The 57,671-nt window shown below is 42.4% G+C and carries 47 protein-coding genes and 1 tRNA gene (1 of these 48 only partly in view); 16 read left to right on the forward strand and 32 right to left on the reverse strand.

Annotation, left to right across the window (positions count from 1 at the left end):
* Positions 1 to 27: 27 nt before the first annotated feature.
* The 7 genes from CFX1CAM_RS05585 to CFX1CAM_RS05615 are packed head-to-tail and all read left to right on the forward strand — an operon-like array spanning position 28 to position 7,553.
* Positions 28 to 1,881: a thiamine pyrophosphate-binding protein gene (locus tag CFX1CAM_RS05585; protein WP_087862072.1), complete on the forward strand. Its 1,854-nt coding sequence runs from the start codon at positions 28 to 30 to the stop codon at positions 1,879 to 1,881.
* Between the two features lie 35 nt (positions 1,882 to 1,916).
* On the forward strand, positions 1,917 to 2,759 hold the full coding sequence (locus CFX1CAM_RS05590) for a transketolase (protein ID WP_087862073.1): 843 nt from the start codon (positions 1,917 to 1,919) through the stop codon (positions 2,757 to 2,759).
* Positions 2,752 to 3,693, forward strand: a complete 942-nt coding sequence (locus CFX1CAM_RS05595; RefSeq protein ID WP_087862074.1) for a transketolase family protein — start codon at positions 2,752 to 2,754, stop codon at positions 3,691 to 3,693. The genes CFX1CAM_RS05590 and CFX1CAM_RS05595 overlap by 8 nt, the downstream gene beginning before the upstream one ends.
* A 54-nt stretch (positions 3,694 to 3,747) precedes the next feature.
* Entirely contained in the window at positions 3,748 to 4,380 is a 633-nt protein-coding gene (locus tag CFX1CAM_RS05600; protein WP_087862075.1) for an RpiB/LacA/LacB family sugar-phosphate isomerase, read from the forward strand.
* 23 nt (positions 4,381 to 4,403) lie between these two features.
* A complete protein-coding gene (locus tag CFX1CAM_RS05605) occupies positions 4,404 to 5,783 on the forward strand; it encodes an MFS transporter (RefSeq protein WP_087862076.1) in 1,380 nt (459 codons plus the stop codon).
* A gap of 9 nt (positions 5,784 to 5,792) precedes the next feature.
* On the forward strand, positions 5,793 to 6,869 hold the full coding sequence (locus tag CFX1CAM_RS05610) for a Gfo/Idh/MocA family protein (RefSeq protein WP_087862077.1): 1,077 nt from the start codon (positions 5,793 to 5,795) through the stop codon (positions 6,867 to 6,869).
* A 9-nt stretch (positions 6,870 to 6,878) separates the two neighbouring features.
* Entirely contained in the window at positions 6,879 to 7,553 is a 675-nt protein-coding gene (locus CFX1CAM_RS05615; RefSeq protein WP_157891742.1) for a lysoplasmalogenase family protein, read from the forward strand.
* Positions 7,554 to 7,622: 69 nt separating this feature from the next.
* Here the strand turns inward: CFX1CAM_RS05615 and CFX1CAM_RS05620 are convergent.
* A tRNA-Gly gene (locus CFX1CAM_RS05620) sits at positions 7,623 to 7,694 on the reverse strand.
* A 207-nt stretch (positions 7,695 to 7,901) separates the two neighbouring features.
* On the opposite strand from CFX1CAM_RS05620, the gene CFX1CAM_RS05625 reads away from it, so the two are divergent.
* From CFX1CAM_RS05625 to CFX1CAM_RS05645, 5 genes are all read left to right on the forward strand, one after another.
* Positions 7,902 to 8,837, forward strand: coding sequence for a dihydroorotate dehydrogenase (locus CFX1CAM_RS05625; RefSeq protein WP_157891743.1), 936 nt, complete (start codon positions 7,902 to 7,904; stop codon positions 8,835 to 8,837).
* Positions 8,834 to 9,577, forward strand: coding sequence for an iron-sulfur cluster-binding protein (locus tag CFX1CAM_RS05630; RefSeq protein ID WP_087862080.1), 744 nt, complete (start codon positions 8,834 to 8,836; stop codon positions 9,575 to 9,577). Before CFX1CAM_RS05625 ends, CFX1CAM_RS05630 begins: the two co-directional genes overlap by 4 nt.
* Positions 9,578 to 9,861: 284 nt before the next feature.
* Entirely contained in the window at positions 9,862 to 11,379 is a 1,518-nt protein-coding gene (locus tag CFX1CAM_RS05635; RefSeq protein ID WP_162287659.1) for a sensor histidine kinase, read from the forward strand.
* Position 11,380: 1 nt separating this feature from the next.
* Entirely contained in the window at positions 11,381 to 12,040 is a 660-nt protein-coding gene (locus tag CFX1CAM_RS05640; RefSeq protein WP_087862082.1) for a response regulator, read from the forward strand.
* A 230-nt stretch (positions 12,041 to 12,270) separates the two neighbouring features.
* On the forward strand, positions 12,271 to 13,161 hold the full coding sequence (locus CFX1CAM_RS05645; protein WP_087862083.1) for an NAD(P)-dependent oxidoreductase: 891 nt from the start codon (positions 12,271 to 12,273) through the stop codon (positions 13,159 to 13,161).
* A 56-nt stretch (positions 13,162 to 13,217) separates the two neighbouring features.
* Here the strand turns inward: CFX1CAM_RS05645 and CFX1CAM_RS05650 are convergent, their stop codons facing one another.
* The 25 genes from CFX1CAM_RS05650 to CFX1CAM_RS05770 all read right to left on the reverse strand — a co-directional run bounded on the left by CFX1CAM_RS05650 (position 13,218) and on the right by CFX1CAM_RS05770 (position 44,487).
* Positions 13,218 to 14,672, reverse strand: a complete 1,455-nt coding sequence (locus CFX1CAM_RS05650; RefSeq protein ID WP_157891744.1) for a glycosyltransferase — start codon at positions 14,670 to 14,672, stop codon at positions 13,218 to 13,220.
* Positions 14,673 to 15,016: 344 nt separating this feature from the next.
* Positions 15,017 to 16,408, reverse strand: coding sequence for a phospholipid carrier-dependent glycosyltransferase (locus CFX1CAM_RS05655; protein WP_157891745.1), 1,392 nt, complete (start codon positions 16,406 to 16,408; stop codon positions 15,017 to 15,019).
* 113 nt (positions 16,409 to 16,521) lie between these two features.
* Complete coding sequence (locus tag CFX1CAM_RS05660) at positions 16,522 to 17,652, reverse strand: glycosyltransferase family protein (protein WP_087862086.1); 1,131 nt, start codon at positions 17,650 to 17,652, stop codon at positions 16,522 to 16,524.
* A 77-nt stretch (positions 17,653 to 17,729) separates the two neighbouring features.
* A complete protein-coding gene (locus CFX1CAM_RS05665) occupies positions 17,730 to 18,497 on the reverse strand; it encodes a glycosyltransferase family 2 protein (RefSeq protein ID WP_157891746.1) in 768 nt (255 codons plus the stop codon).
* Between the two features lie 181 nt (positions 18,498 to 18,678).
* Positions 18,679 to 20,691, reverse strand: a complete 2,013-nt coding sequence (locus CFX1CAM_RS05670) for a glycosyltransferase family 2 protein (protein WP_087862088.1) — start codon at positions 20,689 to 20,691, stop codon at positions 18,679 to 18,681.
* 157 nt (positions 20,692 to 20,848) lie between these two features.
* Positions 20,849 to 21,799: a glycosyltransferase family 2 protein gene (locus CFX1CAM_RS05675; RefSeq protein ID WP_087862089.1), complete on the reverse strand. Its 951-nt coding sequence runs from the start codon at positions 21,797 to 21,799 to the stop codon at positions 20,849 to 20,851.
* 179 nt (positions 21,800 to 21,978) lie between these two features.
* The gene (locus CFX1CAM_RS05680) at positions 21,979 to 23,355 is read right to left on the reverse strand and encodes a nucleotide sugar dehydrogenase (RefSeq protein WP_197687093.1); all 1,377 of its coding nucleotides are present in this window, start codon (positions 23,353 to 23,355) and stop codon (positions 21,979 to 21,981) included.
* A gap of 197 nt (positions 23,356 to 23,552) precedes the next feature.
* Positions 23,553 to 24,452, reverse strand: a complete 900-nt coding sequence (locus CFX1CAM_RS05685; protein ID WP_087862090.1) for a hypothetical protein — start codon at positions 24,450 to 24,452, stop codon at positions 23,553 to 23,555.
* Position 24,453: 1 nt separating this feature from the next.
* Entirely contained in the window at positions 24,454 to 25,935 is a 1,482-nt protein-coding gene (locus CFX1CAM_RS05690) for a sulfatase-like hydrolase/transferase (RefSeq protein ID WP_157891747.1), read from the reverse strand.
* A gap of 31 nt (positions 25,936 to 25,966) precedes the next feature.
* Positions 25,967 to 26,245: a hypothetical protein gene (locus tag CFX1CAM_RS05695; RefSeq protein WP_087862092.1), complete on the reverse strand. Its 279-nt coding sequence runs from the start codon at positions 26,243 to 26,245 to the stop codon at positions 25,967 to 25,969.
* 20 nt (positions 26,246 to 26,265) lie between these two features.
* Positions 26,266 to 27,003 carry a phosphocholine cytidylyltransferase family protein gene (locus CFX1CAM_RS05700; RefSeq protein WP_087862093.1) on the reverse strand — a complete coding sequence of 246 codons (738 nt, stop codon included), beginning with the start codon at positions 27,001 to 27,003 and terminating at the stop codon, positions 26,266 to 26,268.
* Positions 27,004 to 27,028: 25 nt separating this feature from the next.
* Positions 27,029 to 27,844, reverse strand: a complete 816-nt coding sequence (locus CFX1CAM_RS05705) for a GNAT family N-acetyltransferase (protein WP_087862094.1) — start codon at positions 27,842 to 27,844, stop codon at positions 27,029 to 27,031.
* Complete coding sequence (gene yidC / locus CFX1CAM_RS05710; RefSeq protein WP_087862095.1) at positions 27,841 to 29,967, reverse strand: membrane protein insertase YidC; 2,127 nt, start codon at positions 29,965 to 29,967, stop codon at positions 27,841 to 27,843. The genes CFX1CAM_RS05705 and yidC overlap by 4 nt, the downstream gene beginning before the upstream one ends.
* A gap of 201 nt (positions 29,968 to 30,168) precedes the next feature.
* Complete coding sequence (locus CFX1CAM_RS05715; RefSeq protein ID WP_087862096.1) at positions 30,169 to 33,843, reverse strand: glycoside hydrolase family 99-like domain-containing protein; 3,675 nt, start codon at positions 33,841 to 33,843, stop codon at positions 30,169 to 30,171.
* A gap of 6 nt (positions 33,844 to 33,849) precedes the next feature.
* Positions 33,850 to 35,064, reverse strand: a complete 1,215-nt coding sequence (locus CFX1CAM_RS05720; RefSeq protein WP_087862097.1) for a glycosyltransferase — start codon at positions 35,062 to 35,064, stop codon at positions 33,850 to 33,852.
* Between the two features lie 240 nt (positions 35,065 to 35,304).
* Positions 35,305 to 35,853, reverse strand: coding sequence for a GNAT family N-acetyltransferase (locus tag CFX1CAM_RS05725; protein WP_087862098.1), 549 nt, complete (start codon positions 35,851 to 35,853; stop codon positions 35,305 to 35,307).
* A gap of 175 nt (positions 35,854 to 36,028) precedes the next feature.
* Positions 36,029 to 37,177 (reverse strand): sugar-transfer associated ATP-grasp domain-containing protein, encoded by a 1,149-nt coding sequence (locus tag CFX1CAM_RS05730; RefSeq protein WP_087862099.1) that lies wholly within the window; start codon positions 37,175 to 37,177, stop codon positions 36,029 to 36,031.
* 151 nt (positions 37,178 to 37,328) lie between these two features.
* Positions 37,329 to 38,249, reverse strand: coding sequence for a hypothetical protein (locus CFX1CAM_RS05735; protein ID WP_087862100.1), 921 nt, complete (start codon positions 38,247 to 38,249; stop codon positions 37,329 to 37,331).
* On the reverse strand, positions 38,246 to 39,316 hold the full coding sequence (locus CFX1CAM_RS05740) for a DegT/DnrJ/EryC1/StrS family aminotransferase (RefSeq protein WP_087862101.1): 1,071 nt from the start codon (positions 39,314 to 39,316) through the stop codon (positions 38,246 to 38,248). Before CFX1CAM_RS05740 ends, CFX1CAM_RS05735 begins: the two co-directional genes overlap by 4 nt.
* An 85-nt stretch (positions 39,317 to 39,401) precedes the next feature.
* The gene (gene rfbD / locus CFX1CAM_RS05745; protein ID WP_087862102.1) at positions 39,402 to 40,295 is read right to left on the reverse strand and encodes a dTDP-4-dehydrorhamnose reductase; all 894 of its coding nucleotides are present in this window, start codon (positions 40,293 to 40,295) and stop codon (positions 39,402 to 39,404) included.
* A 2-nt stretch (positions 40,296 to 40,297) separates the two neighbouring features.
* On the reverse strand, positions 40,298 to 41,170 hold the full coding sequence (rfbA, locus tag CFX1CAM_RS05750; RefSeq protein WP_087862103.1) for a glucose-1-phosphate thymidylyltransferase RfbA: 873 nt from the start codon (positions 41,168 to 41,170) through the stop codon (positions 40,298 to 40,300).
* Positions 41,167 to 42,252 (reverse strand): dTDP-glucose 4,6-dehydratase, encoded by a 1,086-nt coding sequence (gene rfbB / locus CFX1CAM_RS05755; protein ID WP_087862104.1) that lies wholly within the window; start codon positions 42,250 to 42,252, stop codon positions 41,167 to 41,169. The genes rfbA and rfbB overlap by 4 nt, the downstream gene beginning before the upstream one ends.
* Positions 42,249 to 42,800 (reverse strand): dTDP-4-dehydrorhamnose 3,5-epimerase, encoded by a 552-nt coding sequence (gene rfbC / locus CFX1CAM_RS05760; RefSeq protein ID WP_087862105.1) that lies wholly within the window; start codon positions 42,798 to 42,800, stop codon positions 42,249 to 42,251. Before rfbC ends, rfbB begins: the two co-directional genes overlap by 4 nt.
* Before the next feature lie 96 nt (positions 42,801 to 42,896).
* On the reverse strand, positions 42,897 to 43,664 hold the full coding sequence (locus CFX1CAM_RS05765) for an ABC transporter ATP-binding protein (RefSeq protein ID WP_087862106.1): 768 nt from the start codon (positions 43,662 to 43,664) through the stop codon (positions 42,897 to 42,899).
* Entirely contained in the window at positions 43,657 to 44,487 is an 831-nt protein-coding gene (locus CFX1CAM_RS05770; RefSeq protein ID WP_087862107.1) for an ABC transporter permease, read from the reverse strand. Before CFX1CAM_RS05770 ends, CFX1CAM_RS05765 begins: the two co-directional genes overlap by 8 nt.
* A gap of 221 nt (positions 44,488 to 44,708) precedes the next feature.
* Here CFX1CAM_RS05770 and CFX1CAM_RS05775 point away from each other — a divergent pair, with 221 nt between their 5' ends.
* The 4 genes from CFX1CAM_RS05775 (at position 44,709) to CFX1CAM_RS05790 (ending at position 49,594) form a co-directional block, all read left to right on the forward strand.
* Positions 44,709 to 45,920 (forward strand): 2,3-bisphosphoglycerate-independent phosphoglycerate mutase, encoded by a 1,212-nt coding sequence (locus CFX1CAM_RS05775; protein ID WP_197687094.1) that lies wholly within the window; start codon positions 44,709 to 44,711, stop codon positions 45,918 to 45,920.
* A 340-nt stretch (positions 45,921 to 46,260) separates the two neighbouring features.
* A complete protein-coding gene (amrS, locus tag CFX1CAM_RS05780; protein WP_087862108.1) occupies positions 46,261 to 47,286 on the forward strand; it encodes an AmmeMemoRadiSam system radical SAM enzyme in 1,026 nt (341 codons plus the stop codon).
* A gap of 398 nt (positions 47,287 to 47,684) precedes the next feature.
* Entirely contained in the window at positions 47,685 to 48,710 is a 1,026-nt protein-coding gene (locus tag CFX1CAM_RS05785; RefSeq protein ID WP_087862109.1) for a sigma-70 family RNA polymerase sigma factor, read from the forward strand.
* A gap of 122 nt (positions 48,711 to 48,832) precedes the next feature.
* Positions 48,833 to 49,594, forward strand: a complete 762-nt coding sequence (locus CFX1CAM_RS05790) for a radical SAM protein (RefSeq protein WP_087862110.1) — start codon at positions 48,833 to 48,835, stop codon at positions 49,592 to 49,594.
* A gap of 291 nt (positions 49,595 to 49,885) precedes the next feature.
* Here CFX1CAM_RS05790 and CFX1CAM_RS05795 read toward each other — a convergent pair whose 3' ends face one another.
* From CFX1CAM_RS05795 to CFX1CAM_RS05820, 6 genes are all read right to left on the reverse strand, one after another.
* A complete protein-coding gene (locus tag CFX1CAM_RS05795) occupies positions 49,886 to 51,556 on the reverse strand; it encodes a D-sedoheptulose-7-phosphate isomerase (protein WP_087862111.1) in 1,671 nt (556 codons plus the stop codon).
* A gap of 121 nt (positions 51,557 to 51,677) precedes the next feature.
* Positions 51,678 to 52,631, reverse strand: coding sequence for a carbohydrate ABC transporter permease (locus tag CFX1CAM_RS05800; protein ID WP_231940964.1), 954 nt, complete (start codon positions 52,629 to 52,631; stop codon positions 51,678 to 51,680).
* Positions 52,628 to 53,527, reverse strand: a complete 900-nt coding sequence (locus CFX1CAM_RS05805; protein ID WP_087862112.1) for a carbohydrate ABC transporter permease — start codon at positions 53,525 to 53,527, stop codon at positions 52,628 to 52,630. Before CFX1CAM_RS05805 ends, CFX1CAM_RS05800 begins: the two co-directional genes overlap by 4 nt.
* Positions 53,528 to 53,604: 77 nt before the next feature.
* Complete coding sequence (locus CFX1CAM_RS05810) at positions 53,605 to 54,912, reverse strand: ABC transporter substrate-binding protein (RefSeq protein ID WP_087862113.1); 1,308 nt, start codon at positions 54,910 to 54,912, stop codon at positions 53,605 to 53,607.
* Positions 54,913 to 55,313: 401 nt separating this feature from the next.
* The gene (gene treS / locus CFX1CAM_RS05815) at positions 55,314 to 56,948 is read right to left on the reverse strand and encodes a maltose alpha-D-glucosyltransferase (protein ID WP_087862114.1); all 1,635 of its coding nucleotides are present in this window, start codon (positions 56,946 to 56,948) and stop codon (positions 55,314 to 55,316) included.
* Positions 56,949 to 57,037: 89 nt separating this feature from the next.
* Positions 57,038 to 57,671, reverse strand: partial view of a DNA polymerase III subunit alpha gene (locus CFX1CAM_RS05820; protein ID WP_157891749.1) — the end only. 2,444 nt of this gene lie beyond the right edge of the window; the window shows 634 of its 3,078 coding nt (coding positions 2,445–3,078); its start codon lies off the right edge, out of view; the stop codon is at positions 57,038 to 57,040.

Here is a 57,671-nt window from a genome sequence, read left to right on the forward strand (position 1 = left end):
GAATATTTATGAATCTTGTGAGACGATATGAACAACAAACCCTCCCACGAAGAATTAACTCTCCAACGTGTTGACCATGCAGCCAAATTTGCTGCCAATAACTTGCCTGCAAGGCTTTCACTGACTCTGTCCGAAGCGCTTATCATCGGTTTGCTGCGCCAGGGTGTGCGCACTTATTTCACCGTCCTCGGTCATGGCTCAACTGAGATTGGCGAAGTCTTGCGCATCTATCAGGATGCAGGCTTGTTAAGAACTTTTGGGGTACGTAGCGAGATAGAGGCTTCACACGCGGCGTCTGCGTTGCGCTGGGTAACCGGTGAAAAGGCTGCAGTGTTAACCTCCATTGGTCCAGGGGCGCTCCATGCGCTGGCGGCATCCCTCGTCCCAGCCTCAGATGGTATCGGAGTCTGGTATCTGTTTGGCGACGAAACAACCGAAGACGAGGGATTTAACATGCAGCAGGTCCCCAAGCATGAACAACACCTATTTCTTCAACTGGCTGCGACAATGGGGCATGCCTACAGCCTGCACACACCATTGGCCCTCTCAACGGCTTTACAGCGCGGGGCTGTGACGGTTGATCACCCCTACCGCCCCGGTCCCTTCTACCTGTTACTGCCGATGAATACCCAGGCATCCTGGCTGGAAAATTTTAACTTGAGTGAGTTGCCTGAAGCTCAAACGATTCTCCTGGGTGCATCTGCGGGGGATTATGCCCAGGCTGTGAAGTGGATTTCGCAAGCGGAACGGGTCATCGTTAAGGTTGGGGGAGGGGGTCGATACGCTGGTACGGAGCTGATCACCCTGTTGGAGCGCTCAGGTGGCGTTCTGGTCCACACTCCGAACGCATCCGGCTGTATCCCCTATGACCATCCACAGAACATGACTGTCGGTGGTTCGAAGGGATCTTTACCCGGCAATTATGCTATGGAGAATGCAGACCTGTTAATCGCCGTAGGAACACGGGCAGTATGTCAATCGGATAGTTCACGTACCGGCTACCCTCGGGTTAAACGGGTGATCAATATCAATGCCGATGTCAACGACGCCAGCCACTACCGTGACACCCTGGCGCTTATTGGCGACGTGCAACACACGCTGGCTCGATTAAACATTGCACTGGAAGGGGCATCTGCAGTTAATCAGACCTGGTTGCAGGTTTGCGCTGAGAAAAAAGCGGAATGGCAAGCCTTTAAGGACGCGCGAATGCATACGCCAGTTTTGCTGGATGAGTATTGGAACAGCCCGGTCTTAACACAACCGGCAGCCATCAAGATTGCCTGCGATTGGGCAAAGAATAATGGTGTAATCCGTTTTTTTGATGCTGGAGATGTGCAAGCCAATGGATTTCAGATTGTGGAAGATGACCATCCTGGTCAGACTTTTACTGATACAGGTGCTTCATATATGGGTTTCGCTGTTTCTGCCCTGCTGGCAACTGCCGTTACAAATAAGCCCTTTTTTGGTTTGGCGCTGACCGGCGATGGCTCGTTTTCGATGAACCCACAAATTCTGATTGACGGTGCCGAGCACGGAGCAAATGGTTGTATTCTGCTGTTGGATAATGGGCGGATGGGGGCCATTACCGCGTTGCAGAATGACCAGTACGGGCAAGAGTTTGCAACCTGGAATACCATCCACGTTGATTACGTAGCCTGGGCGCGATCCGTTCCGGGTGTGCTGGCACTTGATGGAGGACGGACCCCCGAGGATTTACAATCCGCCTTACAACAGGCTGGGGAGCATTCCGGATTGAGCTTGATACACGTGCCGGTTTATTTTGGCCCTGATCCTCTGGGAGGCATGGGGGTTTATGGACGATGGAACGTAGGAAACCAGTGCGATGACGTTCAAGAGTTGCGTCACGAGATTGGCTTGTAAGGAATAACAATGAGAAACCTTGGATACGAGAAATTATGTCAGCATTAACCCTTGAAAAAACGTTTGAACTGGAGGAGATCGCACGTTGTTTGCGTGTTGACAGCCTCAAACTGATCTATAACCGGGGAGCCGGCCACCCGGGCGGTGCACTTTCAGCAGCAGAGATCATGGCCGTGCTCTACTTTCATGTCCTGCAGATCGATCCTTCCCGACCCGAATGGAAAGAACGCGACCGATTTATCCTCAGTAAAGGTCACGCTTCAGCCGTGTACTATGCTGCCCTAACCCGGCGTGGATTTTTTCCACGCTCCGAACTAGATACTTGGGGCGAGCTGGACTGTCCGCACCAGGGTCATCCAGACCGCTTTAAAACTCCGGGAGTGGACATGACCAGCGGTCTGCTCGGGCACGGGGTCGCGATTGGGGTTGGGCTTGGACTGTCAGCGCGGTTGAATAAGATGAGCTATCGTACCTATGTATTACTTGGTGATGGAGAGTGCCAGGGAGGAATTGTCTGGGAAGGGGCGATGGCTGCTTCAAAATTTCGACTGGCAAACCTGACCGTTATCATTGACTACAACAACGTCCAGCTCGACGGTCCCGTCTCTGCGGTCATGCCGCTCGAACCGCTGGCAGATAAATGGGCAGCCTGTGGCTGGCATGTTGTAGAGGTCAACGGTCACTCGGTGCAGGCTGTCGCAGAAGCACTTGACCTGGCACATCAGATCCATGACCGACCAACGGCTGTGCTCGCGTATACCACCAAGGGACGCGGCGTTTCATTCATGGAGAATCAATCCTACTGGCACGGTAATGTTCCAAACACTGAACAGTTTAAGCAAGCTCTGATCGAGCTGGGGGAGGTGGAAAATGACTGATCTTTCAATGCGTGAGGCTTATGGAAGGGCGCTGGCTGAGTATGGAGAGACCAATCAACGTCTGGTTGCTCTGGATGTGGATACTTCAGCTTCAACACTCTCAAAATTCTTTGCTGAGAGGTTTCCTGATTGTTTTTTCAATATTGGCATCGCTGAACCATGCATGGTGGATGTCGCAGTCGGTCTGGCTTTGGGCGGTTTCTTGCCCTTCATCAATGGATTCGCGTCAATCTTATCGTTGCGCGCTCTGGAACAGATTCGCACCTGTGTCTGCTATGCCCAGACAAATGTGAAGATCGCTGCCGGCTATGCTGGTGTTTCAGACTTTAAGGACGGTGCAACTCACTACTCGATCAGCGATCTGGCGAATGTGCGCGCCCTACCAAACATGACCGTTATTGTCCCAGCTGATGCAGCTGAGGCTGCAGCCTGGGTACCGCTCATTGCTGAATATGATGGTCCAGTTTATTTGCGACTCAGTCGGGCAGGGGCGCTGCCGGTCTACCAGTCGGGCGCGAAGTTGGAGATCGGAAAAGGACGTTTGTTGCGCTCAGGCGATGACCTGACTCTGGTTGCTACTGGGACAATGGTCGGGCGCTGCTTCGTTGCAGCGGAAAAACTCTCAGCAATCGGCATCGATGCCCGCCTGTTGGAGGTCCACACGCTTAAGCCTCTTGATCGTGAATTACTGATCTCAGCAGCCGAGGAGACCGGGGCAGTGGTCACCGCTGAGGAGCACAACATCATTGGTGGGCTGGGTAGCGCGGTGGCTGAAGCACTGGCAGAGACGGTTCCAATCCCAATCGAGCGGGTTGGCATCCCGGATCGTTTTTGTGTGACTGGTCGGGATCTGGACAAACTGATGGATCATTCTGGACTCTCGGTTGAAAACATTATTGCTGCTGCGATGCGCGTGATGGAAAGGAAGAGGTAATTTGGATAAACAAATACTCACTCGCCTCTTCTGCTATATGTTCAAGGAGCTCATATGAAAATTGCTGTTATCAATGAGATCAGCGCTGCTGATAAAAATACTGACATCCTGGCGGCGCTTACAGGTCGGGGACATGAGGTACTCAACCTGGGTAATACGCGAAGCGGAGACATGCCCGCCCTGCTGTATATCCACACTGGATTGATGTCCGCCCTCTTGCTGCACCTCGGTATCGTGGATTTTGTCATTGGCGGTTGTGGTACCGGGTTGGGTTACCATAATGCCGTCATGCAATACCCGGGCGTGTTTTGCGGACACATTTTGACCCCGTTAGACGCTTTCTTGTTTGCACGCATCAATGCTGGAAATTGCATCTCGCTGGCGCTCAACCAGGGGTACGGATGGGCAGGGGATGTGAACCTGAGCATGATCTTCGATAACCTCTTTATCACAGAAACCGGCAGCGGATATCCCACTCAGCGAGCTGAACCGCAAGCACAAGCTCGCCATTTACTGAAGCAGGTTTCACAGTCAACCCATAAATCGATGGCAGAGATTGTAAAAGTCCTGCCGAAGGAGGTGCTTCATCCAGTACTTGATTTTCCAACGTTCCAGGCAGCACTGATGGCAGGACTGGAGGCTGATCCCCTCCTCAAGTCAACGCTGGAAGGACTGATTAAACACTAAATTATGTTTAAAAGGAGAATAGCATGGCAGAAAATGCAAACAAGTTAAGTAAGCGCACAAAAATCTTTTATGGAATTGGTGACCTGGGAAATGCCTTGGTTAATTCCGCTGTTCAATTCTTCCTGATGAAGTTCTACACCGATGGCGCTCTCATTCCGCCTGCCCTGGCAGGTAATGCCCTGCTCATCGGTAAGATATGGGATGCAATTAACGATCCGCTGTTTGGTTGGTTTACAGACCGCACGAAAAACCGCTTTGGGAAGCGTCGGGTGTTTATGTTGTTCGGCGCAATCCCCCTGGCGATTGCAATTGCACTTCTGTGGTTCGTCCCCACCCAGAATCGAGTTTGGGCTTTTTTCTGGATCGCTGCCACTTTCTTGCTCTTTGATACGATCTGGACACTGACCAATGTTCCTTACTACGCGCTGACTGCAGAATTAACCGATGATTACGATGAGCGCTCAAGCCTGACCACATACCGCATGGCTATGGCCGTGCCTGCTTATCTGGTGGGGGCAGCGTTGACACCTGCAATCGTTGGTATGTTTGCCGTACAGCGCACCGGTTGGGCTTTCATTGGTATTGCCTATGGCATTTTTGCTGGATTAGTATTGATAATCTCCGCCCTTGGTTTCTGCGAGCGCAAGGACCTGGCTGTTGCTGAACCCGAAACCTCTCCGCTAAAATCCTTTGGCAATGCCTTCAAGAACAAGGCTTTCGTTCAATTGTGTATCATCTACTTCACCCTGAATATCTCCTTCGCCTTCTGTAAGATTTTGATGGCATATTACGTGGAATACCAACTCTTGATGAAAGATCAAATTTCAATTGCTATGGGTTTGATGCTGATCTGTGTTACCCTCTCGCTGCCTTTTTGGCAGTGGCTGGGCAAGAAGATGGATAAGGGCCCCGTATATGCAATCGGGATGGGGATTGGCGCTATCGCTGTTCTGATCACTTTCTTTCTACCTAACAAACCCACCAATCTCCTTTATCTTTTGTTCGTGCTGGTTGGTTTTGGCTTTGCTGTCAACTGGATCTATCCCTGGGCTATGGTTGCAGATGTGGGCGATTATGATCGTGCGGAGACCGGTCAGCAACGATCGGGAATGTATTATGGTGTTTGGGGATTGGCAACCAAGCTTTCAGAAGCCCTGGCGCTGGCAGGTGTTGGCTGGATTTTAAGCGGTTTTGGCTATGTGCCGAACGTGGCGCAGACTCCGCATGCCCTTCTGGGAATTCGTCTTTTCTTTGGTTTGGTTCCAGCGATTTTTATTTTCATCACCTTACCTTTTCTGTTCAAGTATCCAATTACCCGCAAGACCCACGCAATAGTGCGGGCAAAGCTTGAAGCCATGGACGCTGCAGCACGGGCTGAAAAAGAACAGGATTCAAAAGAATAAGGAGAAATTATGAAACCGATCCGAGTTGCCATCGTCGGATGTGGTCGCATTTCAGACTTACATGAGATTGGCTATCACGGCCGTCAGGATGCCATCATTGCAGCTGTCTGCGACACCAACAAATCGCGCGCTCAACACCAAGCCCGGTCATGGGGTGTGGAGAAGGTGTATACCGATTACCAACAGGTGCTCGATGATCAAGAAATCGACGTGGTAGAGTTGCTCACTCCACATCACCTGCATTGTTCTATGACGGTTCAGGCTGCGCAGGCAGGCAAGCACATCTCAGTGCAGAAGCCCATGGCGCTTTCTGCTGCTGAGGCAGATGAAATGATCTTCTCGGCTAACAAGGCAGGTGTATTGCTCAGGGTTTATGAGACGATGGTCTATTATTCGCCAGTGGTGAAAGCCAGGGAAATGATCGACGCTGGCGAGATCGGCTCGGTGCGCGCCGTGCGTATGCATATTAACACCGGCTCGGGCACTTCATGGGAAGTGCCCCTGTCGGCTTGGGCATGGCGTTTCAACGAGAAGTTATGCGGTGGCGGACCGTTGGTCTTTGACCATGGACACCACCTGTTTTCAGCGGGCTATTATTTAGGTGGACCTGTGGAAAGGGTATATGCCTGGATTGAGCACACACCTGTCAGGGAGGCTGCAGGTTTGGTTAATATTGATGCCCCGGCGATGATCATGTTTCAATATAAAGCTCCTCACTGCTTTGGTCAGCTCGACATCGAATATACCCCGAAGATGCACATTGACTCGCTGTATTATTGTGATGATGATCGCATCGAGGTCATTGGCGAGAAGGGCATCATTTTCATCAATCGCTACACTGCAAAAACCGTCGACCTTCCTCCGTTGATGGTCTTCAAGGATGGAAAAACAACATCCATCCCCGTGGATGGCGAAGAATGGCATGATAGCTTTACTGCGACAACGATCGATTTCATCGAAAAATTGAAGACGGGTGGTCAGCCACGGCTGGATGGCCCGACGGGTAAGGCGGTTTTGCAATTCTCTCTGGCTGCACTGCAATCAGCCGCTACAGGGCGTGAAGTTCGTCCTGATGATGTGAAATAAGGAGATATGATGACGATGAATTATTCATTGATTCCTGTTCCCTTTTCTCTTGTCTTGATCATCTTGTACATGATCGCCCGCAATCGCAATAATCTGAAAATGATAAAGGTGACCCAGCCAGCGCTGACCTTCCTGGCGATTATCATCGCTGTGTTGAGTTACCTCAGCCCAAATGTCAACCCGGGTTATACCACCTGGATTCTGGTTGGCCTGGGCCTGTGTTTGTTGGGGGATATTTTCAATATCGATATGAGCAATGATCGGATTCTTTTTGCAGCAATGGTTGTATTTTTCATTGCCTACCTGGAATATGCAATCGCTTTCACGCTTTTTAGTGGTTTTCAGTCTCAGGACATCATTGTTGGCGTTGTGGCGCTGTTGATTTACCTGTTCCTGGCGCGGTTATATTGGAAAGGGCTGGGTGATTTTCGCGCGCCGGTGCTGATCTTTTTGCTGGTAGTGATATTTATGGTGACGCGGGCGATATCGACGCTGTTTGGCGGAAGTTTTTCCCAGGTCTCTGCATGGATGGTTGCGATCGGCGCTACCCTGGTTGCAATGGGTGACATTGAATACGGGATTCGGCGATTTTACAAGCCGATGAACTTCCAACTTGGCCCACTTTACTACGCAGGCGGACAGGTATTAATCGCATTGAGCTGTACATATTTTTTTATGAGCTAATGGTAGAAAATATTTATTAAACACCTCTGTAAACAAGAGGTGTTTTTTTATTCCTGTAGGAAAGAGAAAAGCGGGCGATGGGACTCGAACCCACGAATGGTAGCTTGGGAAGCTACTGCCTTACCACTTGGCGACGCCCGCATGCGAACCGATATTATTCTACCGCGATCTCAGACTTTTGCCAATGAATTTGATTACAAAACCCAAAAATGGTGGCTTGTTAACTTCGCCTTTGCCTTATAATTAAACCAACATTTAATTATAAAAAACATTGGTTGATACGACTACAATTGGAACAGAAATTCTCAATCACATGGCTTGAGAACATTCATTGAGAGGATGATAAGTTTGCCAATTCCAAACATCAATGTCAGCATTGGAAAAATCGTGCTTAATAACCCTTTGGTTTTGGCATCAGGAGTGATGGGCACGAGCCCGACTTTGCTTGAGCGGATTGCGCTGGCAGGTGCTGGCGCCGTTACCGCCAAAAGCTGTGGTCCGGAGCCACGCGTCGGGCATCCTAATCCTGTTATGGCTGAATGGGAACATGGTTTGATCAATGCCATTGGATTAACCAACCCCGGAGTCGAAGAGGAAGTTCATTTAATAAAAGAAGCGCATGAAAAATTGTCCCCATTGAAAACTCCCTTAATCGCCAGCATTTTTGCCGGAACGGTAGAAGCATTTGGGCAGGTAGCAAGAGCAATTTCTGTGGTTGAGCCTGATATGATTGAGGTGAATATTTCCTGTCCCAACGTACAGGATGACTTTGGCCTGCCCTTCGCTGCTGATTGGCGTAGCGCTGCCGATGTGACACGGTCTGTAAAGCAAGCTGTCGGTGATATTCCGATCACGGTCAAATTGGCGCCAAATGTGCCTGATATCGGTAGGATCGCCCGAGCAGTGGTTGAAGCCGGTGCAAACGCAATTACTGCGATCAATACCATGCCGGGCATGTTAATCAACGCTGATGCCTCCCGGCCTGTCCTGTTCAATTGCAGCGGAGGGATTTCGGGTCCCGCCCTGAAACCGATTGCGCTGCATTGCATTGCTGAGATTGCTCAAGCTGTAGAGGTCCCCATCATCGGGACAGGGGGAGTGCTTACCGGGCGGGATGCCATCGAGATGATGATGGCAGGGGCAACGGCTGTTGGCGTCGGGTCTGCGTTATGGTATCGAGGACCGGATGCTTTTGAATTAATCAAAGCCGAAATGATTGCGTTTTTAGAACAACACAAGTATCGATCGGTTGGCGAAATTATCGGAAAGGCGCACAAAGCATGAGAGGCGGATTTGAAATCAGGCAGGTTCAAAAACTCTTTTGGGTTAATCAAACAACCTGCTGGTTATCGCTTGAAGGATCCATCGATGCCCAACCTGGTCAATTTGTGATGATTTGGTTACCTGGAATTGGAGAAAAACCCTTCAGTATTGCCTCGATAGACCCGTTTTGTTTGCTGGTTGTTGGCGTGGGTCCTTTCAGTCGTGCGCTTCTAAAATTATCCGTTGGTGATTTCATCTGGGTCAAAGGTCCCTTGGGACATGGATTTTCTGTAGATGGTCAACGCTTGCTTCTTGTCGGCGGAGGGTACGGCTCTGCTCCGTTAATACCTTTAGCAAAGGCTGCCAAGGCACAGAATTTGCAGGTGCTTGTTTGCCTAGGAGCTCAAAATTCTGACAGTATTTTATTGCCGGAGGCATTTGAGAATTTAGGTTTTCAGGTATCGGTTACGACAGACGACGGCTCCCGTGGGCAAAAAGGCCTGGTGACATCGATCGTTGAGCAAGCACTTCAAGAATCTGACTTTGACACGCTTTTTGCCTGCGGTCCTGTCGGGATGCTAACTGCTCTAGCAAAGATATGTTGTGAGCATCAACTGGATTACCAATTCTCGTGGGAAGCCCACATGCGATGTGGATTGGGTTTGTGCGGTAGTTGTGAAGTGCCGCAAACCTTTGATCCTTCTTTGCCTGTCGGCTGGTTGGCTTGTTATGATGGACCGGTGTTTTGCAAACGCTGGTGAGCAATTAAGGTGCAAAAAAGAAATCTCGATTTGGTTAATCATCATGGAAGGATTTTTTAACTCCACTTCGGGATGATGCAAGAGTTAGCCATCCCAAGTAAAATTGAGTTACCTGGTCGATTTGAGCTTGCCTTTCAATTGATTATTTTTCACTCATAATCTCAATTAACTGACCGTGTACAATGAAGAAATCAGAAAAATTGACAAAAGCTGACCAAAAAAAACACAATCCCAATGCTCCTTTCCGGAATATTTTTTCGATTTTTCGATCATTACGCTGGCGCATGACGCTGAGTTACACCATCGTTACGATAAGCGCTTTGTTGGTTGTTGAATTAATCGTTATGATTATCTTGATGTCTTATTTTGTTTTAAGTATCGATTTAACTCCTGAAACCCTGGTCGCAAATTTAAGAGAAGAATGGACGCCGATGATGCAGCACTTCTTTTCGTCAGAGCCTCCGGATGTGGATGGGGCCAGAAAATATCTTGAAGATGTTCAAGGGACAGTAATACGTACTCGCCCGTTGTTGGTTTTTGGTAGCCTTCAATTGGAAATGAGAGTAAAGGATTTTCTGCATTTTTACTATTTGTTGAATGATCGTACGCTTGTTTATGCAATACCATCCGGGATCGTGTCTGAGGAAGATCTGGGTAAAAAGATACCTTATGACTACCTTCCCGGTTTGGACCGCCCATTAAGAGCCGCACTCCAGGGCGAGGAGGATCAAAACCTGTTGTATGAGATTGTGGAACCCGGGCATCGCATCATTGGTGCAATCCCTGTGTTCAGGTTTGAGCCAACAGACGTGGGCTATGTTACTGTACCCGTAGAATCATTGCTTGATATTGAACGCAACCTGGTGGGTATCGTTGTGTTTACCACCAAACATTTTCCATGGCAATTTCTTCCCCTGGGACAGCTTATCCTTTATATTGGGCGATCGTTATTGATTATCACCTTATTTGCTGGCTTGATCGGGTCTGTATTTGGATTATGGACCGCTAAGGGGCTAACACGTCGGTTGACCCATGTTTCACAAGCTGCACACGACTGGGCTCGTGGTGATTTTTCAGTTTCGATCAGGGACACCAGCAAAGATGAAATTGGAAAGCTAACCTCAGATTTGAACTTGATGGCGAAACAGTTAGAAAACCTGATGGATCGTCGGCAGGAGTTGACAATCCTCGAAGAACGCAATCGCCTGGCGCGAGATCTACATGACAGTGTTAAACAACAAGCCTTTGCTGCCTCTGCTCAATTAGCGGCAGCCAGAGTTCACATGAACGCACACCCCGAAAAAGCATATGAACAACTAAAGGAAGCCGAGCTGCTGATTGAAAAGGTTCGCCAAGAACTGACTGATTTAATCCTAGAGCTGCGCCCAGTAGAGATCAAGGGCAAGGGTTTGGTTGTGGCAGCGGAAAATTTTATTAGCGATTGGCGTAGAAGGAATGAAATTTCAATTGAATTTGATGTCTGGGGAGAGGAGCATATCTTGCCCTTGGATGCTCAAAAAAGCATTTTCAGGATCCTTCAAGAAGCATTAGCCAATGTTTTGTGGCATAGCCAGGCAAAACTAGTCAGGGTAAGCTTTGATTTCCGCTCGTATATACTGGTTGTGATCATCGAGGATGATGGTAAAGGGTTTGTTGTTGAACAAAGGCGTGGAGAAGGCATGGGGCTTGATTTTATGAAAGAACGTGCAGCTCTGATCGGTGGTGAGCTAATCATAAGTAGTTTCCCAGGCAGGGGAACGAGTATAGTTTTGAGATATCCATACCCGGTAGCGGAGATTTGAGATGTACACTCGCAAGATCACGATATTGATTGTTGATGATCATGAGGTTGTTCGCAAAGGTTTGCGGGCATATTTGGATGCGCAACCAGAGTTTATTGTGGTTGGCGAAGCATCATCGGGTGATGAAGCAGTCCAAATGGCAACCGAACTGCTCCCTGACGTGGTGTTAATGGATCTGGTTATGAGCGGCATGGGTGGGGTTCAAGCCACCCGAAAAGTAAAAGATATCACACCACGCACTCAAATCGTTGTTTTGACCTCATATCACCAGGATGAGTTTATTTTCCCAGCCTTACAGGCTGGGGCAATTTCTTACGTTCTTAAAGACGTTTCTATGGAAAACCTGGTGGATGTTATCAAAAAAGCTGCTGTTGGAGAAGCAACACTGCACCCACGTGTGGCGGAACGAGTGATTCTCGAAATAAATGATGCCAAACGCGCGGCTTTTTACCCTTTTTCAGATTTAACTACTCGAGAGATGGAGGTTTTGCGACTGATTGGCAGGGGGCTTTCAAACAATGAAATTGCTGAAGCTTTATTTATTAGCGAGAACACGGTCAAGGGTCATGTTAGCAATATACTCAGTAAATTGCATTTAGCCGACCGAACTCAAGCAGCCGTGTTTGCCTGGGAGCAGGGCCTCGTGCATAGGGACGGATAATGGCTCAGTTTTTTGAGGATAAACACAGGTAGCTGGAAGAACGAACTTGAAGAAGGACATTGGGAGAAACAAGAAGGAAAGTTGAGGGATTGCGCGTAGATTAAGATTTACTGTCGTCAAAATAGAGATGGTATGATCAGGGTGGTTTTTAAATGGACAGGAGGAAATCTTCATGCAAGTACATGGATAATTCATGTCTGTGATGTGAGATGGAAAGGAATACTGGATCAATGGATTTGAAAATCGGTTATATCGGTTTGGGGATCATGGGGAAATCAATGGCACGAAATATTTTAAAGGCAGGCTTTTCACTGGTGATTCACAATCGAAGCCGCCAAAGCGTCAAAGAACTGGTCAGTGAGGGAGCGTTTGAGGCTAATTCTCCGGCTGAAGTGGCTGAACAGGTGGATGTTATCTTCACGAATCTGCCGGATTCACCGGATGTTGAAATGGTCGCCTTGGGGGACCAAGGGATAATTGCGGGAGCCCACGACGGATTGATCTACATCGACAATTCCACCATTAAACCAGCCACAGCCCGTATGGTCGGCCAGCACCTGGCTGAAAAAGGTGTGATTATGCTTGATGCTCCGGTTAGCGGTGGCGACATCGGAGCCAGAGAAGGCACGCTGACCATCATGGTCGGCGGTCCGGTGGACGCTTTCCACAAAGTCAAGCCTGTGCTGGAAGCAATTGGGAAGACCATTACCCATGTGGGCGGGCTTGGAGATGGTCAAATTGCCAAAGCTGCAAACCAAATCATGGTAGCAGCCCAGATGGTCGCTATGGGGGAATTATTGATTTTTGCCCAACAAGCCGGCGCAGATCCGCGAAAGGTGATTGAGGCAATCCGGGGAGGTGCAGCGGGCTGTTGGACGCTGGATAATAAACCACCCAGGCTTTTTGCAGGTAATCGCCAACCGGGGTTTAAAGCCTACATGCAGGCGAAGGATTTAGGGATTGTGATGGACACTGCCCGGGAATTTGGCGTATCGATGCCAACCACAGCAGTGAACACGCAGCTATTTAATGCCATGCTTCAAATGGGTATGCGTGAGCTGGACAATTCAGCTGTAATTGGGGTGATAGAAAAACTATCGGGTACTGAATTATCTGTTTAGTCCATGAATTGAAATGTCAATTACCGCCGATGAAACTATTTGGCTCACAGCGGTTTTTATTTTTTCAGGTAGTATTTTTTTCTTGTAGCAATGCGCTGCTTGCGATCATCTTCGGATTGTAATCGAGTTATGCATTTTGGAATGCGGCTATTGGTTAGATTGGGAGAGAAATAAGGATCTTCATTTATAAGATAAGGCTCAAGCCGTTCGTACCCTATTCGTGCATCTTCCAAAGGAGTTTCATAACCCCGCGTACTGCCCTCATAGTGGTATAATCGGGCAAAGGGAGAATAGACATTCAGATAACCTTTCTCAAAGACTTTTAAGCAAAAGTCGATATCTCCGAAGGCTAGCCGATAGGCTTCGTTGTAACCATTTACCTGATTGAACACCTCTCGTCGAACCATCTGACAGGCGCCGGTTAACGCAAGGAAATTACGGTACCAGTTGGTTGAACCCATTAAACCATGATAGTTTTCGGGGGCATTTAAATAGATATGCCCGGCAAAACCTGTCAATCCAATGATGATCCCAGCGTGTTGTATGGTTCGATTTTTGCGTAAGAGCTTTGCCCCTACGACCCCAATCTCAGGTTTGATTGCCCATTGGACAAGCTCTTCGAGCCAGATTTTATCCATGATCGCCATATCGTCATTCATCAGTAAAACTAGGTCAGAATTGGATTCATTCACACCCAGGTTGATTGCCTCGGAATAGTTGAAAGGTTTAGGATAGGGGAGGATTGAAACGCGAGATTCCTGGGCTATGTGCCGGTAAAAATCAAGCGTTGCCGGGTCATCGCTTCCATTATCGACGATGTAGATCGTGTGTTGTCCTTCATAAGGGGTGGCTAATAGTCCGGGAATCAGGTGATGCAGAAACCGGTAATTATTTTTCGAAAGGACAACGGTTGCTAAACTGGGCGATCCGCTCTTCCAGGAAAAGCGAACACCTGCATTCACCTTTGATGCTGCGATATTTGTGTGACCCTGTCGACGCAGAAAGTCTATGAGGACCTTTTGTATTTCGGGGTCATCAGAAGTTGGAAGGTGTTTTTGGCTTATTAATACCTCGGGGATATGGCGAAGAATTTTATGATTTTCGCATAGTCTTAGAGTTAGATCATATTCCTGGGCGACGAGCTTCGCGGTGTGATCGATTTTTGGCCACAATTTCTCCAGGGTTTGCAGGCGGATAAAACCTCGTGATAGATAATTGACGGATAGTAATAAAGCGGGTGATTGTCCTTTTGGTTTGAAGAAAGGCTTGATTTGGTCTATTTTCGTTTCTAAATACTCACAATCACAATAGGTGAGATCTGCGGGCGTTTCAGAGCCCAGCGAATGATAAAAATGGGTCAAAAAAGCACGGTCAAACTCATCTCCTGCCTGGCAGAAGACGACATATTCAGCGGTAATTTTGCCGGGTTCAACCCGTTCCGTGATGGGTGCAAGTTTAATCCGGTCATCGTTGAAACGCTTGCTATCCGGGTGATCTAACTGGTTTGTCAAGAACACAATAGCGTTCCAGTTGTTACTTTCTTGGGTTTGCAGCGAGATTATTGTCTTCTGGATCTCTTCTGGAGAAGACCGATCACAAGAAATTAAAAATGTAACCTTTGGAAGGGCAGACGAGGATTCCAGTTGTGGAAGATGTGTCTTTTTTTGCTTTGATCGATATTTACTATAAGACTGCTTTGTCAGAAAATCCTGCCAATAAAAGAATAGGCGTGTGGCAGCGATTTTGTGGTACAAAGTGCGTAAAGCTAATTCTAATGGTGAATTAGGAGAGAGGAATTTTGATCGCAATCTAAAAAAAAGATGTGACATCTTTGTGAATAAGCTAAATAACAAAATTATATGAACCAGTCAGCAAAAACAGAATGGTAGTACCAAATAAATCTGATGGGTCCACCATAGAAGAATAATGCGATTATAGCCAGTAATGTTGTGACGCGAACCAGTTTGTTGGAGACATTTTCGATTATGTATGCCCAAATGACATAAGCAATGGTTATTACAGGGAAAATATATCGACCCTGCAAGGCAACTGATGTATGAAAACCATATACCAATTCTGAGTTGTAATTCATCCGAACCAGGACCAGAGCATAGAAAATGATGATGCTAAAAAGACTAATCAAAAGGAAATTCGGTTTTCGGATATAGCGCATTCCCAATCCAATTGACCAAAATATCAACATGAGAAAATATGAAACACTGATGGGGAAATAAATTTTGTGCCCCATGATTCCAAAGATACGATCTAACATTGCTCTGATCCAATAATCAAAAACATAGCGAATTGGTTCCGGGTCTCCCTGGCGAAATGCGGCAAAAACTGAGAGTTTTTCTGGCAAAGCCATTTCCTGATGGCGGATTGCATAGGTACTGACAGCACAAATTTCTTCTGAGTAAATATCAGAACATGAAGGAAGTAGTGACCCATAGCGAATGATATTGATGCCATAAATACTGAAATTAAATCCTAAAAGGATAATCAACATGAATAATAGAACCCAACTGGTCCTGTTATTTAATTGAGATATTGAAAATTCAGGTTTATTTTTGATAATATAAACAATCCATATCACAACCATGATCAGGGCTAAGGGCAAGACAGAAAACTTTACCAGGCATGCCGCAGATATAAGCACCATCCATGCCAGGCTGTTTTTGGTAAACGCTTCATGTTTTTTAAGTGCCTTAATATAAAACAAAAGACTGGCAGAACACAACAAAATCGTGGGATTGTCATAATTGACACCGGCAGACAAAAAAACAAACATCAGCGTATTCGTTAACATAAAAACTGGCAGCAGTCGAAGCCACTTGCTGGAAATGATTTCCTTTGCAATCAAATAAGTAATGATGACCGTTCCCCAAGAAAAAATGGCATTAACCAGCCTTAAAAACACCAAACTTTGCCATTCTGTTGTTGTTGGAACCGCTAAAAGGAACAGAACCAGCATTCTTCCGTAGATCCAATAACCTAAAAAAGGAGTCCGCTGTAGACTTTCACCTGCAGTTTGCGCAATTGCTCCATTATCCGGAATGCCCCAGGTGCTGCTAAAATGCTTTGAAACTGCGAATCGATAAGTTTCGTCTGGAATAATTCCCGTTTGAAGATTGAGCGATAAAAAGAGGGTGTAACTTGCAAACACGAGCAATAACACAAGGAACACCAAAAATGGACCACAGTGGATTAAACTGGATTTCAACTGGTCAACAAATTTTTTATTTGCCATCATCATCCTTACTGGTAGAAGCGCAAATTCTTCAGCTAATCATTTTTAATAAATGCAGGTAAGGTCAATAAAAACTCGATTGATTGGCCTGAAAATTTATCCGTAATGAAAACTCAACGTTCTACAGATAAATATTGCTTTAATAATTCCATCTCCATATTATGCTTCGTTTGCAATGATTGATAAACATTGTAATTTTGTTCCACCATTTCTTTCAGGTTATTCTGATGAGGTATTTTTAAATTCACAAAATCTGTTAGCGATAGGTACCTCATCCCCATTGAAGAAAAATCCCCGATACGAACATTAATCAAAATAGGGAGGACACCGAACGCCAGGTATTCGATCAATTTGGTCGGGCATGCCACTTGATTGACTACATGGTCGTCTCGAAGCAAAAAGCCGAAATGGCAATCCTTGTATATCTCAATTATTTCAGCGTGAGTTTTCCTGGAAATCTCAATATTGGTGTGGTCTACTCCTTTTGCATATAGTAATGAACGCATTTCCTCTGGTTGGGTGGTAAAGAGTCGAAATTGATAAGCGTCGACGGTATTGCTGATAGCAGCTATCATTTCAGGAATTTTTTGCCAAACCTGAATTCCGCCAGCATAGACGACGACTGGCTTATCGATAATTGGTGGCTTGCTGGGGATGGTGGAAGAAAGCTTTGGAACAATTGGGATAGTGAAATAATTAGACGAAAAAGAAACATGATATTTCTTTGAAAAATGTTCTACCATTGCCTCGGTAACAAATATATAACGATCGGCTCTGTCGATAGCAATCTTCTCCATTTTTTCTAATTGCCTTGAGGTTTTTAGGTCATTCATCATCGACTGTTCTTCTGGAACCGCGCCGTGAAAATCGACGAGCTTGAGAACATGAGGCAATCTCAACAGAAAAAGGAGATGTTTTAATGGATAAATACTATGGACATATAATTTTTTTGCCAATAATATGCAAATAATTGCAGTGAGACGTGCCACCCAATTATGGCGTATTGACAACGAAAGGATGCCAGGTTGAGGGCAGTCCAGCCAACCCGTTTTGTCGGGAAGGTCCTTTCGATCTATGTAAATTTGATAAAAACTTGATAGCTGTTGACCGATGGATGCAACCCGCTGATAGTATCCATCCCCCAGCCGCGATGGATACGGGTATCCACCAAGGAAAACGATGCAGGGTTGACCTTGCATCTGTTTGAAAAAATTAACCACAATCAGTAAAGGGTTTTCAGCCATAATTTTGTCAACAAATTCTGGTCATTGAATCTAACAGAAACAAGAATGGTGTTAGTTTGTATTCCAAGTTAGAATAATTATGAGGGCCTGTTTTGATGAATGATCCATTTTGTTCGCCATTTTCTTTCAAATTTATATTTATTAATATGAAAAATCACAATTCGCTTTAACAAGCTGAGTTTATTAAATGATGCCCCATGAAAGTGATGAATGAACACATCTTCTGCGCAATAAAGGAAAAGGCCTTCCTGCAAAATGACCATTGCTAGATCGTCATCTTCGAACATTCCAATCTTATATCGCTCATCCAGGCCCCCAATTCTGTCGAAAAGCTCTTTTGAAATGATGCAACAATACAATGCCAGGTTCCTGATCTTAAAATATTGACCTGAAAAATGCTCAGCCCGATAATTCGCAAATTGATTTACTGCTTCTATGGTTGGTTCACTATAGTCAACAGCGATTTTTGCTTCGTTGCCAATCGCATTGGTCACCGGCCCGACCATGCCCGCATCGGGAATATTCTGTAAATGAGATAATAACCTTCCGAGCCACCCTTCTGACACGATTGTGTCATTATTTAGAAACACAAGATAATCGCCTTTTGCCTGCTTCGCACCAAGATTGTTTGCTTTTGCAAAGCCATAATTCTTCGGGTTAAAAATCACCGATAGGTTGTCATGTGCAGCGGTTAGTTGACCAAGAGAATTCCTAGTTTCCTGGTCTGAGGCATTATCGACAATGATAATTTCGAATTCTGGGAAACGCGTGTTTTGATAAATGCTTTTTATGCAAGTTTCCGTATAATGCCAATTGTTGTGCGAAAGGACGATAATTGATATCATCGGTGTTCTCATCGGGTCAACTTGTTGAATGTTCAGGAGACAAAGATCACTATTGTTTGTCGATTAACTTTGATCGGAACCATAAATCATCAACAAGATGTCTTCATCCATAAGCCTGATAGATTACATTTTAACATCATCTCGTGCTTTGATCGAGCCTCCAAATCTAAATTGATTTTGGTCACTGGTTTTGCCATGGCTTTTCTGCCCTGCTGTGATCCGCAATAACATTCGTTAGCCATGGTATTGAGAGGTTAGGGTTATGAGCTGGATCATTTAAAAATAATTCACTCCAACGGTCGAGCATATATTGCCGTTCTTTTTTATATTGCGATTGACGTTTTACAGACGCGGCAAATCCAAGACTGGCTGATTCATGATGGTAAAGCTCTGCATAGGGAGTAAAGAGATTGCGGTACCCCTTGGTTAACAGTCTCAAGCAAAGATCAATGTCATTATACGAAATCGCCAGTTGCTCATCAAAGCCTCCGACGTCCAGGAATTTACTTTTTTCAACTGCCAGGCAGGCTCCGGTTAACGCTGAATAGTTTTGAACAAAGTATGCACGCCTGTCTTGCTGTAACTCGCTGATGGTGAAATTTTTGAAAGCATGATCGGCGATTCCTCCGGCACCAGAGCCCAGAATCACACCGGCGTGTTGCACTATGTGATCATTGTACCAGAGCAAAGCGCCAACTGCGCCGATTTCTGGGCGTAAGGCCTGACTAACTAATTCTTCAAGCCAATAAGGATTGATAACCTCCGTATCATTATTCAAAAATAGGATCACATTGCCCTGAGCCTGCGTTACACCAAAATTGTTAATCGCAGAGTAATTGAAATGATCGTTGTAATCTAATACTTTGATTTTTGAATGGCTCCCTATGCCTTGAAGGTAAACGAGAGTTTCAGGATCATCTGATTGATTGTTCACAACCAGGACTTCAAAATTCGAATAGTGTGTTTTGGAAATAATACTATCGATACAGTTCCTCAACAGGTGCAGTCGATTTTTTGTTGGGATAATAATGCTCACCAACGGTGGATCATCAGGAAGGGGGTATTGCAAACGGATGAATTGGTCTAATTCATACGAAATGGTGATGTTATTCCCGCTCAGCTTGAATATTGAAGAAAAAAACGCAAATTTTTCAGCCAGGCTTAATTGAGAACCAAAGATGATTGGTTTTTCACCGATGAAAAGGTGACTTAATATAAAAGGAATATGACTAATACGATGTTTCTTATTTTGTGTCTCAATCAGGAATGGTATTGTCCATCCAGGCGCATCACCAATTTGTTTGACATCGTTTTCGAAGGATGCAAATGTGCTTGATTTATAAACCGTTAGATGCGCCAGGTAATTGTTTGTTGAGAGAAGGTCGGGATTCCAGGCCGGTTTGAAAAAGGGATCATGTCGATTTTCCTTTTCATCGATTAAATCTTCATCACCATAGATGACATCCGCTTGTTCAATTTTGTTGATCTCATTTGCAACCAGGTAGAGCGTATGAACACGCAAGATGGTTCCTTGATCAATTAAACACACATATTCTCCTGATGAATGATTAAACAAGGTGAAAAGGTTTTCAGCCAGTGATCTGTCGGACCCGGTGTTGATGAGCTTTATTTGCTGGTTGTTTTGGCTATGCTTTTGAACAAGGGATGAAACGAGTAGTTCATCCTGAGGGCTGGCATGTATTAATAGTTCCCAATTTGAATAAAGTTGGGCATGAATCGACGTTAAACATTTTTCTAACCAGTGTTTCGTTGGGTCTTGCAGTGATAGAAGAATTGAAATTAAAGGTTGATGTGAAAATGCCTTAATATGGCGTTTAATGTTTTCTTCATCTGAGTGAGACAGAATGTCATTTTGTTCAATCCAGACGTTATACGCAAATTGAACGCTTTGGGAACTTTGGTTAGGACGCCGACCTTCAGCTTTGCCGGCGATGATATAGTGTAATAACGGGTTGAAACCGGCTCGTTGTACGTCTTTATTCGTGCGTAAATAAAATGAAGTGTCAAAATCCTCCGAGGGATTTTTGCCCTCACGCCAACCTGTGCGCAAGAAATGCCACAACAAATCTTTACAGCCGTAATCAATTTCAGGATAGCTGCTACGATAATAATCTCTATCGAATAGACCACTACGCAATATTATCCAGTAGTGGTAGATATCTTTTACAAACAAATGACCTCAATTGTTTTTACAAAAATTATCATTATGAGAGAGTATTTTTATTTTTAATTGTCCTTGAAAAATTGCAGACACATCCCATAAATAATTTTTGTCGGTTGAATATCAATAAATGCAAGCGAAAATAATCCGCTTGAATTGATAGCTCAATTTAAAGAAAATTTGTTTCTTGTGTGTAATCAATTTTCTCAACATTTCGAGATTTAGCCACTTTATTTTCAAGAATATTCGCCGGATAATAAAAGGCTCGATGTAATTGAGCATCTATTTTGCCAGCAAAATGATACCCGCGATAGGTTCCCCAATATTGCATTAATCGAAACTGAAAGATTGAACCGAACTGTTTTACAAAAACTTTTTCTCGTCGCGCCTGGTTAAGATCGTAAAGCGTATTTCCCAACCATTTGCGCAGAAAAAGTCCGAAGGTAAATGTGCTGTTGGGTAAAATTTGCTTTAATGCAATTGCTTCTCGTTTGTAACGATTAAAAACCTGTGGCATGGTCTCGTTATGCTGATGGATTACTTCTGCCTCAGCAACATAAGCGATTTCATAACCTGAATCCATTGCCCAGCTGCTCCAAGCCAGGTCTTCAAGCCCGGTCAGGTTTTCGTCATATGGATGAGCTTCCCATAATTTCCGTCTTATTGCGGCATTGGCGTTATGCGAATAAGGGTGCGCTTGCTGCAGAACGGAATTGTCCGGGAAATATTTGCGAAAGAATTGATGTTCGGAGTAATGGTTGCTTTCGCCGCCGCGTTGTTTTCCATAACTCAACGCGACCTCCTTGACATTAAAGGGTTGAGTGAGCAAATCCAACCAATCGGGAAAAACGGGGTAACAGTGAGCGCTGATCAGCACGACCAGCTCTCCGGAAGACGCTGCAACGCCCATATTTAGCGACCTGCCAAAAGTAAAATCTTCAGGTTTGATGTGGACGATCTTAACCGGGAATTGACTGGCAATCTCGAGAGTTCGATCGGTTGACCCGGAATCGACCAGGATAACTTCGGGTTCAGGATAATCTTGTTTGGAAATGCCGTAGAGTAAACGGCCTATATGCTGCTCTTCGTTGAATGCTCGAATAACGATGGAGATTTTCAATGTTGATAACCTTTACTTCAGTCTCGGAGAATGTCTGGTTGTTGATCGATTTCTGGTCGGTATGCCATAGTCTGATGAAATGATGTGCAATAATGCCGGGTGTTCTTTTTAAAATATTTTCACCAAATTTCTTATCACAACCTGCAATCAGAACCGGGCGGAAACCGATCACTTTTCCTCTAAGCAAAGTGCTGCAAGGGAGTTTTGCCAATTGGGTAGATATTAAAACCGATCTCAAACAGCTTTTGATGGTCGAGAATGTTCCGGCCATCAAATATGAATGCAGGATGTGCCATTGAGTCATAAATCCGCTGGTAATCAAGCTCAGAAAAATATGACCATTCTGTCAGAATTGCAATTGCATGTGCGCCTTCAGCCGCCTGATAAGGATCGAGGATAAAGCGAATCTTCTCAGATAGATCGCCGAGATCAACACGAGCATTATCAAGGGCGTAAGGATCGCACAGGGATAGATCAGCTTGTTCTTCAAGAAGTTCGCGGCAGACTGCCAATGCCGGGGATTCGCGCGTATCACTTGTATTGGCCTTAAATGCTGCACCAAACAATGCGATTCGCTTGCCGCTGAGCGAATTGAACATGGTATGCACCATGTTAGCTACAAAGCGCGCCTCCTGGTATTCATTTATCGTCAGCACCTGCTGCCAGTATTCAGCGACTTCGGGCAAACCCTGTTGCTCGCAAATATATACCAGGTTGAGAATGTCTTTTTTAAAGCACGAGCCGCCAAACCCGACGCTTGCCCGCAGGAAATGCGGTCCAATGCGGGAATCGGTGCCAATCGCGTAGGCGACCTCTTCGATGTCGGCATCAGTTTTCTCACATAGAGCAGAAATTGCATTGATCGAAGAGATGCGCTGGGCTAAGAACGCATTGGCTACCAGTTTAGAAAGCTCACTGGACCACAGGTTCGTGGTGATGATTTTTTCACGCGGAACCCAGTTGGCGTATAGCTCCACAATAGTTTCGACCGCCTTCTTACCACTGGGCGTGTTGTGTCCGCCGATTAATACACGATCAGGATCTTCAAGGTCCTTTATAGCGCTGCCTTCAGCCAGGAACTCGGGATTGGAGACGACATCAAACTGAACGCCGCGGGAATTGGTGTTGAGGATCTGAGACATCGCCTCAGCAGTGCGGACAGGCAGGGTGCTTTTTTCAATGATGATCTTAGGTGTTGTGGCGTATTCAAGGATTTGACGGGCGGTTTTTTCCCAAAATTGTAAATCGGCTGCTCGGCCGGCACCCAGTCCAAAGGATTTTGTAGGGGTGTTGACGCTGACAAAAATGATGTCTGCCCAATTAATCTGTTCACCGATGTTCTCATCAGTGAGGAAAAACAGATTGCGTCCACGGGCAAGATTTACCACTTCTTCCAGACCGGGTTCGTAAATGGGGAGTTGATTTGAATTCCAGGCAGCGATACGGTCGGTGTTCATATCGATTACGCGCACCATGTGTTGCGGGCAATGTTTGGCGATGACCGCCATGGTGGGTCCGCCGACATAACCAGCGCCGATGCATAAGATATTGCTCAAAATGTTTCTCCTTGGTAAGACTGATGATTAGTCAAGTGGTTAGCTGCATTACCAACTATGAAGTATACCTTAAAATTATTTTGTGGAATTGGGGCTTAGGTGTTTGATAGAATGAAGTAATAAATTGTTAAAAAGAGATTGAACGATCGTTTTTAGATATTGAAGTCTGGGGATTTTGAATAGAACAATAGTTTAAATTAATCTGCTATGTTAGCCCAATTAAACTCATAGCTCCCGTTCGACCGATTCCCTCCGATAATAAATCGAATAATGTTATCCCCTTCACCTATTGCGTCCAATGAGATTCTTGCTGAAAAACCGCTTTGGAGGTAGCGATTATCACCAAAAAATTCACTAACATCTTCTCTAAGCATTCTTTTGGTTGAGTAATAAGATACTGAACTATCCGGTTTTTGAATTTCAAGGAATATTCTGTTTTTTGCAGAACCCACGCCTTGCAGGAAAGCCCAGCCGTAGATATTTAAATATCCATTTTTAATTTCACAACTATTGACATCAAACAACAACTGACCTGTATTAGAAACTTTGGAAAACTTTTCGTTTTTCACCAACTCGCCACCAAAATATTCTTCAAGACCACGATTGTGTTTACGAAACTCTCTGTTGGTATTTAGTAAACCAAAATTGTCCTCGTTCTCATAAACATAAAAGTATAAGAAATAGTATCCGTTTTTCATTCCTAAAGATGAAAACGAAGCTGAAAATCCTGTTCTTTCTTCAGGAACATCTTTTTCACTGAAAACATTGACCAAGCCTCGCCGGCTGTGTAAATTTGTGGGGATCTCATAAGCCACATTATCCGACGCAAATATTAACTTAACCAGTTTTTCAGGATTATCTTTTTTTGTCTCAACAAAAACCCAACCGTCTAATGTAACAGTCTGAAACAAGTTCCCATAATATGACAAATTGTCTATGGCGTGAAAAACCTGGTCGCCCGGCAAATCCAGCGGTACCGTCGATTTTTGGAGATTTTGCCCTGTAACAAAGAGAATTATTGGCGTTAAATTGATGAAAAGGATTATCCAAATGAGCAAAATGATAAAAGCTGACCATTTATTTTTGAAAAATTTCATATTATTTAGGTTGCTCCAGCAATTCATAATTCATTCCGAAATGTTCATTAAGGACAATAATTAATGTATTGACTCCAGAATAATTTTCGATATCAATTTTTTCACCTTTGTAATACACTGCGTTTAGAATGTTACGGATATATTGCATTTCCAAACCCCAATCATCATATGTTTCACCGTACCAATTTTTTAAATAATACGCCTGTCTATACCCATGATCGGATTGAATGATAACAATAGCATCGGGATCATTTTTAATAATATTTGTTACAACTCCCATTATCTTCTTTGAGCAATATTTTAATTGGTTTAGATATACATCAGAATTCTGCCAATTTTGTTTGTTGCTGAGGGAGATATTATTACCAAATTCATCTACCACCCATGGAAGATGCGGAAAAGAAATATAGGAAAACGTGAACAGTTTAAGGGGTTGAAGTTTCCATGAATTAGTGAGATATTGAAACATATTTTCAACTTCGACAATTCGTGTGTTTCGATATTGGTTTGACAAAAAAGGATAATAAACAGAATTGTTTAATATTAATACTTTCAGAGTGTCTTCATACTTACCAGAAACATAGGCATAATCAACTGAAACCTCAGTATTTTCAATTGGTATATGTCCATAGTCACTGACGACATTTAAACTGTACCCGTTTTCTTTGAACAATTGAAATAAAACAGGGCTATCTAACGCAAGCTTCTTCGTGTCGTGAGACATTTTTCCATTGTTAACAAATGATAAATTTAAAAGGTTAGGAAGTTCGATATATGTGTCGATTGAATAATTTCTGCTGTGCAAAGAGACATTAAAACCAAGATCTTCTAAGGCTTCATAAAATGCGCTGTTATCAAATCCTGTATACCGTAAGAGGTTATCATAGCCCCCATATTCATCAAAAACGAAGAAATACACATTATTATGGCTTGTTATTGTTCCTTGTTGAATTTCAAATTGGGAAGAGCCGGTTTCTTTCGTGTTCTTTTTGATAATTTCTGGAATTGCTTTTATTGCGTTAAATAAAATTAACCCCGAAAAAACAATTAATAGAACGACACTCAGGTTATTTGCAAACTCCGTGGATAATTTATTCTTAACGGAAATTGCAACTAGCACGATTATGGAAATCATGATCATCAAGATATGCCAATAATGTAGCATTGGAATTATTTTGATGATCGCGCTTTCAAGCAAAGCAAAGTTTGAGAACAAGAACAAAGATAAATTAGTTAGTAAAGCTGCTTTATAAATATCTTTAAAAAGCAAATAAAAAAGGAGTAAAGATATCGTGCCAATTAGCATGAATATACTGGCTATTGAAACAATATCAGAAAAATTTGTCCTTTCGATGTTGTTAAACAACATGAAAAAACTGGGGAAAACCGCTACAATAAAAACGGACAACAACGAAAAAAACAAATCTTTAAATTTTAAACAAAAAAAACTCTGCTGATTTATATTCGACAAATTAGTTCTCATTAAACAAATTCCAGTTATTCAGGAAAGAAAATTATTTGATCTCTTCTTGTTCTGTTTCTGTGGATTGATAAAATTCGATATCCGCTTCTAATTCTTTTTTGGGCTCATCACTTATACCCAATTTTTTAGATAATTTCTGTTTGGCTTGACGCCAATATATGTAAATAACTGCACCAACGGCTATGACCATGCCGACGACAACTTGAATAGCGTAAGTGACAACTGACGGGTCTAAATATGCATAAACAGGCCTCGGAAACAAAAGCATAATCACTACTACAATAAATGATATTTTAAGAAACTTTTTCATTATTTCATCTCATCTTCTCATCATTGAAATAGAGATTTAGCAATAGCTAAATCAACTTCATTATCAATTTCATACCATTTACGACCATTCATTTTAAAAGCTGAGAGACACGGGCCGTAATTCTTTGTAATCTCCCCGAGAACCGTCTCATAATAGCTGTTAACATCACCATTTTCTACAGCAGAAGTCAATGCGGGCATAAATCGTTTTTGCGAGAACCCTTTAGAGAATTTGTAAATATTTACTGTTTTGTAATAATTAACGATTTTCTCAGGGATAATTTCGGATTTTGGAACAAATGATGAAATTTTTTCATTATTTTGTAAAAGCACCACTGTTCCATCCATCCAGTTTGGATCATAAAGATCCACGACAGCCATATCTTCTGCCTGGGACTGTACTAACGAAGATAACAAATCATGATCAAAGATTAAATCCGATTCTAATAAAATTGTGTCTTCTTTAACCATTTCTTGTCGGGCAAGATACAGGGTATAGATGTTGTTAGTTGTTGCGTAAAGAGGATTGTCAATGATTATTGTGTCAATATCAACGATCTTTTCATTAACAAAGGCTTGTAAGAGATCGCTTTGAAATCCTACGATAACAATCAAGCGAGTTACACCTGCACCTTTTAGAGAAGCAGCCGCCCTTTCAAGGAGGGTAAGGTCTGATATTTCAATCATACATTTCGGTTTATTTTCCGCGTTGTCACCAAGTCTTTTCCCCATCCCAGCTGCTGGTATTATTGCCTGCATTATCTCCTCGCCAATGTTCTTGTTTTTACAAAGCTGTGAACTTGCCGGTTTCTCCGATGAGATTATACCCTATTTGACTGAACATTACCGCTGAGGCAATATTGTTTTCTGATATATAGCAAAGCATTTCTTTGCCTTCTAATTGAAGGATTTTGGAAAGGTCATAGGTTATGCTTTTTCCTATGCTGCGCCCACGGTATTTATCGTCGACCAAAACGCCTCCTATGACTGCGAAAGAGGGATGTTCAGCTTTCGTTGATATCGTTGCTATTATTCTCGCGTTTTCTTTGATTAGATAATATCGGGAGTAGTTATCGCTAAAGCGTTCAAGCAGCTGATTATACAAAACATTTCTGTCATAATTCATCTTGTATTCTTTGTCTTCCATTAGGAAATCAGCTATATCGTCAATATCCTCGATTTCTGCTTGCTTCAGCCGACCGAGATATTCTGTCGGAATATTTCCCAGAGTTGGCGACGTATCTGATGGGAGCGAATACAAATTCATTATTTTTAAATAATAACGATCACTTAATAGGGCAAGCAATGCTTCCGCACTTTTTTTGGTGGCAAATAAGGTGCGGGGCTGTTCCTGGTTGATCAAACTCAATAATTCATTTGAAACCCAACCATCAGTTTTACTGAATAAGTGCAAGCAGGAAAAATACTTCTGAACAATTGCAATTGTTGCTCCCTTTTCTTCAATTGTCCACATGGACATATTAGGATTTTCCAATCCATACTCAATTAAATTTGCATATAGATAAGGGCAATCTCGATATTCATTTCCAATAAAACTGATCAGCTTGTATTTATCACTGCTTTTCACTGTTTTTATCATGTGCTAATCTTCTCTGAATCATTATCTCTTTTGATGATAAGTTGTTTAATTAAATATTCTGCGCCTATTTTTGCTGAGGAACCATAGTTATAAAGCTCTTCGTTCCGAATCTTTTCAATTGCGTTACGGTAAGCATCTGCGTTGTCTACCAAGTAAGAGATTTTTTCACCTATTTCCTGAATTTCACTAAGCTCCAACTCAATGCCCATCTTTTTGCGAATACGATCTTCTAATGATTCTAGCGTAATTTTTTCATGCTCCGGGTTCATAATCTTTCGTTTAGTATTAATGAATATCCCGGGTTTGAGCGTCGCGTAGCAGAACTCCATCCCAATTCCAGACCAGTCTGTGACAAGAATGTCCGATTGGTAAATGGATGAAGATGAAGAAAAATCAGTTTCAAAAATTAATTTATCCTGGGATATTGACGAAAACTTCTCCTGGAGCATTTCAACTTTTCTACCAAAATGAAGCATGTATTGAGGATGCGGGCGCACGACAATTATGAAGTCATATTTTACTAATGTATCAAGGATCGGCTCAATACAGCACTCCATAATATTACCATCGTGCCAGGATGGAGCAATCATTACAATTTTGTTCTCATGTGTTTCTTTTTCTTGGCTTTCGTAACGAGAAGACATTTCCTCAATTAATGGAAAACCAAATTCAACCAGGTTTTTTATCGGCAATCCATAGACTTCTTCAAGAGCTCTTATTTCATTTTTAGCTTGTGGTCCCGTGAGGAATATCGTATCAAAATGATCCAGCGCCCCTTTTCGCAATGTTTTACTGTAACTGCCGCCCGGACTGTGCGGCATGTAAATATATTCAACATCATTTTTAATATATGAACGCTTAATGTGAAAATTGCCCAAATCAGGAGTGGTCATTACAACCAATTTTGCATCCATTTTCATCATCAATGTGATTAGTCGTTTCATACCAATATAATATGGTTTTATTCTTGGTTGATTTTGGGCAATGTCAAAAATTTGATCATTAGGGTCATTGGTAATATAGTGGATGATGACATTAGAACAGGCTAATAACTCACGAATAACGCTCGAAAAATACTTGTAATACCCACTGGATTCAGAGAAAAACACGAGGTGTTTATTGGCTATGGAGAAGAATTTTTTATAATCTGCTTTTTCTCGACGTTTTGTTATATCAGATTTTTTTACAGTGGAGTTTCGTTCAAGGTTTTGTAGCGCAGCTAATTCTTTCTTACTTGCTTCTAAAGCAACATAATCAACAGTTTTTCGCGGATCGATAATTTTATTTAAAATCAGCAACTTAAGAATTGCTATGGTGTTGCTGCTAATCCAGTATAAAGCGACACCTACAGGTACAAAAAGCCCTAAGTAGACTGACAATCCAACTGATAAGGCCATCGTAAAGTATTTGTTGAATTTACCCTGTTCCGCTTGGAGGACGTTTAAATTGTTCTGTGTAAAAGATAAAAGCCACGCAGAAAAGCCGGCAAGAACGGGAACCAGGTATAGCAAGCCCTTTTCTGCTATTGGAATCCAACCCAAGTTGACTCCGAAAAAACTCATATTGATATCATTGATCTGTCTAAGAATTGTTCTTAAATCAAGATCAGGAAATCGAGTCTCTAATGAGAGAAAAGACTTGAAAAATTCGGGGTTTTTTATTGTCTGAACGACAGACAATTGTATTGAAGAAGTATTAGGGTCGTAATTTGTTAAAGCAATCGTCTTCTCAATCAGTGCATTCGACAGTTGGGAGTCGATGCCTAATAAAAAATCTAAGGGATGGTAAATGACATGAATAACACCGATAAGCAGGATAATTTGTATGAACAAAGGGATAATACTCGCTAATGGGTTATAGCGTTCTTTTTTATAAAGCTTGGCTTGTTCATCGGCTATGCGGTTATTGTCACCGAAGTACTTTGCTTTGATGTGCAAAATCTCTGGCTGGATTTTAACCATCTTAATTGAATTTTTGTGGATCCAAATTGAGACAGGAATTAATATTATTCTTGTGATGATCGTGAATCCAATAATTGCGACCCCGTAATTATTAAAAAGTTGATAACAGACAGACATGATATACCCCAACGGGGTACCCAATAATTCCTGAATAAATCTCATTTAACCTCTAAAACATTTATAAAAAGATGATCGCAGTGGTCAACTAATGATATTCTGTGGTTAGACAATTATTGTTTACTTTCATATTATTTCATTACATTATTGATCATCAGAAGAAATGAAGAGTAATTTCTCTGTTCAAATTCAAAAAATAAAGAAAAAGCATCATAATTTTAGATTTTGAACGTTATTGAAATTGAATCATTGCGTAAACCAGGTGGTTTTGTTTGACTGCAAAACGTTTTTCATAATTGCATTTTTCAACTCATCTATTCGGTCCTGGCATTTTTGATATTCTGGGTCAGTTAACAATTTCTCTCTAATTTGCGTATTTAAAATCCCTAATGTCTGATGTTTATCTACAAAGTGGACATAATCCCCAATGAATTTGTCACTCTCTTTAGATTCCCAATCTGTATTCTTTAGGTCAAAAATTTGCAATGTTAAATAATAATCTTCCATATACTTCATATTGTCATAATATTTAATACGTTCACGATCAATATTTTCTAAATTTAACATAAAACCATGAATAGGCGTGTTATTGTCTTCAAGAAAGGACTGGTACGATCTTCCATAACCTAGAATTTGTCTTTGGGTCATTCTCTCTTCGACCAGACGATATATTAGATGATAAATTGATCCAAAGCTGGCTTTTTTCTTTGTTTTAATCAATCGTCGGATCAGCCATTGGTACGCATCATGAAAAAGTGTGTCATCGTAATCAAGAAAGGCGGCAAATTGCGTATCAACATGACGTAACGAATCATTCAGCATTTTTGAACGTAAATCCTCTTGCTTATCAGAATTATAAATTCTTATAATCGGGTAACAGCCCTCGTCCCAGGGTATTTCATTAAGAAGGTTTTTCAATTCGACAAGGATTTCCTCTGGAACATTATTTAAGGCAATAAGGGGTTGAACAATACAACCAACTTGAGCAACTAAAGAATAGAGGGCTTTACGCAACAAACCCAAGCGATCTTTTTCGCTAAACCGTACGATAGTTGTTACCTTGTGTTCAATTTCTTGTAAATCCGAATAATCTGAAATAAAAATCTGTGCATCCACACAGCATTTCTTTGAATTATCATTCTCTTTCTTGCTTAAAAATAAATATGGACTATTTCTAAACGCAGCCCACCGGGGCAATAAATCCTCGTGGATAAACGCTTCATCGTTAACATGCGTGGGTGACACTGTTCCAACGTCATATCTTAATGACATCCTCAACAAGTTTTCGATCGTATCTGATGGGAAGTAGCATAAGTTATTGATATGCAGCGTATAATCGGGCTCGTTTTCATTTGGAGTCATTTGGTCGGTAATATTCAAGCCTGACTCTTCTGCCAGCCATTTAATTACCTGGTCTTGATTGATTGATACGTTGCATAAGCCAAAAATTGTTGATTTTCTAAGGCACATCATCAGTTTACGACGTGCTTTTTTATCAAATTGCAAGCGATTAATTAAATTTTCAGCAAAATTGATGGATAGATTGATATGTTTTGGTATTGTTTGTTCCAAATATTCTCTATGATTGAATTCAATACCAGAAAGTGCTCGCCCGATTGAGTTGAGATAAGCGTATCCAAAGCGTTGATCCGGTTCGAGATATGCACTTTCAGCCCATTCATTCCAAGCATTGATCACAACAAGCTGACACTTTTCGGGAAGTCTTTCCTCAGCATCATATATTAATGCATTCAACCAGTTCTGAAATTGTTCAGGATCTGAATTGTGAACGATATGCGCTTCAGAACCATATCTTGGTGTATTATCCCATGATGGAACAAGTGATCTAAAGTAAAGATAATCAGTGTCGCGCTTCTTATTTGCATAATATTCAGCGACTTCCTCATAATTTAAGACGTTTCTATGTACTGGCCAATACTTGTGCAACAAGTGATTGATGGGATGGATTTGCCCTTCAGCCCAATCATGCAGCACTCGCTCTATTCCCGCATCCATTCCATAGGCAGCAGGAGTTGATACCCCCCTGGTCATGACAGCAATAATAAAAGGCTCAGGTATTTGGTTAGCCTCGCAAACTGCCTTCCAGCAATTCTTATAAATAGAGAAATCAGGGAATAATGAAGGGCGATAAATATAAATTACTGGCCTATCATCAATTTTGATATAACGGTCGTCTTTAAAAAATGGGAGCAAGTAATCAATGAATTCTTTTGCGTCCTGGGCTGAATAATTTTGTTTTAAGATCACATCATCTTCATTGCCATCCCATTTACGTGTCCAGTTTTCATTTGCCCAACAAAAGCAAAAAGGCATATCGATAGATTTGTCTTTTAATAGCAATTGTGCCGGTTTTTCCAGTATGAGTTTTCCATCAAACCAATAGTGATAAAAAACCTGCCCATAGACGCCACACTTCTTCATGAGAGACGTTTGTTTCTTCAATGTCTCCACGTCAGCTAGCGTGTAATACCCAATTTCCTCGTGTGGGGCGCGTTGTTGATAGTGACCATAAAAGAGTGGATTTGCGCTTTTTACCTTATGCCATTCGGTGAATCCTTCTCCGTGCCACATGTCGTTTTCCGGAATTGGGTAGAACTGCGGTAAATAGTATGTTAATACTTTCACATTTGACTTGCTGGTATTCTCTGAATAATCCCTTTGGCATTCATAATAAGGGCTTTTTTCAAATGAGATTGTTGATTGAATTCGATAATTTCTTCCGGTATGGTCCAATGATGGAATTAACAATAATCTTTTCAGAGCATTATCGAATTCATCTTGAGAAAACTCATGTTGATATGTTATATATTCTTCTTCATTTATGTGGAAGAACCCCTGTAATGAGCTTGTCCTAGCCCAAAAAATTGAATCCTGAGGAAATTCATTTTCAGGATAGTCTTCAATGCTTTTGTTCAGAAGGTTGTATAGGAGGATTTTTGAAATTTTGAAATAGTCAGCCCAGCCATTGTTAAGATAATCATGTTGAAATTCATTTGGACTGGGATAAACAAATTTTGCATCTTTTTGTAAAAGCTCGATAATTTGTGATATGGTTTGTTTTGAGCCGATGATTTCAAATAAATTCTGTTGAAAGTTCGATGTTGTTGTACTTTCTGAAGGTGGGTATTGATTATGAATATGGCAAACATAATCGTAACCTAAGAGATGTTGACCAAAACAGGTAAACAAAGGTACGAGATCGTTTTGAAACAATATTTTTGTTGAAAAGAATACAGTATTGACGCTTTTAACCTTATTGTTAATATAAACCCTAATTTCCTCTTGTCTCAGGTCAATCGAAGAGGATACAAATAAATCAATGTTGCAGGGAAAGTTATTTAACAACTGAAGCATTTCATTCAGTTTAGTGTTGTTAAACACATGGAGATGAACGGCGATGTTCGCTGAAGAATCAATGGTGGCTTGTTTTGTTACATCAAAAAAAGGATCAAGGAAATATGGGACAATTTTAAATAATTGATGCCTTCTTTTTTCGATGGAAATATCCTCTAAAAAAATTTTTGAAGATCGTTCATGGTCTGATTGTAATTTCTTTGGAAGCCGATTTTCTGATGCTCCAAATTTGATGTAATGTATCAACGGGTTAATGTTAGCAGCCCTGACATCATAATATAAATCCAAATACTCGTTTCCATTAAAGAACTCTGAAGGATTCCTTCCCTCTCGCCAACCAAATTTCACAAAATGCCATAAAGGATCAATGTCTGCATTGCGCACATCCGGGTTTTTAAGCAGGTAGTAGTTTTTATCAAACATGCCGCTGCGTTTGATGAGAAAATAATAATAGATATCTTTTAGTACCATATCCCTGCCTTGATCTTTAAGGTTTAACACATATTTTTTAATTATTGTATCGCAGGCACCATTGATGATCAACAAAAATGATTATTCGTCTTTAACAAAAATGCGTTTGAGCAATTTTACCCCTTTCCTCAACGGTCGGGTGATCTTCCAGCTCTTGCTTGTAGCATAAAATAGCACTTCTTGCTCGAGTTCAGCCAGGGTGTGATTAAGCTGCTGGATGGAATGGTCGCGCTCCGCCAGGGTGTCATTGAGTTGCTGGATGGTCTGGTTGAGGTAAACGATGTTAGCTGATAGATTCTGAATTCTCTCTATTGAAAACACATCATTTTCTGCGGTGAGGGCATAGAAAACTTTGCGGTCAAAGCCCTGAAACTTTTGTAGTTTTAATGCTCTTGCATGATCATTGAGAGCTTCAAACAGCAAATTCAATCCGAAAAGCTTTGTTGATGGGAGGTTGCCTGTATCAATTGCCAACCTTCCTAATGCATAGAGCCGATCCTGGTAATTATCGTCGACATATTTATAGGCTTCTGGAAAAATTTTTGTTAATTCATCCATAGTCGAAATTTTTTTATAATGCTCTAAGGCTTTTAAAAATTCGAATGGTCCTCTAACCCGGTTGTCTCGATGATTTCCACTCACATTGGCTTCACTGGCCCTTACTCGAAAACGTGTCAATTTTTCTTGAATGATAAAAATATCATTATTTAAGCAAAGCTGAATCCAGAAATCAAAATCTGAGATCTGTACCAGACCTTTACGATACATAACCTCCTTGTAACATTCCTTTCTGATTAGAACACTCGGATGACATAAGGCATTGCCGTGGTAGAAAAAGAAATTTAACCATTCAAAACGTGTGCGGTTGGGCTGTTCAAAGACCTTGTAGTAAAAATGATTTTGGTCTGTGAAAGGCTGTCCCTCTTCATCGATGACCTGGACATGAGTAAAAACCGCTGCGATATCCGGATTCTGGTCCAAAAAAGATACCTGCTTTTCCAGTTTGGTTGGCTCCCAGGCGTCATCAGAGTGGTGGATAGCAACATATTCGCCCTGAGCAACCTCGAGCCCACGTGATATGTTTCCCCTGAGATTTACAACATTTCGAAATGCTCTTATGCGTCGATCCTGGTAGGAATTAATGATCTCCCAAGAATCGTCGGTAGAGGCATCATCCCAGATGATGAGCTCATAATCGGTGAATGTTTGATTAAGTACGCTCTCAATAGCCTGTCGCAGGTATTTTGCGTGGTTGTATGAGGTGAGAATAATTGATACACGAACTTTGTCAGTCATATTCAAATTAACCTTTCGCCCACATTATAAAATAAAATTCACCCTCATGAAGAAATTATTTTTTATTAACTGCCTGATGGCAATTATTAATTGAATTACTCGATGTGATTCGGTCGCAATTTATTGAATGAAGCAAAGTCATTTATGAAGTAAAACGAGGGGCAGATTATCTCTTATTTATAAACAATTGACCACAAAAAGCTTTAAATTTTAAGAACAATAATAAAATACTTTATGTCTTTACCTCAAATTGTATTTGTCAAGAAACTCATCCCTTAACATGGAAAACAGCAAAACGTCATGGAACTCACCGTTTCTGTAAATTGCTTTACGCAAAGTTCCCTCATAAACGTAGCCAAATTGCTCAGCAGAACGTCTTGAAGCTTCATTGATGCTAAGGATTCTTGCATGAACTCTGTTCATTCCCAATTCAAAAAATGCATATTTAAATATTAAGTACCTGGCTTCAGAAGCTAAGCCTTGTTTTTGAAACTTACGCTCCCCTATTAATGTACCTATGACACAGCTTTTATTTTGGTGATCTATCGATTCAAGATAAATATATCCTATGTGTTGATGATTTTCTTTCAAACAGATTGCTAATCGGATTGCTTTACCAGTTTCATGCTCCTCAATGGCTTTCAGAACCCATTTTCTTTCTGTTTCCTTACTAACAAACCTGGGGATACCAATAGTGCCATTCATTAACTCTCGGTCATTGCGCCATTTGTAAGAAACCAGGTAGTCGTCAGGTTCCAAAGCTCTTAAATAGACTCTAGTTGTTTCCATTCGTTTGTTCCTTTTTAACGTTTTAACAAATCTAATATTTAATATTTCTTTTCAACAAAAAATGTGAATTACAAATGCAAAAAATTTTGTTAGGAAATTATTATAATTGAAATTTTAAAGGTGCTAAAAATTAAATATTAGAAATCTTGTATTAAAAATACATTAATAATCTTCATCAATTATTTCGAAGGCGAGCTGGCAATTTCTCAGCAATTTTCTCCTTAAAAAAAGCTGCGGCAAATTGGTTTTTATAAATTGGAGTGTTAGATTGAATGTTTTTAATAAATGGATGTGAATTAATTTCTATTATTTTAAAAGTATCCTGAGTAATGATGACGTCAATTCCCAAGTAACACAATCCAGATAAATAATCACATATCTCAATAATTTTTGATTTAATATCTTTCCAGAATGGAATGTATCCTTCTATTGGTTGACCACTATTTGGATGCTTTGGACTATCTTTCAGATTTCTTCCTACGACAATCTTGCCTTGATTAAAATGCCCATTGTTAAGATCAACAATACTAAATATACCCCCAGATGCGACATTATCAACGGTTCCGGTTGTCTCAGTCCCAAACTTTATTAAGCTACCAATAATTTGGGGTTGCTGATTGTTATGACGAATTACATTTAAACGTAATGTATTTGAGGTCTTGGGCCAAATCTTTTTTAAATCGGAATGCGGAAATAAATACTCTGTTATCAAATAACCGACAGAGTGTTTTTTCCAAGATTCAATTAGCATGTTCAAGCTATTCTCATCCGTTATTTCATTGTTGATTAAATAATCCCCATTTTTAAATTCAATTTTATAGAAACCAATCCCTTTTGAACCATAAACAAGCTTCATGGCTAAGGCTTTTTTATCTTTTATTAAATTTATTACTCCATTTATCGATTGTTCGAAACCTTTTGGCAAATCACTTAATTTTACAATTTTGTTGTCATACATTAAATAATAGTATTCTGGAATATGCTCGCTAAAAGGATGTAAAATTAACTTCATGGTTAACTTATCGTCAATCCAATGAGAAAACCGTTCATTGAGTGGATAGAGCCTCCAATAATCGAAATCTGATAAGTAATCATTGTAATTCTCTTCTGTAAGCCCATAATAAGATAATTTATCAGAAAGAAACCCCCGTTTTTGTGCCCATATTTTTTGTTTCCAGGTAGTTTCTTTATTTCTAAAAAGATCATCTACGCGTTGATCGAAGACAATGGGAGCAAAATAACCGGAGTAACCTTTTTTAATAAGGCGGCGAATATAAAATCTCCTAATTAATGAGTATAGCAATTTATTAATATCAGAAAACATTATTTACGCCTTTCCTCGTAAGTAAATGATGTGAAACCTAAAAAAACGCCGAATTCCTCATCTTTTTGAAAATGGGTTATTGTTTACATTAAATCAAAACTAACATTTTGATAAGAAGGACTAGGATAAATTTCAAATCTTGGATTCCTTGTTAAAAATCATTACAGCGATAGGAAGGAAACCAGTTTCGACCTTCTAAGCCATGGATATCTGTCAAATGATGATAAATATCATTGTGAAAAATTTTTCCACAAAAATAAGCATCTTTTTTTGTATTGGACCAGCTTTGCTTAAATTGATCTAAACCTGTACCTTGCTTGTATATCATGGAAGTTCCGCCTCCAAAGTTTATCCAACGTACAATATTTGATAAATCTTGAATGGCAATCCATTTAATTGCATGTGATGCACCTAATTTGTATCCTAAGGGGGTTAAAGCTAATAAGTGTCCATAGGCTACATTTCTTTGGATAAAAAAAATATTCCCGCCTACAATCTCATCTTTCAATAAAGCCCTAAAATAATGTGTGTTTGGGATCGCCAGTTGTTTTGCGAAGCAATCTTTAGAAAAAGAACGAATGCCAGTAATATTATGACGTTTAATAAGGTGATTATATAAATTTGTCCATTCAACCAAATTTATGTCCGGTGATACTTTGTGTTCAACTGTTAAATTTCTTAATGCCCGTCTAGCGTCACGAATCCGATATTTTGAAATTGTTTCGGTCAAAGATAAGTTAGTATCATAAATGTAATGTTCCTTGTAAACGTAAAATTGGTCAAAATATTCCATAAAAGTTTTTATTGGAATCTCTGAAAAGGGTCCAATTACAAACGATACACTAATTAGTTGATCTGCAAGCGCTTTTAAATCATCAATCAGAGACTGCCAATCTTCACAAAAGAATAGAGGGTAAGGTCCCATGGCATCATACAAAAAAGTTCCCGGTATTTGTCTTTTAATTAACCAACCTTTACAACGTGGCAGAAACAATGGCTCCCCAATGTTTGTAAAAGATTGAGCGTACAATGGGTGCAAATAGCCTTCTGGTTGGTTGTCATTTATATTCATTGTGTGTTTATTAATTGCGAGATTTTTGTTACTTGGTCTTCATATAGTCCGTAATAAAGTGGAAGGCAGAGTATTCTGCGTGAAATACTTTCAGACACAGGACAATACTGGTCGGAAATATAAGGTAAATTCTCCAATGAGGGATAAAAATAACGCCTGGGAAAGATATTTTGTGCATTCATCCGTTTTTTTACTTCCAGTAGCTCCATTTCAGAAGGAAAAATGACCGGGAAATAGCCATAATTAAACCGTGTTCCACCCGGTAGAACAAATCTTGATAAATTAGAAAAATCCAATTTCTCATCGTACCAGTTAGAAATTTTATTTCTCGCTGAGATGATTTCAGGGACATGTGGCAAAACACATAAACCCATGGCAGCATGGAATTCTGAGTTTTTCCCGTTTATACCAAGACCCCAGAAGTCTTCCTGACCTTTATGACCGAAATTACGCATATAGTTAATGCGATGTGCGATATCATCATCATCGGTGACAATAGCACCACCTTCTACTGTATGGAATAATTTCGTAGCATGGAAACTGAGCGTGGCGACATCTCCGTAAGAAACAATTGCCTTTCCCTGGTATTTTCCCCCAAAAGTGTGAGCAGCATCATAAAGCACTTTCAATCCATGATTTTTGGCAATTGCTTGGATGCGTTCTACATCACAAGGAATGCCATAAACGTGTGTGGTAAGAATACCCGTCGTCTTTTCGGTGATAGCGGCTTCAATTAAATTTGAATCGATACATAGTGTATGTGGATCGATATCAACGAAAACCGGTTGACATCCTTCCCAGACCAGACTGGAAGTGGTTGCCACATAAGAAAATGGAGTGGTAATAACCTCGCCTTTCAGATCCAACGCTTTGATGGCGATCTGAAGCGCGATGGTGCCGTTACTGACGAAAAATAGATGCTTCACACCCAGGTAATTTTTGAGCTTCGCCTCCAGCTCCTGTACCAGTGGCCCATTATTGGTGAGCTGGTTGGACTCCCAGATTTTCTCCAGGTAGTGAATATATTCTTCGATTGGCGGTAAGAAGGTTTTGGTTACAGGAATCATTTAAATGTTTTTCAATGTTAAATATGATAAAAATTAAAATGTTTGCCCAAAATGGAACCATGTTGAGAAAACTGTTCCATTTTCATTATGTTGAAAACCTATTTATCGCCAAATGAATTGAAGTCTGCCAGGCGGGCAAATGAATGTGGAATTTTTCTTGAACCTTACTCAAATCGAGTTCTGAATTTAGTGGTCGATGCGCCAAAGAAGGGAATTCCACGCTTTTTGCTGGCAAGATTTCTTTGACAATTTGCTCTTCTTTTTTTGGATCTAATTTCAGGATGGCTTTTGCCCATTCGTAGCGGCTACAGCCGCCTCTATCAGTCAGGTGATATACCCCTTGTTTTTCCTGGATGTAGCCTACTGGGTCACTTTGCCCTTGGGCAATTATTTGCGCGGTAGCTTCGGCCAGGGTGCGAGCCCATGTTGGGCTGCTGATCTGGTCATCAACAATCCGGAGGGTTTCTTGTTCACGTGCCCATTGTAATACTTTGGTTACGAAACTGGGTCGTCTGAGCGAATACACCCAACTGGTGCGAAAAACCAGGTAGATTTCTGTACAGTCCTTAACTTTGTTTTCTCCAGCCAGCTTGGTCTTACCATAAACATTGAGGGGTGAGGGGAGATCATCTTCAGTGTAAGGTGTTCCCTTTTGACCATCAAAAACATAGTCTGTGGAATAGTGAATTAGTGCTGAACCAAGTTCGGCGGTTTCGAGAGCTAAGACCTCGACACCCGCTGCGTTAATTGCATAAGCTAAATTCGGTTCAATTTCTGCTTGATCGACATTCGTATAGGCAGTAGCATTGACCACAATATTCGGTCGCATCCTTCTCACAAGGGCGCGAATATTTTCAGGGTCAGCCATATTAATCTGTGGATAATCTAAAGCGGTTAATTCTCCCAATGTGAACAGGGTGCGGTTTAGTTCCCAACCTAACTGGCCAGTATTTCCAAGCAGTAAAATTTTAATAGTCATGCTTACAGTTCTTCATTAGCTAACCTCAGGAGATAGTTTCCGTACTGGTTGCCATTAAATGTTTTTGATAGTTGCTTGAGATCATCTTTAGAGATAAAGCCCATGCGATAAGCGATCTCTTCAGGACAGGAGATCATCATGCCCTGGCGATCTTCAACGGCCTGGACGAAATTTGCTGCCTGCAGCAGTGACTGGTGCATCCCAGCATCCAGCCAGGCCACGCCACGTCCGAGCTCTTTGACCCGTAATTCACCCAGTTCCATATAAATCTTATTGAGGTCAGTGATTTCGATTTCTCCCCGCGCTGAAGGCTTGAGGTTTTTTGCAAAATCAACCACGCGATTATCATAAAAATAAATTCCCGGAACCGCGAATTGGGACCGAGGTTTGACTGGTTTTTCTTCCAGCGAAAGGGCATTCCCAGCCTCATCAAATTCAACCACGCCATAGCGTTCGGGGTCGTTGACCGGGTAAGCAAAGATGACCGCTCCCTTCTCTATGGCAGCAGCTTCCCTTAAAGTTGTGGGCAAGCCATGACCATAAAAGATATTGTCTCCGAGGATCAGAGCGGCGGACTGGTCGCCAATAAACTCCTCTCCAACGATAAAGGCATCCGCCAATCCACGGGGTTCAGTTTGGATTTTATAAGCAAAAGATAGGCCCCATTGCGAACCATCACCCAGTACCCGCTGATATTGGGCCTGATCTTCTGGCGTGGTGATAATCAGGATGTCTTTGATCAGCGCCAGCATCAACATCGAAAGCGGATAATAGATCATGGGTTTGTCGTATACGGGCAATAATTGTTTGCTAACCCCGATGGTTAAAGGGAAAAGCCGTGTTCCACGTCCTCCCGCCAAAATAATGCCTTTCATTGATTTTCTCTCCCTTGATAGTTAATTTCGACCCAGTTCTGGTAGCCTTTTTCTTTAATAATCGCGTTCAACCAATCAGTATGCTCTAAATACCAGGTGACGGTTTTTTGCAATCCTTCACGCAGGTCAACGCTGGGCTGCCAACCTAATTCCCGATGAATTTTCTCGATATTCATTGCGTAGCGACGATCGTGACCTGGTCGGTCGGTCACATGTTTAATCAACTGTGAGTGGGGGTAGTATTCGGAGGAGGGATTTGCTTCATCAAGAAGCGCACAAATTGTGGTCACAATTTCAATGTTCGGAGGTTGGTTATCGCCGCCGATATTGTAGCTTTCGCCAATTTTTCCCTTTTGAAGGATCGCCCAGATTGCTTCGCAGTGATCTTCCACGTATAACCAGTCCCGAATTTGCATCCCATCACCATAAATCGGCAACGCTTTTCCAGTGAGGGCATTTAGAATCACCAAAGGGATTAGTTTTTCTGGAAATTGATGTGGACCGTAATTGTTAGAGCAATTAGAGATGGTGATTGGCAAGCCGAAGGAATGTGCGTAGGAACGGACTAAATGATCGCTGCTGGCTTTTGAGGCAGAATATGGCGAGGTTGGAGCGTAAGGGGTGGTTTCCTCAAATGCAGGATCGTTAGGCGCTAAAGTCCCATAGACCTCATCTGTGGAAATATGATGAAAGCGGACGGTGTCTTTGTTCTGTTTTTGTTCGATCAGCCACACTTTACGGGCGGCTTCAAGCAAGGAAAAAGTGCCAACGATGTTGGTTTGAATGAACGCGTCCGGCCCTTTAAGCGACCGATCAACGTGTGATTCCGCTGCAAAATGAACAATTGTATCAATCTGATGCTCCCTCAGGATGTTTTCAACCTGTACCTGGTTGCAAATATCGTCGTTAATGAAGTGATGATTTTTTGGGTTCGGAAGATCTTTCAGGTTTTCAGTGCTCCCGGCATAGGTTAACAAATCGAGATTGACCAGGTTGATGGTTGGGTCCTGGGTTTGAACATACCGGATAAAATTCGAGCCGATAAAGCCAGCGCCCCCTGTGACCAAAATATTCCGATTCATTCAAATACCTCCGCTTTTGAAAATAAAGTTCCAGATTTATCCTTTTCTGAAACCAGGGGCTGTATGCCATCCGGAATGGGCCAGAGGATGCCTAAATCTGGATCATTCCAGTAAATTGTTCGATCGCTTTCACGATCGTAAAAGTCTGTGGTTTTGTAAACGACATCTGCATGTTTAGAGAGGACCAAGAATCCATGGGCAAAGCCGGGTGGGATCCACAGCTGAGTCTTGTTTTTGTCAGAAAGAATTGCGCCAACCCATTTGCCAAAGTGTGGAGAGCTTTTTCGCAAGTCGACAGCGACATCAAAAATCTCGCCAATTACAACGCGCACCAGCTTTCCCTGGGTATGAGTGACCTGGTAATGAAGCCCTCTGAGTGTCCATTGACCCGATGAGGAATGATTGTCCTGAACAAATTCGTGCAAAATCCCAGCCTGGGAAAACACCTGTTTTTGATAGGTTTCCATAAAAAAGCCACGATGGTCTTCAAAAACTCGCGGGGTAATGGAGAGTACATCTGGAATTTCAGTTGGAGAAAAATGACTCATTAATAAATTCCTCTAGTAGAGTAATTATAACAGGTCAAACTCAGGGCATGGGTGAGTTTATAATCTTGCTGCTATTCAAAATATAATCCGGCATTATCAATTTTGCAGTGCAGCGCTGTAGGTATCACACACATCGTCTGCAGCGCCTATCTTTTGAATTTCGCCATGCTCAAGCCACATTGCACGTTGACACATCGACCTTAATCGATCAATTGAGTGCGATACCATCAAAACAGTTGCACCGCTATTTCTAAAAACAGCCATACGTTCGAAGCATTTTTCCTGGAAAGCGAGATCACCTACAGCAAGAACTTCATCTAAAATAAGAATATCTGGCTGCCAGGCTGACGCGACAGCAAAGCCCAAACGCGCCTGCATGCCTGATGAATAGGTCCGCAATGGTGCTTCGATGAAGTTCCCGATTTCAGCGAAAGCAATGATCTCATCCAGTTTTTCTTTAATTTCATTTTGTGAACGCCCCAGCAGGGTTCCGTTGAGAAAAATGTTTTCTATTCCGGTTAATTCTGTATGAAAGCCGGCACCAAGCTGAAGTAAAGGGCTAAGATATCCCCTGGTCAGCACCCGGCCTTCGGTTGGGATGAGTACTTTCGATATAACTTTCAGCAATGTTGATTTGCCAGCCCCATTGCGTCCAAGAATGCCAAAGATCTCGCCCTGTTTGATTTCAAGGTTAATCTTGTTTAACGCTAAAAACGAGTTGTGTTTTATCCGCCCCTGCACTTTTCTGATCATGTATTCTTTGAAGGTTCTGATCGATTCACTGGGCAGACGATATCTGATAGAGATATTCTCCAGTAATATGGCTGTCTCATTATGGGGTTGGTTGATGATCGACTCAGACATGATATGCAAATTTATCAGCTTTACTACAGAAGAAAACCCAACCGATGATCAGAACACCAAAAGAGACAAAGGCAGTAGCTCCCCAGGTTTGAAGATGTGGGACAAATCCATCCAAAACCAAGATGCGGAATAAATTTATGATGTAATAAAATGGGTTGATATACAGTAGAAGACCATTTAAAATTTTTCGGTAGAAATCAAGCGGCATAATAATAGGCGATAGATACATCCAGGCGGTTAATAAAACAGGATAAAAGTCAGCAATATCTGGAAAAAAGACCGCCAGTGTGGACAGTAATAAGGCTACTCCCAAGGAAAAAGAAAATAAAAAGACCATAAACACAGGAAGCAGCAAGGCTGATGGACGTAAAGGCACTCCCGTGATAAGAAAAATTAGGCCTAGCGGGATGAAAGACAGAACGAAATTAACCATGCTGGCAAGTATGGTCGATACCACAAAAGAAGTCCGCGGAACATAAATTTGGTGAAAAAGTTGACTGCCCCATACCATCGAGCTCATTGCCATGCTGGTAGATTGGGAGAACATGGTCCATACAATGACGCCTGAGAGAACATATGCCGGATAATTTTTGGCGGTTTGAAAAACCTGTGAAAAAACTACAACCATAATCAGCATGGTGCCTAAAGGGTTTAGCATGGTCCAGGCAATGCCCAATACAGAACGTTTATACCTGGCGACGATGTCCCGACGAACCAACTGGTAGATCAGGTCTCGATACCGAATTAGTGCCAAAAACTCCTCGATTGCGGGGTGTTTCCTTTTGGCACTGTCATAGATCATGGCGGAGTTTTTCAAGTCCATTCCTTCTTAATTACCAAAAATTAGGTTACCCGAAAAGGCAAAATGTGTCAATGTATAAGATCAGCTTTACTGGTTTGCCTTCCCAAAAAGGACGAAAAACATTTGGTTTGGGCTAATGATGGAAAGACATTTGTCAAAAGCTTGGAAATGAACCTATAATTACCAATTGCAATTAACGGATATTCGGTTAATGGACGAATTTTTGAATAGGAGATTTTTTGATGAGTTTTGAAAACATGGCACCCCTGGTGATTGATGGCGTGAAGAACAAAATTGTGTTATTAGTGATGGACGGACTTGGCGGATTACCCATGGAACCAGGGGGGAAGACAGAACTGGAAGCTGCGAAAACCCCGAATATGGATTCCCTGGCTGAGAAAAGTATGTTAGGGTTGCATGAGGCAATTCGCCCCGGCATTACTCCTGGCAGTGGGCCAGCTCATCTATCATTATTCGGTTACGATCCGCTTAAATATGTTGTGGGTCGAGGAGTGCTTTCTGCGCTTGGTATTGATTTTAATTTACAGCCAAATGATGTCGCAGCGCGAGGGAATTTCTGTACGGTTGATGAAAATGGACTTGTGACTGATCGTCGTGCAGGGCGTATCCCAACCGAAGAAGGTCAGCGGTTGTGCGACTTGCTGCTTCAAAATATCAAAATTCCCGGTGTTGAGGTTTTTCTTGCACCTGAAAAAGAATATCGCTTTTTACTCGTCATCCGAGCCGAAGGTCTGAGCCCGAATGTTCAAGAAACAGACCCGCAAGTGCTCGGGAAAAAGCCACTGATTGCAAGTGCATTGGATAAAAAATCTGAACGGACCGCGGAAATTATTCAGGAATTTGTTTCCCAGGCTGAACGTATCCTGGTTGACGAATCTCCTGCGAATATGCTCTTGCTGCGAGGTTTTGCGCAATTGCCGGATTGGCCTAAAATTCCTGACGTTTTGAACCTGAAGGCAATTGCGATTGCGATGTACCCGATGTATCGAGGTGTCGCCAAATTGGTAGGAATGGAGAGCCCTGCAGCCGCACAATCTTACGATGAAGAAATTGATATGCTGGAAAACTTCTGGGAAGATTATGATTACTTTTTTGTGCATATCAAAAAGACAGATAGCTATGGTGAGGATGGTAACTTTGAGAAAAAAGTTCAAGAAATTGAGAAGGTAGACGCGTTGCTCCCAAGAATCATGGCTTTGGACCCATCAGTGCTTATCATCACAGGAGATCACAGCACGCCTTGCTTGATGAAAAAACATAGCTGGCATCCTGTGCCGTTGTTGTTCTATTCAAAGATGTGTCGCCCAGACAATATTGCTAGCTTTGGTGAAAGTGCTTGCCGGAGAGGAAGCCTGGGGGTACGTTTCCCAGCTTATGAATTAATGAACCTAGCAATGGCTCACGCTGGAAGGTTAGAAAAATTTGGCGCTTGATTTACTGTTAATGGAAATATGTTGGCTAATAAGAACCAGCAGTCATAACGCTGGTTCTTTGTTAAAGCCACTGAATGTTTATTAAAAGAACAGCTCAAACTTGTTAGAACTTCGCATAGTTTAATATATAAAAAGCGACATTTAAACGTACACACAGGACGATATCTTATGCCGTCCAACAACAGAATGTTGAAATATGGTAACCATTTAAGTCTGGAGAAGTTACATCGACCTGAACGAAATTGACGGGGGATTGCTTATTCGCTATCGAGCATGTTGAAATGCGGTCGTCAATCGATTATGATTATTGTGGCAAGCCGGGAACCGAACGGAGGTTGGTATGTTGTATGATGCCTTGCTATACAATCAGCTTGATGATCATCAGGTACAGTGCATTTTGTGTGCACATAAATGCAAAATTAAGGAGGGAGATCGCGGTATTTGCCGAGTGCGCGAAAATCGAGATGGACAATTGTTCACTCACGTATACGGGAATTTAATTGCCAGGAACATCGATCCAATCGAGAAAAAGCCACTGTATCATTTTCATCCCGGATCGCACTCTTATTCAATTGCGATGCCGGGTTGTAATTTCCGTTGTGATTGGTGTCAGAACTGGCAAATCTCGCAAATGCCAAAAATCATGGAGTTACCGCATGTGCATAGGATTATGCCAGAAGCAATCGTCGAAGACGCATTTGCTTCAGGGTGTTTGTCAATTTCTTATACCTACACTGAACCAACGATTTTCTTTGAATATTGCTTTGATACTGCAAAATTGGCCAGAGCAAAAGGGTTGTTCAATGTTTTTGTAACCAATGGATTTATGACAACCGAAATGTTAGAGACCATGCACCCTCATCTGGATGCCGCTAATGTGGACATCAAAGCTTTTCGTGATCAAACCTATCGGAAGTATATTGGGGGACGTCTTGAACCTGTATTGGAAAGCTGTCGAAAGATGAGATCTCTTGGAATATGGCTGGAGATCACCACATTAATTGTCCCTGGAGTCAATGATGATTCTGAGGAGTTAGAAGACCTTGCAAAGTTTATTTACGAGGATCTTGGGCCTGTGACTCCCTGGCATTTGAGCCGTTTCTATCCGCAGTATAAATTGAGCAATATTTCAGCGACTGACAAAAAATTTCTTTACCAGACAAAAGAGATGGCAGAAAAAATTGGCCTGTTGTATGTTTATATTGGAAATGTTGGCGGAAGTGAAAGTACGAAATGCAAAACATGTGGGAAGGAATTAATTCAAAGAACTGCATTTACAGTCCAATTGAGCGGGCTCACTCCAGCAGGTCGATGCAAGAACTGTAACACTCCGCTGGATGGGGTGGGGCTTGTGCAAGAACACTGAGAATGTGATAAAAACTGGAATCCAGCATATTGCTAAAGAACAATTTTGGTTTCCCCAGCCTAAAAACAAATAATTGAAGTAAATATCGATATTATTTGCTTACAAACCCTTGTAAAATACAGGATAATGCTGTTTAATAGTAGAAAGCTGTTTTACCAACAGGAAATATTTAATATACTTACAGAATATTAACACAAATGCGCGACTATTTACGTGAAAGTCTGTTATAATATTGGACAAGACTACGATAAGTTTTCTTAAAGTTTGAAAGGTGATTTTTAGCCCATTGACGCAATGGAAACTTGGTCAATGGCTTTTTTACGCTCGAAACCCAGATTCAGATAACTGTCCGCAAAGAAAAAGAATTTGGGAAGTAGAAACAAGGAGCAAATAGAAAGATGACAAATATTAACTATTCTGATGACGCGGTAATGGCAAGTCAATATCCTTTGTTCGATGATGAACAGTTGGAAGACCTGGATATGATTTATGAGGAGAACGTTTCTGATCATTCAGGGATTACCTCTGATGATTCTGTCAGTTTATACCTGAACGAAATGAGCCGGGTGCCATTATTGACTCGTGAAGAGGAAATTACCCTGGCAAAGAAAATGGAGATCGGTCGTCATGCGCGGCAAACCATGATTGATGCTGACGGAAATCTTGAAAACCTTGAAGAGATTCAAGACATGATTCGGGAAGGCAAAGAAGCACGTGAGTATTTGATCAAAGCGAATATTCGTTTAGTCGTGAGCATCGCCAAAAAGTATCGCCGATATGGCTCTTCTTTTCTTGATTTGATCCAGGCTGGAAATGTTGGTCTGATTCGGGCAGTTGACAAATTTGACTATACACGAGGAAACCGGTTTAGCACGTATGCAACCTGGTGGATTCGCCGGTCCGTTTTACGTTTTCTAAACCAGAAAGAACGCACAATTCGTCTTCCCAATTATTTAAGTAACCGTCTGCGAAAAGTTCGTACGGTGACCCGTGATCTTTCGCAAGAATTGGGCCGTCAACCGACGCTTGAGGAAATTTCTGAACACGTGGATCAAGATGTTGAAGAATTAAGGCAATTAATCCATTATGCTCGTTTGCCTGTCTCGCTTGATGAACCCGTTGGCGAAGAAGGCGAAAGTGAGCTGATTAACTTCGTTGAAAACGAAAATGCAGTTTTGCCTTTCAATTCTGTTCAGCAACGGCTTTTGGAAGAAGATATCTCCAACGCACTAAGCGAGCTCTCAGACCGTGAAGCAAGTATTATCAAGTTACGCTTTGGTTTGGAGGGCAACCGTAGCCATACGCTAAAAGAACTGGGTGAGATTTTTGGTGTGACACGAGAGAGAATCCGGCAGATACAGCAGAAAGCTTTACGCAAATTACGCAGCCCACAGAATCAAAGTAGATTGCGCAACTACTTATAGCATCAAGTAAAGGAAATGTTAGAGAAAAGGCAATAATAAATTTGCCTTTTCTTTTTAAAAACAAATTCTCTGTTTCAGTTTCAGACCGGTTTCCTACCCATCAATGTTTTTAGGAAAAGTTAATGTCAGGGATACCTTTACAACCCAGGATTATCTATGGGCCGATCCTTTCTCGTCGTTTGGGTCGCTCTTTGGGTATAAACTTATTGCCAGTAAACCGAAAGGTATGCTCTTTTAATTGTGTTTATTGCCAGTATGGGGAGGGAAAGGTAGACGACTCCGGAAAGAACTTCAATGACTTCCCTTCAGTAAGCAAGGTTTTGGATGCTGTCAGACACGCTATGAAAAAACCGCGTACGATTGAGTTCTTGACGTTTTCAGGAAATGGTGACCCTACGCTCCACCCGGATTTTGTCGAGATTGTTCAGGGGGTTCTATCTTTGCGCAAAGAATTACGTCCGGAGACCAAACTTGGAATTTTCACCAATGCATCAAGGGTGCATGAGCCAGGTATCAATATGACTTTACAGTTGTTTGATTTACCGATGATGAAGCTTGATGCTGGAGACGAAGGTACATTCAAAGCGATCAATCGACCAGCACATTCTATTCGGTTTCAAGAGTTAATAACTGGTTTAAAATCATTGCCAAATTTAATGATCCAAAGTTTGTTGTTCGATGGTGAAATCTCAAATGTACGCGGCGATTCCTATGAAGCCTGGGCAAACCTTCTGGCTGAATTGAACCCAAAATTAATTCATATTTACTCAACAGTCAGACCGACGGCTTGTGCTGGTGTTGAAGGTGTGAGTTTGCAACGGCTGAACGCCATTGCGCAGGATCTCGAAAAACGCTATCAGCTCAAGGTCATGACATTTGATTGAATAGAAGGATTGTTCAGAAACGCTGGGTGAAGGATAACCTGCTGTATTTGAAAAGAGCCTGGAAGTTCAACGAACAAAGTGTGGTGAAAATATTTCCCAGGTGATAAAAATCATGGATATTCATACTTTGGTGTAAATACTAGAATTGAAAAGGAAAACACCCGGTTATACGACGTGTCCTCGTGTACGAAGGATTTGAAAAACGGTATTTATTTGACGCAGATCGTGGCTTGAGTTGTGTGAAATAATATATCAACAACAATTAGATCGTTATATTAAAAAAGCTTCAGCTCAACGTCCGAAAAAGTCACCTTCCAACATAGCGCACAGGCAATGATAGAGGGCGATGTGGGCTTCCTGAACCAGGTGGGTTTCGACACCTGGTACGTGGATGGAAATATCTGCAAACTTCGATAAGTTGCTTTCATTTTCGCCGGTCAGCAAGATCACGTAACAGCCTTTTGCGCGAGCTGTACAGCTGGCAAATACAAGGTTCCTGGCTTTACCGCTGGTGCTGATACCGAAAAACACGTCACCGACTCTGGCTAGTGCTTGCAGCTCCTGTGCGAAATTTAACCAGCGTTGACCAAAATCGTTATCAATCGCTGAATTCAGTGCTGGGTTCAGCCCCAGCGTGATTGCTGGTAACCCTGCTTCCAGACTGGTTGAAAGGATGTGATCGGAATCAAGTTTATCAAAAAGGTTTTTGATGGCATCAGGCAGGATTCGCTTGTGTAAAAAGGATTTTTGAAGTTCACCGGCGATGTGCTGTGCATCCGCCATACTCCCCCCGTTCCCAGCTAGGAAAAGAACGCCTCCGCGTTCAAATGAAGCGGCAATGGCTAAATACGCCTGGCACAAGGCTGGCAGTGCGTTTATGAGTTCAGGCTTACGCTCGAGAAAGTCTTTTGCTGCATTCGCTGCCTCGGTGCTGCGTTCTTCGACAATGTTTAGAAAAAATGAAATATCATCAGTTTTTTCATCGATGTCCTGTCTTGGTTTCCCTGTTTGGTTACACCCGATGAGCTTCTTATGAAGTGTGGGTATCGTCAAACGGTGATCACCCTGGATATGAAACCCCTGTCCATGTAAAGAGGTAGGACGGTTAACAATGTTTTTTAATGGACGATAATAATATACCGGTTTTTCTGAGCTGACTGGTTTATGGTAATCATCAGGGACCGGGAACAGATCAAAATTTGCTGTAATGAACCCCTCAACTTTATGCCCCAAATTGCGAGCAATCGACAATGCTTTCAGAAACACCTCAGGCCCGGTAACTGCTGAGCCAAAATTTAAGAAAACACCACGATCTAATTCAGTTACTGAGTGACAGAAGATCTTGAAATCATGACCTGAAGCAGCACCTAAAATCCCAAAATCACAATCTGGATGTTGATGGATGATGTCTGCCCCTAATGTGGCGTGAATCGTGAAGGGGATCTTAAGCTGATAGGCGTGGTACAGAACACTGACTTCACGATGCTGGAATTTCTGGGTCGCAATAAACCGACCCAGGGATTCGCCATAACCCAGGCGATCCTTAATCCCCTCTTTGAGAGCCTGGTGGATGAGCGCTCCTGTCTCTTCAGCCATACCAAAAGTGCCATCCTCGATACTGGTGGCCACATCTTCGCTGGTTTCGCCAATCAATGCCAATTCAAAATCGTGGATGCCAACGGCGCCATTGCCTGCGATGTGTGAAACAAAACCATGTTTCATCAGGTCCACTAGGATTAAACCCAAACCATTTTTAATTACATGTGCACCCATCATCCAAATTATCGGTCGCTTGTCCTGATGAGCTTTTTTAATCAATTCAACAACCCTGATAAGTGCCGGGTTTTCCATGGTTTGGGTTATTTCATCTGGTTGTATAAGATCCTTCATTTTAACCAGGTTCTTGCGCTGGATCAGAGGATATGTATGGACTTTGCGTAGATCAACAAATTTGTAGGGCATAGTAATCTCTCACTTAATAGATCATTTACCACTGGTCAAAGAAAGGAACTCAAGAGGTATTTACTTTAAGACAAGGGCGAATTTCCGTCAGCAGCGGTATTTTGCACCACCAACACTGGAATCAGCCTTTTAGCGACCCGGCAATTAAACCCCGCAAGAAGTAACGGCTGAGAAATATGAAGATCAGCACTGTTGGAACAGCGGCAACCAGAGACCCTGCCATCTGGACATTCCACTCAACGATATATGATCCTGCCAAATTATTTAAAGCCACTGTAACCGGTTGTATCCTGGGGTTGGGGGTGATGATCACGCCAAACAAAAAATCGTTCCAAATTGAAGTAAATTGCCAGATCAACACGACAACAAATCCGGGCACTGAAATTGGAAACAGAATATGGCGATAAATGCCTAAAATACCGGCGCCATCCATCATACCTGCCTCAACCAGATCGGTGGGAATTTCCGTGTAATAATTTTTAAAAACTAGGGTTGCGATTGGGATTCCGTAAATCACATGGACCAGGATCAACCCGCCAATTGTGCCATAAGCAGGCACAAATTGTGCCAACCAAGCTGGAATACTGGAAAGGATGCCAGGGAGCTTAATGCTATTAATCAGCGCAATAATTGGGCTGGTGAAATGGGAGAGCCATTGAAGTGACTGAACTAAAGGGATTAAGATGCTTTGATAGGGAATGAACATGCCGAATAAGAGCAGGGCGAAGAGCACGTTTGATCCACGAAATTTCCATTTTGAAAAGATGTATCCATTGATTGAACCGATGAAAGCTGAAAGAATGGCAGCTGGACCAGCCAGCCAGAGGCTATTTATAAAATTTTCCCGCAGCCCTCGGTATCCGCCTTCAATACTGCCGAACCAGGCTTGTTTAAAAGAATCGAAACCAATGCTGTTGGGAAGTTTCCACATCGTTGCCAGAGATACATCTGAATAAGATTTCAGGCTTGTGTTTAGTAATAAGAATATCGGTAGCAGGAAAAATGCCGCTGCAGCAACCAAAAAGAAGTAAATGAAAAATTTAGAGATCTTTGATGAATTTATAGTTTTTTTCACCGTTGAACCTCTCGTTTATTGCTCATGATCAGATAGGGCACCACCAAGATGGCAACCAGGGTTAAAAGTACCATCGCCAAGGACGCTCCCTGTGCGAACCGGTTGCCTCTGAAGGTTGTGTCATACATAAACAAGGCTGGCACGTCGGTACTGAAACCGGTCCCAGGCCCTGTCATTGACCACACCAGATCGAAAATCTTTAGACTAATGTGTCCGAGAATAATCACTGCACTCAGCGTGATCGGACTCAACAGCGGAATAATAATCTTTAGATAAATTTGGAATTCAGATGCGCCGTCCACACGTGCAGCCTCTCTGAGTTCAATGGGTATCGCTCTGATCCCAGCCAGGTAGAGTGCCATGATATATCCAGCGGTTTGCCAGGTGGCAGCAATCACAACTGCTTTGATGCCAATATTCGGGTCGGTAAACCAGCCGCTTTTTAGGAATCCCAACCCTATCATATCGAACAGCATATTTACACCCTGGGGGCCGGTGACCGAGGTGCCTGGCGATAGAAGCCAACGCCAAACCACACCGGTGACAATATAACTCAAGGCCATTGGAAACAAATAAATATTCCGAAAAACGCTTTCACCTTTGATGTTCTGATCTAATAAAACGGCTAAAAAGAAACCCAACAAAATCGCAGACAAGAGGAAAAGGGTGGTGAAAGTTAAAGTGTTGCGCATGCCAATAAGGAAACGCTGATTTCGAAATAAATTTATGTAATTATCCAGCCCTATAAAGGACAGGTCAATTTTCAATGTTTTCCAATTTGAGAGGGATGCATACCCGGTGAATCCAATAAATCCGTAGATAAAAACCACCATTGCGATGAGCGTCGGGAGGATCAACAAGAAAGCAATCCTACGTTCTTTTTTTGATTGATGCATTCAGCCGTTGTCTCCTTTTGGATTTATTGATATAAAGGCAGCTCCGTAAAGGAGCTGCCTTTGAAGATAAAACTAGGTTATTTGCAAATGCCGGCTGCGACGCATAAACCAGCCAACCCACTTTGTGCAGCAGCAACATCGCCACTGGCAACAAACAGGGTGAGGACATCTTTGAAATCCGTTGCCCAACTTTCAAAAGCGGCTGCACCGTGAACAACGCTCGGAACGATTGCATCCACCGCCCAGTCTTCAGCAGCAGAAGTGAGGTACGGGTAGGTTTCAGGCACAACTTTAAAAGCATCCGGGTTGCAGTCTGTGCGAGCACAAATTGAGCCCTTGGCCGGGTTGAAGGCTTCTTGTCCATCCTTGGAGCCACAAACCTCAAGCCAACGAATGGCTGCTTCTTCATTGGGGGCATTCTTTGGCAGTGCAAAAGCATCAGAAAGGCCAACAAAAATGCCTTGCGTTCCTGGTGGAGGAGCCCAACCAAAGTCGCCATAACCCTTTGAAGCAAACCATCCAGCAGCCCAGTCACCCATGATCATGAATACAGCCTGGTCTGCAATGATATATTCACCAGCGGCATCCCAGGTCAGGGCAGCGTGGTCTTCATTGACATATTTCATCATGGTAAGGAAATCTTCCAAAGCCTTTGTTACAAGCGGGTCATTCCAGGAAGTTTCACCGGTCCACAAGCCGCGATATGCATCAGCGCCAAGGGCTGAAGGTAAAAAGCTTTCGAATACATGGGCTGCTTCCCAGCCATCTTTCGTACCCATTGCGATCGGAATCAAACCAGCAGCTTCAAGGGCTTCACAAGTTTCGAAGAACTCATCCATTGTGGTGGGGACTGCGAGATTGTTCTCTTCCAGCAGCTTTGGATTGTACCAGAGCACATTGGAACGATGAATATTGACCGGCATAGTCCAGTAATGGCCTTCGTAAAGCAAGAGATCTAGAAGGTCCTTCGGGAATACAGTCGGGTCAAACATATCGTCAATAGGCTCAAGATAGGTTGAGGGTTCGTATTTTTCTACTTCAAGACCAGCATGGACCTGGAAGGAATCTGGTGGGTCTCCACCCTGCAGCCTTGTTGCCAGGACGGCTTTCGCATTGGTGCCCGCGCCACCCGCAACGGTCGCATTGATGATTTCAACATCCGGGTACATCGCGCTGTACACTTCGAACATTTGGTAAAGGCCCTCAGCTTCGCCACCTGCGGTCCACCAGGAGAAGATTTCTAACTTTTCAGCCGCCGGTGCCTCGACAACAGGCTCTTCGGGTTTGGTTGCAGGTTCTTCCGGTGTAGCTGCAGTCTGACAGGAAGCGAGAAGTAAAGACAAGGCGAGCAACACGAGGATTACACTGTAATGAATTTTTTTCATTTCTTTCTCCTTTAAATGTTTTATATTTTTGTTAATTTTGGGTGTTACTTTATTTTTTCTAACCGATTGCTCCTCCTTTTACTATCATTTATGGGACGAATTGTTCATGTGCGATTATTACCACAAAAGAACAATGTGACACGATGTCAACAAGGTGAGTCAATAAATTGTTTGGCATGCTAATCACATCAGCATGCCTCTATACTTAATAAATTATAAATGAGAAAGAATAATAAATCAAGTAAAGGAATGAGAGTTTGAAAATTGGTTAGTTCTTAATTCAGTGTCATTTGTAGGTGCGGACCTTCCCGTAGTAATCCCTGCGCCCTGTAAAGGTAGTGAGCTGTATCCGACCGATCATATCGCTCTGGGGTTGTTCGCATCTCTGGAAAGCGAAAGGATCAGCATTTTAACGATAGCCACTGGAATTCATAAGGTTCCAGTTCCAGCTCAGTTTCTGCCAGCTTAATTTTTCCCAGGGAATTTCCGTCGATCAAACTAACAATATCTCTATCTGCAAATGCTGCAAGGTCCAATGAAAGCTGTTGAACTGAATTGGTGAGATTAAATAAACATAACACCTGTTCATCAGAATGTGTCCTCAGGATGCAAAGACATTTTGTGTGTTCTTTTGCTAAAAACTCGTAAGCTCCCAGAGCAAAGATCGGGTGTAACTTCCTAACATCGATTAAGTGCCGCATTTTGTTGAGCAATGAATGCGGATCGTGTTCTTGAGCCTCAACGTTGATAACCTTATAGGAGAATTCTTCGTTATCGATGACGGGCGCGTACAGCGTTTCCGGTTTGGCTTCTGAGAAACCAGCATTTAACCGATCATTCCATTGCATGGGTGTGCGGACCCCATTGCGATCGTAAAGCCAGATATTGTCGCCCATGCCGATTTCATCGCCATAGTAGACAATGGGTGCACCGGGCAACGAATATAGCAAAGCGTTCGCCAGCATGATTTTTCGTGGGTCATTATCCAGCAGGGGAGCCAGTCGCCGGCGGATACCTAAGTTCAGTCGCATTCGTGGATCAGGCGCATATTCTGCCCACATCCATTGTCGCTCTTCTTCGGTGACCATTTCCAGCGTTAGCTCATCGTGGTTGCGAAGGAAGGTGCACCACTGTGTGTTATCGGGGATATCTGGAGTTTGTGACATGATCCAATGGATAGGACTGGCGTCGCCTTTTCGGAGCGCCATGTAAATACGAGGCATAACCGGGAAATGGAAACCCATATGGAATTCATCACCATCGCCGAAGTAAGCTAAAACATCCATTGGCCACTGGTTTGCTTCTGCCAACAATATTTTGTCCTCGTAGTTCTCGTCTAAATAAGTTCGAAAACCTTTCAGGATTTGGTGGGTTTCAGGTAAATTTTCACAGTTTGTGCCTTCGCGCTCAATTAAATAGGGGACCGCATCTGCCCGAAAACCGTCAATGCCCATTTCCAGCCAGAATTTCATTACTCGCTGCATTTCTTCAACAACCGCCGGATTGTCATAATTTAAGTCGGGTTGGGAGGAGTAAAAACGGTGCCAGAAGAAAAGACCTGCTTTTTCATCATAAGTCCAATTTGAGACTTCAGTATCAAGGAAAATAATTCTGGCATCTGCATACTTATCGTCAGTATCAGACCAAACATAATAATCCCGAAATTTGGAATTTGGTTCTGATCTTGAAGTTTGGAACCAGTGATGTTGATCAGAGGTGTGGTTGAGCACCAGGTCGGCGATGACCCGCAAACCTCTGTTATGGGCTTCTTGGATTAAACGTTTAAAATCCTCAAGTGTTCCGTAATCCGGGTGAACATTGTAATAATCTGCAATGTCGTAGCCATCGTCTTTTAATGGAGAGGGATAAATCGGTAGAATCCAGATACAATCTACTCCGAGATTTTTGATGTAATCTAATTTGCTGATCAATCCTAGGATATCACCGATACCATCGTTATTAGAATCGCAGTAAGCTCTGATGTGAACTTCATAAAAAACAGCATTCATATACCAGGGCATATTATTTTTAGACATTTGCTCTCCCGTTTTGTAAATTTGATGTTCTCTTTCAGTATAAGGGCATATGAATAAAGCGGCAAGTGAAAGGCGTTCCAATGGGCAATTCAGGACAGCAAGTGGATCCGTTTTGCAATTACTCTGATACGGTGCGATCTTTCATCTTTTTCAACATAGCCTTCCACTAAAAAGGGTCCTTGCTCAGCCAAGGTCATTTGCGATTGTCGAAAGATATCCGCCGGAAAAAACACGGAAATCGAACCTTCCAAGTCTTCAAGGGTTAATAAGCCCAGCATCTGATTCGATTTGTTGCGGAAACGACGAAAAGCTTGACGCATGCCTGCTAGGAATATCTTCTCTCCGATAAGATTCTCTGCTTCAAGGGTGGACACCGCACCAACTGACTGGATTTGATCTGCAAATTGCTCAAGTGGAGAGATCTCCAGGCTGATGCCTAAAACCTCCTGTGCTGCTTTTGCCTTTTGTGTCAGATCCCAGTCTTCATCAGTTTGGGGCTCGGAAAAAAGATTGAATTGACCTGGAATGTGCTGATGTTTGATATGGTCTAGTCCGGCTGGTATCGTGGTCAGCCCCTCGAAAGCGCTGCACAGGAGTAAATTGCGGGCTTCTTTGCGGTGCGGATCCACTCTGATTAAAAAGTCGTCGAGGGAGTAAAAGGGACGTTGATCGATGATCTTTCGAATTGTTTTTTGTGTCAGATCTCGAACCTGCCCTAACCCC

The organism is Brevefilum fermentans, from assembly GCF_900184705.1.
GTDB lineage: Bacteria > Chloroflexota > Anaerolineae > Anaerolineales > Anaerolineaceae > Brevifilum > Brevifilum fermentans.

What these genes read in the sequence shown, in the direction of transcription:
- CFX1CAM_RS05665 (WP_157891746.1), bottom strand. Translation starts at nt 18,497, where the DNA reads ATGATATCAATTATCGTCCTTTCGCACAACAATTGGCATTATACGGAA.
- rfbA (WP_087862103.1), bottom strand. Translation starts at nt 41,170, where the DNA reads ATGAAAGGCATTATTTTGGCGGGAGGACGTGGAACACGGCTTTTCCCT.
- CFX1CAM_RS05720 (WP_087862097.1), bottom strand. Translation starts at nt 35,064, where the DNA reads ATGACTGACAAAGTTCGTGTATCAATTATTCTCACCTCATACAACCAC.
- CFX1CAM_RS05590 (WP_087862073.1), top strand. Translation starts at nt 1,917, where the DNA reads ATGTCAGCATTAACCCTTGAAAAAACGTTTGAACTGGAGGAGATCGCA.
- CFX1CAM_RS05810 (WP_087862113.1), bottom strand. Translation starts at nt 54,912, where the DNA reads ATGAAAAAAATTCATTACAGTGTAATCCTCGTGTTGCTCGCCTTGTCT.
- CFX1CAM_RS05690 (WP_157891747.1), bottom strand. Translation starts at nt 25,935, where the DNA reads ATGAGAACTAATTTGTCGAATATAAATCAGCAGAGTTTTTTTTGTTTA.
- CFX1CAM_RS05635 (WP_162287659.1), top strand. Translation starts at nt 9,862, where the DNA reads ATGACGCTGAGTTACACCATCGTTACGATAAGCGCTTTGTTGGTTGTT.
- yidC (WP_087862095.1), bottom strand. Translation starts at nt 29,967, where the DNA reads ATGAGATTTATTCAGGAATTATTGGGTACCCCGTTGGGGTATATCATG.
- CFX1CAM_RS05795 (WP_087862111.1), bottom strand. Translation starts at nt 51,556, where the DNA reads ATGCCCTACAAATTTGTTGATCTACGCAAAGTCCATACATATCCTCTG.
- CFX1CAM_RS05700 (WP_087862093.1), bottom strand. Translation starts at nt 27,003, where the DNA reads ATGCAGGCAATAATACCAGCAGCTGGGATGGGGAAAAGACTTGGTGAC.
- CFX1CAM_RS05640 (WP_087862082.1), top strand. Translation starts at nt 11,381, where the DNA reads ATGTACACTCGCAAGATCACGATATTGATTGTTGATGATCATGAGGTT.
- CFX1CAM_RS05655 (WP_157891745.1), bottom strand. Translation starts at nt 16,408, where the DNA reads ATGGCAAATAAAAAATTTGTTGACCAGTTGAAATCCAGTTTAATCCAC.
- CFX1CAM_RS05615 (WP_157891742.1), top strand. Translation starts at nt 6,879, where the DNA reads ATGACGATGAATTATTCATTGATTCCTGTTCCCTTTTCTCTTGTCTTG.
- CFX1CAM_RS05735 (WP_087862100.1), bottom strand. Translation starts at nt 38,249, where the DNA reads ATGAATATAAATGACAACCAACCAGAAGGCTATTTGCACCCATTGTAC.
- rfbB (WP_087862104.1), bottom strand. Translation starts at nt 42,252, where the DNA reads ATGAATCGGAATATTTTGGTCACAGGGGGCGCTGGCTTTATCGGCTCG.
- CFX1CAM_RS05705 (WP_087862094.1), bottom strand. Translation starts at nt 27,844, where the DNA reads ATGATAAAAACAGTGAAAAGCAGTGATAAATACAAGCTGATCAGTTTT.
- CFX1CAM_RS05740 (WP_087862101.1), bottom strand. Translation starts at nt 39,316, where the DNA reads ATGATTCCTGTAACCAAAACCTTCTTACCGCCAATCGAAGAATATATT.
- CFX1CAM_RS05790 (WP_087862110.1), top strand. Translation starts at nt 48,833, where the DNA reads ATGTCAGGGATACCTTTACAACCCAGGATTATCTATGGGCCGATCCTT.
- CFX1CAM_RS05600 (WP_087862075.1), top strand. Translation starts at nt 3,748, where the DNA reads ATGAAAATTGCTGTTATCAATGAGATCAGCGCTGCTGATAAAAATACT.
- treS (WP_087862114.1), bottom strand. Translation starts at nt 56,948, where the DNA reads ATGTCTAAAAATAATATGCCCTGGTATATGAATGCTGTTTTTTATGAA.
- CFX1CAM_RS05730 (WP_087862099.1), bottom strand. Translation starts at nt 37,177, where the DNA reads ATGTTTTCTGATATTAATAAATTGCTATACTCATTAATTAGGAGATTT.
- CFX1CAM_RS05775 (WP_197687094.1), top strand. Translation starts at nt 44,709, where the DNA reads ATGAGTTTTGAAAACATGGCACCCCTGGTGATTGATGGCGTGAAGAAC.
- CFX1CAM_RS05695 (WP_087862092.1), bottom strand. Translation starts at nt 26,245, where the DNA reads ATGAAAAAGTTTCTTAAAATATCATTTATTGTAGTAGTGATTATGCTT.
- CFX1CAM_RS05605 (WP_087862076.1), top strand. Translation starts at nt 4,404, where the DNA reads ATGGCAGAAAATGCAAACAAGTTAAGTAAGCGCACAAAAATCTTTTAT.
- rfbD (WP_087862102.1), bottom strand. Translation starts at nt 40,295, where the DNA reads ATGACTATTAAAATTTTACTGCTTGGAAATACTGGCCAGTTAGGTTGG.
- CFX1CAM_RS05585 (WP_087862072.1), top strand. Translation starts at nt 28, where the DNA reads ATGAACAACAAACCCTCCCACGAAGAATTAACTCTCCAACGTGTTGAC.
- CFX1CAM_RS05770 (WP_087862107.1), bottom strand. Translation starts at nt 44,487, where the DNA reads ATGGACTTGAAAAACTCCGCCATGATCTATGACAGTGCCAAAAGGAAA.
- CFX1CAM_RS05630 (WP_087862080.1), top strand. Translation starts at nt 8,834, where the DNA reads ATGAGAGGCGGATTTGAAATCAGGCAGGTTCAAAAACTCTTTTGGGTT.
- amrS (WP_087862108.1), top strand. Translation starts at nt 46,261, where the DNA reads ATGTTGTATGATGCCTTGCTATACAATCAGCTTGATGATCATCAGGTA.
- CFX1CAM_RS05595 (WP_087862074.1), top strand. Translation starts at nt 2,752, where the DNA reads ATGACTGATCTTTCAATGCGTGAGGCTTATGGAAGGGCGCTGGCTGAG.
- CFX1CAM_RS05685 (WP_087862090.1), bottom strand. Translation starts at nt 24,452, where the DNA reads ATGAAATTTTTCAAAAATAAATGGTCAGCTTTTATCATTTTGCTCATT.
- CFX1CAM_RS05765 (WP_087862106.1), bottom strand. Translation starts at nt 43,664, where the DNA reads ATGTCTGAGTCGATCATCAACCAACCCCATAATGAGACAGCCATATTA.
- CFX1CAM_RS05785 (WP_087862109.1), top strand. Translation starts at nt 47,685, where the DNA reads ATGACAAATATTAACTATTCTGATGACGCGGTAATGGCAAGTCAATAT.
- CFX1CAM_RS05660 (WP_087862086.1), bottom strand. Translation starts at nt 17,652, where the DNA reads ATGGCTGAAAACCCTTTACTGATTGTGGTTAATTTTTTCAAACAGATG.
- CFX1CAM_RS05645 (WP_087862083.1), top strand. Translation starts at nt 12,271, where the DNA reads ATGGATTTGAAAATCGGTTATATCGGTTTGGGGATCATGGGGAAATCA.
- CFX1CAM_RS05805 (WP_087862112.1), bottom strand. Translation starts at nt 53,527, where the DNA reads ATGCATCAATCAAAAAAAGAACGTAGGATTGCTTTCTTGTTGATCCTC.
- CFX1CAM_RS05610 (WP_087862077.1), top strand. Translation starts at nt 5,793, where the DNA reads ATGAAACCGATCCGAGTTGCCATCGTCGGATGTGGTCGCATTTCAGAC.
- rfbC (WP_087862105.1), bottom strand. Translation starts at nt 42,800, where the DNA reads ATGAGTCATTTTTCTCCAACTGAAATTCCAGATGTACTCTCCATTACC.
- CFX1CAM_RS05725 (WP_087862098.1), bottom strand. Translation starts at nt 35,853, where the DNA reads ATGGAAACAACTAGAGTCTATTTAAGAGCTTTGGAACCTGACGACTAC.